The organism is Photobacterium sp. GB-210, from assembly GCF_003026075.1.
GTDB lineage: Bacteria > Pseudomonadota > Gammaproteobacteria > Enterobacterales > Vibrionaceae > Photobacterium.
This window is the reverse complement of record NZ_PYNU01000007.1, coordinates 1-57671: the sequence shown is the minus strand read 5'-3', so window position 1 is coordinate 57671 and position 57671 is coordinate 1. Positions and strand designations below refer to the sequence as shown.

Below are 57671 nucleotides of genomic sequence, written 5' to 3'. Positions count from 1 at the left end.
CGTCATGATGCGGAAACATTTATGATTAAAAAAGCAGAAATGTTTATTAAACAAATGGGCGATAAAATGTTCAAATAAAAGCTGTAGTAATATTCAACAAATTTCATTGCAATTGTAATGGTATAAAAGTATCTTTTTAAACATTAAAAATGAATTTTACATTATATCATTATCCTATTGTGAATATTCATATGACAAAATTATCAGTTAAGCATATTTAAAGTTGGTTGTTTTTTAAAACAATAAGTTGATTAGGTTAAATATTGTTTATTGAGTATATAGCTGACAATTATCGTTTTAGAGTCAAAAGCAGATAGAAAGTGTGATTCAGTCATTATTTTTAAATGTACTATTATGGATGCTAGAAATATAAATGTAGTTTAATTTCAGTAGTATAATGACAGTCACTAGGGTTTTTGACTTGTAGATATGGGGATTTTTGTATTTTTACTACAAAAAGCTTGATGTTGCTTGCTGGGTTGGATACAAAATGATTATGTTTTAGCCAATGTACAGGGAATAATAATGCAGATTGGTGTACCGAGAGAGGTACTCGCTCATGAGACGCGAGTAGCTGCAACACCTAAAACGGTCGAGCAGATATTGAAAATGGGGTTCAGCGTTGTTGTTGAACAAGGAGCTGGACGTTTAGCAAGCTTTGATGACGCTGCTTATGAAGCGGCAGGGGCAACGGTTGTCTCAACTGATGAAGTATGGCAATCGGATCTTATTTTTAAAGTCAATGCACCGCAGGTTAATCCTGTAACAGGTGTAGATGAATTTGAGCTCATCAAAGAGGGTGCAAGCTTAGTTAGTTTTATTTGGCCTGCTCAAAATCCTGAATTATTAGAAAAACTATCGTCTAAAAATATTAATATTATGGCGATGGATTCTGTACCGCGTATTTCACGTGCACAGGCGCTTGATGCCTTAAGCTCAATGGCAAATATCGCAGGTTACCGTGCTGTTGTTGAAGCCGCTCATGAGTTTGGTCGATTCTTTACTGGTCAAATTACCGCTGCAGGTAAAGTGCCTCCAGCGAAAGTCCTCGTTGCTGGTGCTGGTGTTGCAGGTCTTGCCGCTATTGGTGCTGCTGGTAGCCTTGGTGCGATTGTTCGTTCTTTTGATGTTCGTCCTGAAGTTAAAGAACAAGTTGAATCAATGGGCGCTGAATTCCTAGAAGTTGATTATAAAGAAGATACTTCAACGGGAGATGGCTACGCTAAAGAAATGTCTGATGAATTCAATAAAGCGGCTGAGCGTTTATACGCAGAGCAAGCGAAAGATGTCGATATCATCATTACTACCGCACTTATCCCTGGGCGCCCAGCACCAAAATTGATCACCAAAGAAATGGTAGATTCAATGAAATCAGGCAGTGTTATTGTCGATCTTGCTGCTGCGAATGGCGGTAACTGTGCATACACTGAAGCAGATAAAGTTGTTACGACACCAAATGGTGTAAAAGTTATCGGCTATACAGATATGGTTGGTCGCTTACCAACACAGTCTTCTCAGCTCTACGGAACAAACCTTGTTAACTTACTTAAACTGCTTTGCAAAGAGAAAGACGGCAATATTGATATCAATTTTGATGATGAAGTATTACGCGGTCTAACGGTTGTTAAAGCGGGTGAATTAACGTGGCCTGCGCCACCAATTAAAGTTTCTGCGGCAGCTCAACAGCCAAAAGCGGCGGCTAAAGTTGAACCTAAAGTTGAAGAGCCAACATCACCGGTTAAGAAATTTGGCTTAATGGGCGCGGGGATTGCGCTATTTGCTTGGATTGCTAATTATGCTCCAGCAGAGTTTTTAACGCACTTCACTGTATTCGTCCTTGCATGTGTCGTTGGATACTACGTGGTTTGGAATGTATCCCACTCTTTACATACTCCTTTAATGTCAGTAACTAACGCTATCTCGGGCATCATTATTGTTGGTGCTTTGCTCCAAGTCGGTCAGGGAAATGGGGTGGTATCCTTCCTCGCGTTTATTGCTGTTCTCATCGCTAGTATTAATATCTTTGGTGGCTTTACGGTGACCAAGAGAATGCTAGAAATGTTCCGTAAAGATAAATAAGGAGTAACACATGTCTGCAGGAATCGTACAAGCAGCTTACCTTGTTGCTGCCGTACTGTTTATCATGTCTTTAGCGGGACTGTCTAAGCAAGAAACAGCACGAAACGGTAATTACTTTGGTATTGCTGGTATGGCAATCGCTCTGATTGCTACTATCTTTGGTCCTCACACTGAAGGCACAGTTTGGATTATCCTTGCGATGATCATTGGTGGTGCAATTGGTATTTTCTACGCTAAAAAAGTAGAAATGACAGAGATGCCAGAGCTTGTTGCTATGTTACACAGCTTTGTAGGTATGGCTGCGGTATTAGTAGGTTTTAATACTTACTTAGATCACGGTGACCTTACAGGTGTAATGTTAAACATTCACTTGGTTGAAATTTTCCTTGGCGTATTTATCGGTGCAGTAACTTTTACCGGTTCGTTAGTTGCATTTGCTAAGTTACGCGGATTAGTTTCATCATCAGCACTAATGCTTCCTCACCGTCACAAATTAAACCTGTTAGCGCTTGTTGTTTCAGCACTATTGCTAGTTTGGTTTGTACAGTCAGAAGGTTCATTAACGGCGCTAATCTTAGTAACACTTATTGCGTTTGTATTTGGTTACCACCTTGTTGCTTCAATTGGTGGCGCTGATATGCCTGTGGTTGTATCCATGCTTAACTCTTATTCTGGTTGGGCTGCAGCAGCGGCGGGTTTCATGTTAGCAAACGACCTTCTAATCGTAACAGGTGCATTAGTAGGCTCTTCTGGTGCTATCCTTTCTTACATTATGTGTAAGGCGATGAACCGTTCATTTATTAGTGTTATCGCTGGCGGTTTTGGTTCGGATGGTACAGCAGCAAGCTCTGATGAAGAATACGGCGAACACCGTGAAGCTTCAGCAGAAGAAGTGGCTGAAATGCTAAAAGATGCACGCTCAGTTATCATTACTCCAGGATACGGCATGGCGGTTGCTCAAGCGCAATATCCTGTTCACGAGATCACAGATAAGTTACGTGCAAAAGGCATTGATGTTCGATTTGGTATTCACCCTGTTGCTGGTCGTCTACCTGGACACATGAACGTGCTATTAGCTGAAGCAAAAGTGCCTTATGACATCGTGTTAGAAATGGATGAGATCAATGATGATTTCCCACAAACTGATGTTGTACTTGTTATTGGTGCAAACGACACTGTTAACCCTGCCGCGATGGAGGATCCTAACAGTCCAATCGCTGGTATGCCTGTACTTGAAGTCTGGAATGCCAAAGAAGTGGTTGTGTTTAAGCGTTCAATGAGTACTGGTTATGCTGGGGTTCAAAACCCATTATTCTTTAAAGATAATAGCCATATGTTGTTCGGCGATGCTAAAGACTCATGTTTGAAAATACTTGAGCACCTGTAAATCGTTAATAGTAAAGTAAACAATGCCACTCACATGAGTGGCATTTTTATTTCTAATCACTATTTAATAAATAACTCCAAAGCAATGTTTCGCTCGAATCGGGCAAATAACGTAGAGAGATCCGTCAACACAACATGCATAAAATTAATATCTTTTGATTGAGTAAAAGAAGCCGAAGCAACGAAGGCTTCACAAGTCACTTCTCTGGTGAGTATTTAATATAGATAATTTTTATCCTTTTTAAGTATAAAGCCTTTGCCTTATGGCATGAATTGACCGATATTTAATGTTTGCATTTTTTTACATGACATAACTTTGACAATTTAGTGAGAAATAATGTTAAAGTATATGAATGAAAACGTATGTTCTTTTATTCTCACTCTTATTTACTACTGCTAGCCATGCTGAAGGTGTTTCATTACCTGAAAGATTGGCGGCTGTTCGAACAGATTTATTGGAAAGTGAACCTGTATCTACATACGACTTTCGTAAACTACAAAGTACCTATCCAGCACCTTTACTGTTGCCTTCTAGCTTATTACCTCAAACTAAAAAGTATCCTCTTTCAGCACTGAGGCAGCTATATCAAAACTCGTTAACATGTAAGGGCCCGTGGCCTTATTCACCATTGGTAACACAGCCTGTAGTTTTTACTCGAGCTATTTGTAATAAGACAACGTTACCAAAAGGGTGGTTTGTTCGTTCAGGATATATTCATCCCGGCGGTGGTAGTTATGCATATCGTTATTTAGCTGAACACCCAGGAAAGGTGTCAGAACTCAGTAAGTTTTTGCATATTAAAGAACACCCATTAGCGTCATCGACAACCTTACTTGGTCGTTTACAACGAATGAATAGCGATGAAATTAAAGTATTAATCTCTGGTGCTCGTTTCTTCATTGCGAACGGTGAACTATGGGTACGAAATGGTAATGTCTATAACCTTTATAACCAGTCAACATGGTTAAAGGTCTTAGCCCGTCATGGTTTGCATTTAAAACGCTTAAATCGTCATGATTTTTGTTTAGCTCAGAATGGAAATATATGTTGGCGTGAAGAGAATAAGTCGCACTTAACGTATTACTTACTGGTATGTTTGTTGGTAAGTAATGCATTATTACTGGTAAGTTGGGGAGTTTATCGTTTCCGTATTCGTCGCCGAGATATGCAAGAACGCATGTTAGTTCTACAAATTTTGACGCATGAATTAAGAACGCCTATAGCAAGTTTAGCGATGACTGTTGAAGGATTTAGACGCCACTTTGATGAATTACCAGAAGGTCTGTATGATGAGTTTAGGCGTTTGACTGATGATTCAAGACGATTACGACAGTTAGCTGAAGCAAGTAAAGATTACTTACAAGCTAACCAACAACAATTAAGTACGCAAGAAGTTGAATCCGTCAATGAATGGTTAGGCTATCTTGCTGAAGAGTATGATGTAACTTTACATCTTGCTGAAGATAGAAGTGTTCACGTAAATATTTATTGGCTTGGTACATGTTTAGATAACTTATTTTCTAATGCTCATAAATATGGCGTAGCACCAATTACATTAACAACTTCATACTATGATGGAAAACTTAAAATTGTGGTTCAAGACCAAGGCCCATTAACTGCCAAAGATTGGTCTAAACTGCGTAAACCTTTTGTTAGTGAACAAGGTTTAGGTTTAGGTTTGACGATTGTAGAATCAATGATTAATAGAATGGGGGGGAAATTGAAATTAATAGGCCCACCAACCACCTTTATATTGGAGATACCGTGTGAATCAAACTCTGCTACTGGTTGAAGATGACCGCAACCTTGCTGATGGTTTACTCGATTGCTTAAAGCAAGCTGGTTATAACTGTTTATATGCAGATTGCGCTAGTAAGGTAGACGCTTTATGGAAAGAGGCCGATCTTGTTGTTCTAGATCGTCAATTGCCTGAAGGTGACTCATTAAATTATTTAGGCTCATGGCTTAAAAAGAAGCACGTTCCTGTTATTTTATTAACTGCAATGGTATCGATTAACGATAAAGTTGTTGGTTTAGATTCTGGTGCAAAAGACTATCTAACGAAGCCTTTTGCTGAAGAAGAATTACTTGCACGAGTACGCGTACATCTTCGTGGTGACGATGAAGATACTGCAGCAGCTAATATCATTAAAGTCGGCGATATCATTATCAATCAAGAAAGCCGTGAAGTCATTTTTGATAATGAAAATATTACGTTAACGCGTACTGAATTTGAACTTCTTGTATTCTTATCAAAAAATGCAGGTCGTGTATTTACACGTGACGAATTACTTGATCAAGTTTGGGGTTATAACCACTACCCAACTACACGTACGGTTGATACTCATATTCTGCAATTACGTCAAAAATTACCAGGTATTGATATCGAAACATTACGTGGTGTCGGCTACCGTATGAAGCCATAAGTACTGGTTATTAAATGAGAAGAATAACCTTTTTCTTGTGTCAGTTAGGTATTATTAACGCTTTATTCTTAATACCTAACGCCAACGCAGCTTGGTTTGTAGATCAAAGCTCTTATGCGGCTGCCCATCGACATTTACTTGAAGGTCAAACTGATAAATCATTTGAATCGATTATAGAGGCTTGGCAGCAATCTCCGACAACAGATCAGAAAGCGAATCTTAATGGTTTGCTTGATCTTGCGATTACAGAGGACTGTGGCCATAGCCTTGATAATACAGTTTTACCTTCTTGGTTATCCAAGTTATCGATTGAGCGTTCTGTGGTTCAAAACATTAATCAGCAGTTACTTAAGTTATCGATTGTTGGTTCAACACGAGTTAACATTACGAAGATCAGTTTTTCTAAGTGGCCTAATGATAATTTAATTGATGCCAAACCTGTGGTTGATGATGGTGGTTACTTTACGGTTGATGCGAAAAAGCTCGATCATAAAGTAGAAGCAGGATTATATAAGTTAACGATTATCGCTGATGGTGAACCCGCTTGGAATAAATGGATTGTGCTTAATGAGCCGCCAGCCAAACAGAACTTAGGTTGGAAAGACAGCAATTCATGGCGTATTGATCATGTGGCTAAATTGAATTCATCATGTCCTGCGCCGAGTTTGTCGATAAAACTGTATGACTTAAATGATACAGATTGGCGACCATTATGGAGCGAACAAACGGACATTTATCTGCCGACTAAGTTACCCAAACTTAATATCCCTGAAGGGCGATATTGGCTTGATGTTGGCTTAATTAAAAGTCGATGGCAAGGTGAGATATCTATTTTAGACATTCAAAGTATCACTCGACCCATTGATTACTCTGATGATACTCATTAAGTTTAAAACCACTTTATACGAGTGGTTTTTTTATACTCTTAAACATGTATAATTAATACATGTTTAAGGTGGTGAAAATTATGCAAATTATCGACAAAGCAAAAGAAGATAAAATACCTGCAATTTTACGATTAGGCTTTCGACCGTTTTTTCTTGGAGCAAGTGCTTTTTCAGTTATCGCAATGATAATGTGGGCATTGTTCTGGTCAGGTGAGTTTCAATTATCTAGTTTTATGTATTCAAATCCTATTTGGTGGCATAGCCATGAAATGCTATTTGGATTTTCAGGCGCAGTCATTATTGGTTTTTTATTGACGGCTGTACAAAACTGGACAGGGCAAACAAGTATTAAAGGCACTAAACTACTTCTGGTTTTCAGCCTTTGGTTGATTGCTCGTATCGGTTTAATGATGGGCTCAGTTAGCAGTCTTTGGCTGTTTATTGATACATTATGGATTGTCGTGGCTATCTACTATCTTGCAATACCAATCATAAAAGTTAAACAGTGGCGTAATCTTTTCTTTGTACCCGTTTTACTACTGTTTGCTTTTACCAATATTCAATTTCATTTCATTGCATTAGGCAAGAGTCATCAATCTATTGCTGATATTGCTTTACCTGTCGTGCTTGTCGTTACTGTGATTACCTTAGTTGTTGGTGGTCGGGTTATCCCATTTTTTACTTCACGCGGAACAAATACTGAAGTTATTAAACGAATTAAAACGATTGAATATCTTGCACTTATACCTGCTTGGTTGTTGCTGCTGGCGACATTCTTTATAAATAACGCAACAATAAATGGGGTTATTGCTCCGTTGTCGATCGTTGCGGCTACAACTAACTTTGTTCGTCTTTATCGCTGGCGCACAATCTCAACACTCCGTATTCCACTGTTGTGGTCTTTGCATCTTGCTTACTTGTCTTTAATTATTGGTTTATTTTTGCTTGGTTGCAGCTTTTACACAACAGCGATCAGTGAGTCTATTGCTATTCATATTATTACCATCGGCGGACTAGGCGGAATGATACTAGCAATGATCTCGCGTGTATCTTTAGGACACACTGGTCGTAAATTGCAAGTTGGGCGTTTTATGCTGGTTGCGTTTATTGCGTTATTTTTGTCATTACTAGCACGAGTATTACTGACTACTGTCGCGCCTGCTTTGTTACTTGATGGCTATGTGATTTCTGCAAGTTTGTGGGCTGTTGCTTTTGGGATTTTCACCATCGTCTATTTTCCAGTACTCACAAAGCCCCGTGTTGACGGTCATCCAGGGTAAGTGACTAAAGTGAGAGTCTGTATTGATAAGCTTGATAATCAGTGACATTATCGGCTATTCACTCTAAAATAATGCTTCGTTCATCAACAAGAAGATAGTTATGTACAATCACACTCCAACGCTCAATCATGAACAACAACAAGAAGCTGCTGAGCGTATCCATGAGCTGATGGCGCAAGGTATTAGTAGTGGTGAAGCGATAATGATTGTTGCTCACCAGATCCGAGAAGCGGATATAAAGCGTCGTGAAGCGGCTGGTGAAACCTTCAGTGATGAAGAAGAGTAATAAAAAGAAGAGCTTAACGGCTCTTTTTTTATAATTGGATACTTTTATTTCAAATAAAAGCTTGTTCAATTGTATGCTTTTATTATACAAATAATAAAAACATAATTTTATTAGGGTAATTATATGAATGACCGATATTTACAGGCTCAAGCTTTTGCTAAAAGTCGACATGGCGAGCAAAAATACGGAGATTATCCTTACTACGTACATTTAGATACAGTTGCTGAATTTGCACGACCATATGGTATTGATGCAATGATTGTAGCTCAACTACATGATGTGATTGAAGATACTGATACCAGCTTTGACGAGTTGGCAGACTTATTTGGTTTTACCATTGCTGACGCAGTGAATTACGTCACTGATGTGAAGTTAGAAGATCGAGCGAAACGAAAATTAGAGATAAATCAACGGTTACTATCACTTGATCCAGCTGAAGATGCAGCACGCTTAGCATTAATTGTTAAAACCTGCGATCGCTTAGCTAACGTTCAATCAAGCAGTAATAATTCACGCCGCCATTTCTTAATGTATCAAGCTGAGCATGACGCTTTTAAGCATGCTGTTTATCGTGCTGGTCTCTGTGATCCTTTATGGCAACAATTAGACGCGCTTATTCATTCAAAAGATTGTGTTAACTGTGCTTAATGCATGAAATTTTGTGGTTAGTTAATAAAAAAGCCCGTGTATTTGATAAATACACGGGCTTTTTTATAAGTTGTTTATGACGACATATAGCTGTCAGTCATTATTCCTCATCGTAAATCGTCGGAATAGGTTGGCGCTTATGTTGGGTTGCTTTATAAATAGAGATTAAGCGATCGCGGACAAAATCGGTAACGGGTTTGCCTTCTAAGAAGTCATCAATCTGATCGTAAGAAACTTGTAAAGCATCCTCGTCAGCTTTTTGTGGCGCTAATTCTTCTAGGTCAGCTGTAGGTACTTTATAAACTAATTGTTCTGGCGCACCAAGTTTTGCTGCTAGAGCACGAACTTGACGTTTATTTAAACCAAATAGAGGTGCCAAATCACAAGCACCATCACCAAACTTTGTATAAAAACCGGTAATGTTTTCAGCTGAATGATCGGTACCAATAACTAAACCGCCGACAAGCCCTGCAATCTCGTATTGAGCAATCATACGTGTGCGAGCTTTTACATTGCCTTTCACGAAATCAACTTTAGCGTTGTCGCTAGGAATAAGCCCAGTATTTTCTAATGCAAAAAGGGTGCTTGCATGAGTGCCATCAACACCATTTTTAATATTAACGCTGACAGAGTGACTAGGCTGGATGAAGCTTAATGCGAGTTGTGCTTCGTCTTCATCTTGTTGTTCACCATAGGGGAGACGAACGGCAATAAACTGGTACTCGTTGCTGTTAGACACTTGGTTTAAACCATCAACAGCAAGTTGAGCAAGGCGACCACATGTTGTTGAATCCACGCCACCACTAATGCCTAGTACAAGTGATTTACAGCCTGATTGTTTAAGTTTTTTTTGAATAAATTCAACTCGGCGTTGGATTTCAAAATCAACGTCAATGACTGGTAGCACGCGCATTTCAGTGCGGATAAGCTGTTCCATGGTATATGAATCCTTAAGAGAGTTAGCCCAAATATTAATCATTTGAAGCGATATAATGGATAAATGAGAGATAAACCATTACACCTTTGGCAAAATCATGCGATAACTCGTTATTATGATCAATGCTAAAGATAGATATTACTAAAATTAAGGGGCATTTTCCTATTAAATGCTTAATTAATAGTTACATCATTAGAAATCTCTAGTGTGAATATAAGTAAATTGATAGAACAAAAGGTTTGATGGATGAAACAAACACTTGCTATATTCGGTAGCGCTTTTAATCCGCCTAGTTTAGGGCATCGTTCGGTTTTAGAACGATTAACGCATTATGACGAAGTGCTTTTACTTCCAAGTTACAATCATGCTTGGGGTAAGAATATGTTGGATTATTCATTACGTTGTGAGTTAGTTTCTGCTTTTATCGATGACATTTCCCAAGATAATCTCGTGCTGTCCACGTTAGAGCAAGATATCGCAGTAGGTGATGAGGCGATAACAACCTATGCGGTACTTGTTGAATTACAAAAGCGTTACCCAAACCATCAAATTACATTTGTTATTGGCCCTGATAATTTCTTGAATTTTGGAAAATTTTTCATGTCAAATGAAATACTTAGTCAATGGCAAGTGCTTGCATGTCCTGAAACGGTGCCGATTAGAAGTACGCTAATTCGAGAAGCATTAGCTAAAAATCAAAATATCAGTGATTTAACAACGGCAAGTGTTAGCCGGTTATTAATGACAGACGAGCGTTATCATTTTTAACTTTAGGGGATATGGCGAAGTGTTTAAACAAATCTCATTTGGTGTTTTTTGTTGCTTATTATTTATGTTTTCTTCGTCAACTTACGCTTTCAAATGCAAAAATTATTATTCTTTAGATACTGTTTCTCAGCCTTTTAGTATCGATTATCTAAATAATACCAAAGACTGCTCAGCACCTATTTATAGCATTGATCGCAACAATAATATAAACCATTCGCTAATGTTTTCACGCCACGATAACGCTATACCATGGAAAATTGATTCTAATAGTTATGGTGATAAATTCTGGCTACACTGGGATGATAAATTTGCAGACTCACCTGTTTTAATGGATCACAATTCATCGACGTTTTATGGTTTAGGTTTTTGGATGCCGACTAACGATGATGATGAAGCATTCACAAGTGCAGCGGGGGCTGAAGATTGGATATTAAACCATGGACTGCAAATGAGTTTAGGCTTTGGTGATATTAGTGGTCAAAAACCACGCGTGAGGTTTGATTATCGTTGGCATAATAATAGCCATGTTGAAGATGGCGTATCAATGCAAGTTCATATCCCTCTGAATTAAAAAACGCCCATGTTAAGGGCGTATTTCATTTAGCGTAAGCTTTCACCTAAAATTGGCAAAGAAAGTGCGTCTACCATTTGTTCTGTCGTATTCAATTGAGCCGCAATTTGTGGGAGCTTTCGTCCTGAACGACTTAGCTTAAGTACTTCTCGCATTAGAATGCAGGCTTCACACTCTTTTACTGTCATATTCATTACAGATTCAAGGCTTGATATGGCTGTTTTTTCAGTTATTTTATTGCCTTTTAGCATTAATGCTAATGAATTATGATGCTGCTTATTGATCGCTGGACAAAGTGATTGAGTCGACACAGAAAGTTTTTCAACTTTATCTGCAATGACTTTTAATAAACGACCTTCTGCGCCATCCCATTTATGATCTTGAACGGGAGATTTTGCCAATTCATCAAGCACAGCTCTTACGAGCGATGACACAACAAAAAAGCCTGCATCAGTGCATAGTGGCTGTGTCATACGAACCGAAAAGGCCACTTGGTAAAATGTTGCACCAGGTAGCACTGTGATGGCATGTAAACAATCAAATGGGATCCAGAAACCATGACCCTTAGTGATCATGTGCTCTTGTTTACCTAATCGGATTAACACACAACCATTCGTTACAACAATAAAGTAAGAAGATTGGCTCTTTTTGCGTGAACCAACAAAAAGAAAAGGGTGTTCGTTATTTGAAAACTCAATAGCTTGTTTCATACTGACTCTCTTACACATAAGCATGCACATCTTCGTGTTTTTTTCTATTAGCGTCAACAAAGAGGGTTATGTATTAACTAAATACTGTAGATATCATTTCTTAACATGATCAAATTGGTGCAAAAAATAGCAGCTACGATGAAAAAGTAGACAATTATATGAGGTATGACCTCCAACCATCACGGTTATTGACAGAGGTTGTTTGGTTAATCATTATTTATTAGTAAAATAACTCAGTTTTTTCAACATGAAGCATTACTGTGCATATAGATAACGATATTTATAAAGAAATTCGCCCGTATAATGATGATGAAGTCAGTGGTGCGATTCAACGACTCATTGATGATAAAGATTTTATCAACGCTATTTTAAAGTACCGTTTCCCACATGCGTCGGGCATGTTTGGTTGGTTGCTTATTCCCCTTATTAAACGTTTCCTTGTGAAGAAATGGTCAGGCATTAAATCGGTCAAAGATATTCAAAATCAAGTTGCCAAATATATGCAAGGAACTATTGAACATTCATGTGACGGTGTAACGTGCACAGGCCTAGATAAATTAGACCCAAATAAGGCTTACTTATTCGTTTCTAATCATCGTGATATCGCGATGGATCCTGCAATGGTTAACTGGTGTTTATTTAAAGAGAACTTCAACACAGTACGTATTGCCATTGGTGATAACTTACTGAAGAAGCCTTGTGCAACAGAATTAATGCGTTTGAATAAAAGCTTTATTGTAAAACGATCCGCAAAAGGGCCACGTGAATTGATGAAATCACTTGGACTGCTTTCAAGTTATATCTCTCACTCTTTAGAAACAGGAAACAATATTTGGATTGCTCAAAAAGAAGGGCGTGCCAAAGACGGTAACGATAAGACAGATCCTGCTATTTTAAAAATGTTCTTTATGGAAGGACGTAAGCAGAAAATTCCTTTTTCCGAGTTTATGAGTAACTTAAACATTGTCCCTGTCGCGATTTCTTATGAAAACGATCCTTGTGATGTGGCTAAAGCTGAAGAACTTTATCAAAAAGCATCAACCGGTAGCTATGAAAAAGGTGAGTTTGAAGACATCGAAAGTATAGTACAAGGTATTGTAGGGCAAAAGCGTCGTATCCATATTAGCTTTGGTGACGTCATCAACAATGCACCAGAGACGCCTGAAGAATTAGCTGAAGAAATTGATCGTCAAATTACTGAAAATTACCATTTATTCCCAGCCAATTTCATTGCTGCGAATATTGATTCAGACATAGTGACAGACGAAGAAAGAAACAAGTTTGCCCAAAAACTTGAAAATCATAGTGACAGTGTTAATGATATCTTAAAGCAGATGTACGCGTTGCCTGCACTAAAAAAACAGCAACAACACTCTATTTAATAGCTATAAAACGATGTCGATTTTTTCTATTAATAAGGAACGGCATCGTTTTTTAATACACACCGAAGTATGGATCATAAGTAACAATAATTGCTTTAGGTATGATTATTTCAGCGCCATTTTTCCAATTATCATCGATATGTTGATATAGATTAGACTCTTCCTCAGATACCAATAACAGTTGAATCCTTTCTTCTTCAATATCGAATTGAAGTGCAATATAAGACGCTATATTAAATAGCCGCTCGTAACCTAAATCCGTCGTTATATGTTGAATAATAACAATATAGGTTTGATGATAATTTTTAAGAGCGTAACCAAAGTTATTCAATACTCTTTTAGTATCAACGGTTAATTTGTTGCTGTTATCACTAAAATAGACAACATTGTACTGATCTTGGATTTCAACTAATAATGCTTGCTTTGGTATATAAGCTTTAATTTGTGTTGTGCTCTGATTTATAGGACTAGCGTCGCTAAAATTATGCATCGCATAAGCTGGAAATATGGTGAATGCGACAGCCACTAAAATTGTAATTATAGTTACTGAATAGTTAAATAATCTATTAGTGATGAAGTTAGAAAAAAATGACGGCATAACATGCTCATTGTACTTGTATGATTATCAGTTTAGTACAATGAACATTGTTATAGCCTAAAATTAAGGTTATTCGTCTTATTTGTGATTATCTATGATTGGATTGATATTTTTATAGGGTGGTAGAGACATCCGCTCAGCCATATAATCAATAAAACAACGTACTTTGGGTGCAAGATATTTACGTCTAGGGTAAACAGCATAAATAGGTAATTCTACTGTGGTTTTCCAATCATTAAGTAAAGTGATTAACTTATTTGTTTTAATCTCGTCCGTTAGCAGATAGGTTGAGAGATAAGCAATACCTAAACCACTGACTGCAGCATCAAGCACTGCAGGTGCATTATCAATACGATAATTACCATTAACTCGAATGGATTGCTTTAATCCATCTCGTCCAAATTCCCAGTTTACATATTTACGCTCGCGGCTTTGGTAAGTAATACAATTGTGTTGACGTAAATCACCAGGGATAATGGGCTCACCATGTTGTGCTATGTAATCAGGGGAAGCGACAACGACGAATTCACATTTGGCGAGCTTTCGGGCTACCATTCCTTCAGGTGGATGTTCATGAATAGCAATCCAGCAATCAAAGCCTTCTTCTAAAAGGTTTGGGCGGTGATCAAATAAACTAATTTCAAGCTCTAGTTCAGGATTTTGCTTTTGAAACTCAGCTAATGCGGAAGTGATATGAATATTACCGAAAGATTGAGCGATGCCAATTCGTAATAGACCTGTAATTTCATTTCGATATCCCGCCACCATGGCTTCCGCTTCATTAACAGTATCAATTAATTGTTGGCCATAGTCTGCGTATTGCACGCCAATTTCAGTTAATACAACGGTACGTGTACTGCGTTGAACAAGCTGACAGCCTAACCTTTCTTCTAAACATTTTATTTGCTTACTTACCTGAGACTTTGATATTCCCAAACGATCAGCAGCTTTCGTGAAATTTTGTTCATGACCAATAGCAGCCAGTATTACCATCTGTTGCAAATTATCAAGCATTTGGTATTCCAAGTTACGCTGTCACGATGATATGGCGTAACAAAATAATCGATTAACACTATCTATGCATTATGATTTTTTGCCTCATAAACATCAATCTATATGTATGAATATAAATAATAACTTACATCATTTTAAACGATTTAAATAATTAGAACGGAAACGTTATGATAGCGCTATTGCTAATGGAGGAATGCATGTTTACCGTTTTTACCACCTTTTTATTATTGGGTCTATATAGCTTTGGCGGCCCAGCAGCACATATTGGTTTCTTTCAACGTTCTTTTGTACAAGAAAAAAAATGGATTTCTGATGATGATTTCACTCATGCTGTAGCGTTATGTCAATTTTTACCGGGCCCTGCCAGTAGCCAACTTGGTATGTATATTGGTTATAAGAAAGCGGGATATTTAGGCGCCGTTGCTGCCTTTATGGGTTTTACTTTACCTTCTTTTGCATTATTAACAGGACTTGCCATTGTTAGTAGCAGTGTAACGTCTAACTCTGTTGTTGATAGTTTAATCATCGCGGCAAAACTACTTGCCGTTATCGTCGTTGCTGATGCGCTATGGGGAATGGCTAAAAAGAACTTAACGACAGCCCTAACAATTACCGTGGCAGTGGTGACAGCTATTTGGGTCTATTTTAGTTCCGGTCTACTTGGTCAAGTGTTGCCTATCTGTGTCGCGGCAGCTGTTGGCTACGCATTGTCATTTAAAACGCAGATTACACCAACAAATAAACTAACGACTAGCATAAAACCACACCTTGGTATTTTAGTTACATTTGGCGTGTTGTTAGTGGGGTTACCCTTATTAGCACCTTACAATAGCGGTATTAATTTATTTAATATCTTCTACCAAGCAGGGAGTTTTGTTTTTGGCGGTGGGCATGTTGTATTACCACTCCTACAACCAATGATGGAAGGGTTAGTAGGGGAGTCTACCTTTATTAATGCTTACGCATCTGCACAGCTTGTACCTGGTCCAATGTTCACTATGGCTAGTTATTTAGGTGCTTCGATAGACGGTATACACCCAGTGTTAGGTAGCTTGATAGCAACCATTGCTGTGTTTTTACCTGGCAGTTTATTACTATTTGCATTTATTCCAGCATGGAAAGCGTTGTTTGAGCATCAACGATTAAAACAATCAATCACTTTAGTCAATGCTTGTGTTGTTGGACTATTAGCCAGTGCTTTTGTTAGTCCAATTATTACCAGTGGCGTTAAAACCGGATTTGATGTTGTAGCAGTTGTGGTTGGATTTATTGCGTTTAAATATTTCAAATGGCCGGTATGGGTGTTAGCTTTGATGCTTTTCACAACCAAATATTTGATCTTAACTTAATAACATCAATTAGTTAAAAAGAAGGGCTGCTTTATGCAAGCCCTTCTTTTATAGAATAATCGAAACAGCTTATAGGCTTGGATGTGGTATAAATATTAACTCCTAATGCACTATAACTTTATAACCTATAATGAAAACAACTTACCAATCGAGAACTAATTGATGATTTTTAATAATTAATTCAGGCTTAGTAGATTTAAGCAACGCTTGTTTCATTTCGTTTTCATCTAGCTTATAGACAGGTTTGGTTGATAGCACCTGTCCAATAAGTGAAACAAATGGAGTGATAACCGGTTTAGTCAGTATGTTATTAAACTTCTCCGGTTTTATTGTCAATGATTCAATATTTAAACCACGTAAATATATCGCCCCTTCATTTTGATTATAATAGGGGATGGCACTGAAATTTGCTTTAACAACAATATCTTGAGGTGGTTGGCCAGCAAGCTCTAGTTGAGCGCTAGCTGTAGTATCAACACTAACACGATTGTCCGCGACACGGCCAATGCCTACTTTTACTTTTTCAAACTTACCTGTTGCGTAGGCGATACCTTGAATACCAACAGAGCGTTCAACATTCGTTTCTTTGTTTATGTAGTTTTGCATCTCACTTTCAGTGATACCGTAACTACTACAGCCAGCAAAGAAGAAGGCAGAACTCACAATAATCAGAGCTTTTAAGCGCATAAAAAACCTTAAGAAAAATATATATGCTTTATTTATAGCTCATATTAATAAAAAAAAGCACGTAAACCTACGTGCTTAATACTCTCAAACAAATATTAACTGTTAGCAAACAAAACAGAGATATCATAGTTATCACGGCTAAGTGAGCTTTTAAGTTTTGCTAATGAGGTAACTTGTAATTGGCGAATACGTTCTCTTGTCAGTCCCACTTCTTCTGCAACTTCTTGCAAAGTCTGTGCTTCATAACCTTGTAAACCAAATCTTCTACATATGATTTCTTTATCTCGGTTATTTAAACAATTGAGTACGTTGGATGTTATTTTTTGGATTGCTAAATCATCAACATGTTCATCAGGTTTTGCACTGTTTTCATCTGCAATTAATACCGCTATTGACTGATTACTTGCTTCATTTGAGAATGATTGATCGTACGATACAATAGGAGTGTCATAAGAAAGGGTTGTCGATACATCATCAAGGGTTTTATTTAAAACTTCAGCAACTAACTCTGTACTTGGTTCCTGATTGTTTTTCTTTACTAATTGTTTATGCGTCCGAACAATGGTGTTAATTTCTTTTGATACATGAACAGGTAAACGTATCGTTCTTCCTTGATTATGTATTGCACGTTCTATTGTTTGTTTTATCCACCATGTAGCGTATGTTGAAAATCTAAACCCTTTTTCTGGATCAAATTTTTCAACAGCTGTCATTAATCCGATATTACCTTCATCAATTAAATCACTGATATGTATGTTACTGCCTCGGTATTTTTTTGCGATACTTACGACTAATCGTAAATTACTCTCAATCAATACATTTTTACTATTAGCATCACCGCACAAGCTTTTTCGGCTATATAAAATTTCTTCTTCTTTCGTTAAAAGTGGCTTTTCTGATATTTCTTTTAGGTATAAATGAACGATATCCCCGCCATGTGGAAATTGTTCTTCTTTGTTTATATCCATTTCAGATCCCTTTATGATATTTATATTTAAAGTTTATAAGCCAACTATCAATAAGCAACGAGGCTCACACTATCATAAAGATTTATTCTATTCACCCATTTTATTAATCAGTTAATAAAAAATTAATACTACTTCACATTATAAATTCAATAAAAAATACCTACAAAGCATCCACTAGTCACTATAGAAATAAGATCTCACGTTTTAATAATAAAAACTATAAATTTTATGAAATCTTACCAACCACTAATAGCACCTAAATGATATTGATTCTCATTTGTATCGATGTATGATGAAGTTATTGTTTAAGGAGTTAGCTATGGTCTCTACCACAATTTCTGTTAAGCCCGAAATGGCTATCTTCAGTTTAAAACTAAAGAAAAAACTACTACTTCTAGGTCCAGCATTCATTGCGGCTATTGGTTATATTGATCCCGGTAATTTTGCTACAAACATAGAAGCGGGCTCTTCTTTTGGCTATCAGTTATTATGGGTTGTTCTTTGGGCAAACCTAATGGCTATGTTGATCCAATACCTATCTGCAAAGTTAGGTATAGTGACGGGGAAAAATCTCGCGGAACATTTACGAGAACATCTACCCAAATGGGCGATAGCTCCATATTGGATTCAGGCCGAAATTATAGCTATGGCGACGGATTTAGCTGAATTTATTGGTGCTGCTGTTGGTTTCCAATTATTGTTTGGTATTAGTTTAATGGAAGGAGCAATAATAACAGCCATAGTAACAATGGCTATTTTATTATTAAGTAATAAAAGCCAGAAACCATTAGAAGTTGTCATTGCAACATTATTATTAGTCGTAGCTGTTGTATATGTTATTGAACTTTTCTTTGCTCATCCTGCTGCAAGCGAGATGATAAAAGGTCTTGCTATTCCAACGTTAAATAGTTCACATCAAATTTATTTAGCTGCAGGTATTTTAGGTGCAACAGTAATGCCGCATGTTATTTATTTACACTCGGCGCTATTTAAAAATACTTACGGTGAAACAAAAGCAAAAAGATTAAAATCAACACGTTTAGATGTACTCATTGCAATGGTTATTGCAGGTTTTGTGAATATTGCAATTGTGGCAATGGCAGCAGCCGTTTTCCATTATTCAGGTAATCAAGATATTGCTGGGATTGAAACGGCGTACAAAACATTAACGCCACTTGTTGGACAAGCGGCATCTACATTGTTTGCTATTTCTCTTATCGCATCAGGCTTATCATCGACTGTTGTTGGCACGATGGCTGGAGATGTCGTAATGCAAGGTTTCGTAAAATTTAAGATCCCTTTGTTATTACGCCGTCTTGTTACAATGATCCCATCATTTATCGTTATCGGGCTTGCTATTAATACCACTGAAATTTTAGTGATGAGTCAAGTCGTTCTTAGTTTTGGTATTGCATTAGCTATTATACCGTTACTCATTTTCACTAATAATGAAAAACTAATGGGTGAGTTTAAAAACAATAAATACGTTAGTTATGCAGGTATTGTTATCATTGCTCTTGTTGTTGCCTTGAACATATACCTAATGGTGACACTTTCTTAAATAATACATCCAATCAATTAGATGAATAAAAGCCAAACGTCACTTGTTTGTTATTTATTGGCAGTTTTTTTGTTTCATCAATAAACGTAGTGCTTTATTTTTATATTTAAATTCTTTTTTAGCTTTCTCTGATGCAACGTTTAAGATCATTTTAGAACGCTTTTCTAAGCTTTCTAGTTTCGTTTTTAAGCCTTCACAAGGTATAACACTGTATTGATTCTTATACTGTTTCACACTTTGAGCCTCAGAAGGGAAAGAGATAAGTAAAAAAATCGAAATTAATGAGCTAATGACACACATTTTCATGATAAATACTCCTTTCTATGGCGTATTATATTTCATAAGTGTTAATTACTAGTATTAAGTTTTACAATAAATGTGAGGTAAGCAGTTATTTTATAAAATACATAAGGTTATCAATTACATTACCGACTCGGAACTACACCTTTTAAATCATCATCAGTACGTCTATCGTAGCGTTGGGTTGTCGTAATACTACTATGTCCCATAAATTTACTGACTAATAATAAGTCGTAACCTGAACGCAAAAGATTAGTTGCCACTGAATGTCGAAAATCATGGGGTGAAACAATACGAGAAAAACCTAACATATTGAGTTTTTTACACAAATCATTAAGTGTTTGTGTTGTTAAACGCATATAAGTCAATGTTTGGTAACGATTAATAGTGCAAAATAATGCAGGTAAATTCGGGTTAAAATCTTGCAAACGAATGGCTAGCCATTTTTCCATCGCGTTATATAAATCACTATTTCGAGAGAAAGGAACATAGCGCTCCTTATTACCTTTACCAACAACACGTAGCTGGCACCGATCCATATCAATATCAAAGGTATTTATATTGACCACTTCTGCTCGCCGTAAACCTGCCTCATACATTAACCAAAAAATAGCATTATCTCTCAATGCCTTAGTTTCATTCTTTTGATTAAGCGTAATAGCTGAAATATGATCTAATTCATTATAGCTAAGGTATCTGCCACTGGATTGACGACATCCCCTCGGTAATTTAATTGCTTTTATACGTTCTAAATTTTCAACTGAGATCAACTCAGCGAGCCAGGCATGTTGAGCTACACCGCGTAACATGCGAAGTAAATTATCAGCAGTTGCTGGCGCATAGGCTTTTTTTTGATCGCTGATTTGGTTATCTATTCGATCACTTAAAAACGATTGCATCGTTGATTGAAGAATAGGGGCATATAAAATACCAGTCCAATCAAAACGCTCAATACAACTTCGAATACAAAAACAACTAAAGGCCTCTAACATCACTTTTGATTGTTTTGATAATTCAAACGCATAGTGCTGAGGTAAAATCGGTTGAAGCCAACCACTTTCTATCGTTGAGTTTTTAAAACTTCCAAGATCAAAAACTGCGACACGATCTTTAAATTCAACAACACGAGAGGCAGGTAAGTTTTGATTATCTCTAAGAAATTTAGCTACATTCAATAAAGCGTTAAGTAATGGCTTTACTTGTAAGTTCTTTATTGGCTCATTCGCACTGAAGTAATGATTTTTCATTTTAGCTTTTTGTTTAGCGCGAGCAATCAGAAATGACTTAACTGCATCAATCAGCTTTTCTTGATTATTAAATAGTTCAATCCAATCAATGAGTTGGAAGCTATCTCCCAATACATAGCGTGCAAGCCTTTCAAGTGAATAACGCGCATTAGCTTGACCGCCGGTGGTGTCAGTCGCTGATAATGAATACACATAAGATAACGCAGGATTAGTCGAAGCATAATTTATATGATTAATGCGTTCTGCTAATTGTGTTTGCTGACGTAACGATGTGGTTCTTAAACTCGCGGCTCTTGGATCGATAGGGAATTTGTTCTGCATTACATAAGTTATTTTAGATCTGCTATAAGAGATATTATATAAGACTGATATTTAATTACTATATAAATCTGTTAGTTAGTCGAAAGATCTGGATCATCAACAAAGATATACTGACTGTTATTAACCCCTTTTTTTTGTTGGTATTTTAAATAAATTAAGAGATTAACCTACGAATTAGTGATTCATAAAAGTGTTACCCTGTCACATATGGGGTGTAAACTTAATACGCTGAATTAGAAAGTTATTACTTATAATTAAAGTTAATGGAGATAAAAGGATGTAGGTATGAACTTGTTAAAGAGAGCTATTTGGCTTTGTTGCCTTTTTTCTACTTCAGTAAGTGCAACGAATATCTATCTCAAGCAATTTAATGAAATAGATATGAGCCTTAACAATTTAGTGTTAGATATAAGTTGCGGAAAGTTACCATCAATATCGTTTACGGGTGATGAACTCGAAATGGTGATGTTACAAGTGAATGATGCGACACTTAAATTATATTCTACAGATAAAGATAACCCTAAGGTTAACATTACGGCTCGTGTTATTGTTTCTAAACCTTTGAATAAAATTGATATCGCTAATCACGCAAAGGTAAATATTGATGGCTGTGCGCTAGATGAAACTACATTCACCGCTAATGTATCGAATAAAAGTTATGCCGAACTTCACGGTTCAACAACGAATCTCGATATAACTGCAACAGACAATTCGCATGTGAAGGTCGGTATTGTTGCTGAAAAAGTTATCGTTAATGCCTTTCAATCATCATCTATTGAGATCAATAAACCCATTGGAGTTTTAAAATTATCACTCGCCACTGATTCTTTATTTTCTTTAACATCAGGCGTTAACCTTGTTGAATTAAACATGAAAGAGGGGTCAATTGCCACTATGTGCAATACGGCGAACAGTACAATAAATGGTTCTATGGAAGATGATTCATCAATCACAATAAATAAAGCTGCTGATTCAACAATTGTCGCTAGTGACAATAGTAAAATAACGTATTGTTATCAGAACTGACGTTTTATAGTAAATATGTAATGGTAGTCTTAATTTGATAGGGGTCGATTATGACAATACAAACAGTCACATTTTCATTTAATAACAAGCTTTCCATCGCGGAAAATATAATCGAATATGTACAAAGCCATGAAGATAAATTTTCACCCGCTTTGTTCACTAAACATGATCAACAAGATCTTCGATATCAATTTGCAACAGCTAGCCTACATGTTGATATGGTAGAAATGGCACAAGATTCAAATAGTGGTGTGATCAGCGTAAGTTACGGCATTCATTTTTTCTGGCCCTGTAATAACCAAGATGAAATTGATCACTATAAAGAAACACTAAACTTTGTAATAAGAGAGGAGAAAGTAACGATTGAACTCGTTGAACATGAACCATGGATTGTGCTGTAAACAAAAACAGCCACTCAGAAGAATGGCTGTTTTAGATAGCATCTAATTATTCGTCACTCTCAAAACCAAATACACGATCTTGGATATACACCATATCGCAATCAGTTTTGTATAAAACACTATGTATTCTGTTCGCTTGAATATAACCCGTTTGGCCTGCAGTTAGCGTCATTTCATCACCATCTTTAGCGAGTTCACCATCTTTCTTGACGTAAAATTGAATAACAATTTCACCTTTAACAATGATCGACATGTCATCATTAGGATGATGATGGGGTGCTTCAAACGTACCAGCTTCCCATCGTTCAAGTAAAGCTGTTACACAGTTTTCATTCTTTTCATCTGTATCTCGGAAACTAAAACCTGGCATATCAGGTTCTTTTGTAAAATCAGACCAGATGTTTTTAGAAACAAAATCACTCATAATAAAACCATATAACTATTTGAAGATATAGTTATTATAGGTGAAGAAAGCTATTTTATAGATAGCCAAAAAAGAAAGATAAAAAACCAAATTGACGTGCTACAAAATCAGGTTAAGAATCTTATATCTTAATTAATACATATCGTGATCGTTGTATAACCAATCGTCTGCTTCATCAAACATGTCCTGTAGCAGTGCTTCAACGCGTTCTTTATCATCGGCAAAACCACCAAGCACTGTGAGATTATTTCCACCACCAAGACGAACACGAATATTTGCATCCGGCCAGTTCATTAATACTCTTCTGTTAAATTCATCATCAATCTTTGAAAAATGAGCATCAGATAGGTTGAGTTTATTAAGCATTAATTCAATACGCATATAGTAATTACATCCAACTGTATATAACAACACTGATTTTATAAACAGTAGTAACTAACATCAATTCAAGATTTAAATCGTTGTAATTAGTTGTATTCATTAATACTGTTGCCCAATAACAACAGAGATCTTTGTCACATCTTTAATGATAGTTAATCAAAATAACGTTCATTTGATACTGTCATAACGCCATTCATTAACCCACACTGAAAAAGCGATTAGCATTTCAACAAAAATAATTTACAGCTTAAACAATAAGTATCAAAAATAAATATTTTAAACGAAATTTGGAACTTATTGTTATTCCTTTTTGTCAAAATAGTTCTATCATTATTCCAACAGCAAATAATAGGATATAAAAAATGACAACTTTCACATTACATAGCCAAGACATTGTAGAAGGCCAATTAAAAGACAAGCGCTTTTCATTTAACAGCTTCGGACACGACGGTGATAACGTTTCTCCGCAGCTATCATGGGAAAACGCACCTGAAGGAACAAAAAGTTTTGCAATAACTTGTTTTGATCCAGACGCACCAACAGAAAGCGGATTCTGGCACTGGCAAGTGATCAATATCCCAGCATCGACTACATCACTTGAGCAGGGCGCATCAGGCAAACTTGCGGCTGGTTTAGAGATGCGTAATGACTATGGGTTTAACGGTTACGGCGGCGCTTGTCCTCCTGAAGGTCACGGTATGCATCGTTACCAATTTACAGTATGGGCACTGCCAGTAGAAAAACTTGAAGTGCCAGATGATGCATCATGTGCATTAGTTAGCTTTATGCTAAACGCAACAGCATTGGGCAAATCAACGATTACCCCAACATATGTTCGATAAATAACGCTTATATTAATAATCATTGAGATAAACCTTGTGTCTATTTATTGTGTATCATCAATAACCAGTCACAAGGTTTATATAAAAAAAACATGTCAGGCATAATCAAACTTAATTATTATAATGGTAATCGACCGCAGCACCTGCGTAATGTACCGATTATTTACCCTTCCATTTTCTGGATTCAACAGGGTAATAAACAATTGCATTGGCAAAATGACTGGATCACCTTCAATAGCAATAACTGGTTATTGGCACATGGCAATACATCATTGACCTTTATCAATACCCCTAACCAAACCCAATTTTTCTCAACCCAACTGAGTTTTTTGATCCGACCAACGGATGAGCAAATTCAACGGTCGCAAGAAAATCAGAAAGACGGTTTAACACCTGAATATAGCCTAGATGGAACGGCGAAATACTTATGGCAAAGTATAATAACAATGCCGAAGGATATTCAGCCCAACGTGCAAACACATATCGTTAATGCATTATTTGAGCATCTTGCTAACAATGGTTATCTTCATCAGTTATTTTCAATGCGAAATTTAAGCTGGCGAGACAAGTTAACCCAATATTTTAATGATGATCCCAAAGCCAATCATTCAATTGAATCGGTCTGTGATCATTTCGGATTAAGTAAATCGACATTAATTAGGCGCTTAAAAGACGAGAATACCCAATTTAGGGATGTATTAGCAGAACTGAGAATGGGTTATGCATTAAGCTTATTGCAAACTAAGCCATATTCACAAATAGAGCTTGCGCATTTATGTGGTTACAAATCAGAAGCCCGATTTGCACAACGTTTTCAACATCAATTTGGTCTGAGCCTAAAACAATATCAAAAAACATTTGAATACCACCATTAAGATAAATACCATTCTTTTATTTTAGCGATAATGGTATTTATCTTTATATTCAATAATATCAATCCATTAACGGATAAATAATGTCTCTAATTGAAGGGCAATGGCATCCGCTAATTGGTGCGTTGAAATGTTACGTTCTATAGTATGCAGTGGCATATTGCCAGACTCTACCACACTTAACCAATCAGAAATCATCGCATCAAACCCTTTGGTTGCTAACATTGGCATCCAATCTTCTGATGTTAAAATTCTTTCTTCATTATTTAGCCAGCGTTGACCACGCATAAAAGAAGTAAATTGGTAAGACTGGTTATGATAAGTGGCAGAAACACATTCATTGGTAATGCCGTTTAAACGATTCATCGAAGCATGTAGCAGACATTGTCCTGCTTGCCATTGCACATCAACACGTGAAAGCTGATCACCAAACATTTGATGAGTAACATAAACATCATCGAGTGTCGATTTAGTATTTAAGTTAACGCTATCAAGTGCATGAATAAAATCATCAAAGATAAAGGTGTGAATATCACCAACCAGATTATGGCGATTTTTCTCCCAACGCAGTGAATGTAATTCACCAATATTTCCGGAAGCTAACTCTGGTAGATGTTTGTTAAATAGAGGGATATGACGACGGTTAAAACCAACATAAAGTGGGGTGTTATGTTGTTCTGCAAGCTCGTAAAGACGTTCAACGTGCTCTGCATTATCAACTAACGGTTTATCAACAAACGTAGGAATACCTTGCTTTATACACCAATGCGCTATGTCATAGTGACTACGTGTTGCAGCATGGATCATCACCGCATCTATATTCTTTTTATTTAATTGGCGGTAATCATCAAAACAGCAAGTGACATTATGCTTATCAGCTAATGCATTTAAAACGGTAGGGTTGCGTGTACAAAAAATTAACTCTACATTTTTCAGTTGCGTCATAATTGGGAGATACGCTTTCTGTGCAATATCACCTAGCCCAACAATTCCTATTCGCATTTTTAACCCTTAACGTATTGGTTTTATGAACCGAAATGCTTTATATCTCAAAGAAGCTGAAGCTAGGCTTAAGACATTCACTTTAACGGTGTTTATTTTCCGAACTCTCTTGGCTTAAAGTAGGATCATCATACTTTTTCATTTTCTCATTAAATTTGTCTTCTCGTTTATGATAGATAGATTGTAATGAAATTAAACAGATAATGCAGCTTGCCACACATTTTAAAAGGGAAATAATAATGCAATGGGGCAGTGTGGTTGTCCGATGTAATGTTAAGTAAAATAACTCACAAGTATAAACAATAGTAGATACTAACGACGCGTAAAAAAAGATTTTGTTTGTTGCTATGGGCATCTTCACAATAATAACTCTGTTTAATATGCTTCTATCTATAAAACGTAACATAATACCCCTTAAGAATAACAGCGATTGAGAAAATATTTTATAAATTAATTACATAAAGTGATGATTTTATACATTAAGGCCATTTTTTGAACTAAAATTAATCCGAACAACATTCAAATGCTAAACAACCGTTAGTAATATTTTGAATTACTAGACCAATATAGAATGTAAGCTTATGTTTATATAAATAGCCTAATTGCCAATGGCTGAACGATATACCTAATGAAGCTAATCAGAAAAGGGATGAAATTGAACACAAATGCGTTAACATGGTTATGAAACATCTTACAGCATGGGGCATTCACCAAGCGATTAAGCCCTAGCATCATTAAAATACTCACAAAGCTCAATCTTGGTGTAGGCTTTACTCTATATCCTATCATTCTATTAGAATGAGGGGATTATCAATAAAATGAGCAACATAAAACATTAGTAAAAGCGATGAGATCAAATAGATTGATAAATTGAGATCATAGTTTCCGAAATATAACCGTTTTATTTAGCACATTAATCATGTTCAATACGCAATAATATTATTTATAGATTATTCTATTTACACAGTTTTTGGGATAGCACATGCTTTCAATATTCAACGCTGCAGAAATGTTCGCACTTATTCTTACTCTCGCGACCTTAATAACAGGTGTTATTTTCGCGCTAGATAAGTTCGTGTGGCAACCTAAACGAGAAGGGGTTAAACAGGAGAACACAGGTTGGGTTGCTCAAGCACGCTCAATGTTTCCGGTGTTATTTGCTATTTTAATTATTCGATCATTTATTATCGAACCTTTTCAAATTCCAAGTGGCTCTATGCAGCCGACATTAGTACCTGGTGATTTTATTGGGGTAGAAAAGTTCGCCTACGGCCTACGCGATCCTATTTTCCACAAAACATTAATACCAACAGGTAAGCCACAACGTGGTGACATAGCAGTATTTATTGATCCATCAAATCCGAAAATTGATTTAATCAAACGCGTGGTTGGTTTACCGGGTGATACTATTATTTACCAAAACAAAACCCTTTATATCAAACCAGCTTGTAACGGACAGAAAGTATGTCCAGTAGCAAAAGAAGTACCAAAACAATATGTTGGCTTAACTAATTTCACTGAATTAGGTACACAGCTAAACGAGTATAAAGAAGAACTGGGTAAGGTGACTCACCACATTCTGCGTGATCCAACTTTACCAGAGCAAATTAATCGTTATTACCAACAGCCAGGTCAACCAATGGGTGTATGGGTAGTGCCAAAGGGTCATTACTTTGCAATGGGTGACAACCGAGATAATAGCTTAGATAGCCGTTACTGGGGCTTTATGCCAGAGCAGAACTTAGTAGGTAAAGCGACCTTCATTTGGATTAGCTTTACTTTCAACCATAACCCAGACTCAATGTGGCCACATTGGTTACCTAATGGTGTTCGCTTCAACCGTATCGGTAGCATTCATTAAAACGATAACCAAACAATAAGATAAAACCAGAAAAACCGACATGCTAACAACATGTCGGTTTTTTTATTAGTCTGTAATATTTTGAATCAGATTATACTTATCTGACTCTTTCTTCGTTACCCAGTGCTCGCCACTTGCTGGTGCAGAATCTAGCGTGTACATGTAGAAATCGACACCTTTATTCCTAGCTCTTACAGGTTGTGCTGCACAGACCGGTATTGTTACACCGAAAGAGAACTCTTATACAGTAGAAGCGACTGGCAGCAGTGCGCAAGAAGCAAAACAAATTGCAAATGCGACGGCAAAAAAGACATGTAAAGATTTAGGTAAATCCTTCTATGTGATTTCTGAACAGAGTAATTTCGATCATGCCGTTGATGAGAAAACCACTGAGCTTGCAAACACGGCGAGCAAGTTTTTCTTAGGTGGTGATGTATTAAACTCTGAACATAAAGTTATGATGGAATTTAACTGTAAATAACTAACTTTTACATCATACGAGATTTAATAGGGCATATACCTCTGCGTATATGTCCTTTTTTATGTTTTAAGCACTAGTACAATTAGCGTTGTAAATCACTTAGTATCAACGCTTTCCTTTAAAGCCCTACAATAATTGCCGATATATATCCCTGATTTTAGTTGGTTTTTGTCATACACCGACTTAGCTATACTGCGCAAGTTTTAAACTCACTATTATAAATAGAATACATAAAGCACTGGATTTACGCTCCAGCTCGCAGAAGGAAAAAACATGTCTCAATACGTTGTATGTGCGCTGTATAAATTTGTCGCATTAGATAACTACCAAGAAATTCGCCAACCATTAACGAAATTGCTCGAAGCTAATCACATTCGTGGCACACTGCTTCTTGCTAGTGAAGGGATAAACGGCACAGTAGCAGGTAAACGAGAATCTATTGATGCCTTACTAGCTTGGTTTAAACAAGATCCGCGCTTAGCTGACGTTGTTTATAAAGAATCATTTAATGCAGAGCAGCCATTTAACCGCACCAAAGTAAAACTGAAGAAAGAAATCGTTACTATGGGTGTGGAGGGGATCGATCCTCGTCACGTGGTGGGAACCTACGTAAAACCTAACGAATGGAACGCATTAATTTCAGATCCTGATGTTGTTCTGGTTGATACCCGTAACGATTACGAAGTCGATATTGGTACATTCAAAAACGCCGTAAATCCAAATACAGAAACCTTCCGCGAATTTCCGCAATACGTAAAAGACAACCTCGATCCTAACAAACACAAAAAGGTTGCGATGTTCTGTACTGGCGGCATTCGTTGTGAAAAATCAACTGCATACATGAAAGAACAAGGGTTTGAAGAAGTCTATCACCTAGAAGGTGGCATTCTTAAATACCTTGAAGAAGTCCCACAAGAAGAAAGCATGTGGGAAGGTGACTGCTATGTGTTTGATGGGCGAGTTGCTGTTAACCACCAACTAGAAAAAAGTGATTACGATGTGTGTAATGCCTGTCGATTGCCAATCACACAAGAAGAGCAATTATCAGAGCATTTTGAAAAAGGCGTAAGTTGTCCAAAATGTATTGATAAACACAGCGAAGAGCAAAAAGCCCGTTTCCGTGAACGTGAAAAACAAGTGCAATTAGCGAATGCACGTGGTGAAACCCATGTCGGCGGTGATGCTGCTCAACTAATAGAGCAACGTAAAAAAGCCAAACTTGCCCATAAAGAGCAGCAACGAGCGGCTAAAAAGTAAGATAAAACAATATCTGCTTTCAAATGATAAAACACAAAAGGAATAGACATTTTTAACTAGAAAGAGTTATTTGTGTTTATTCCCTTTTTATTAATGCAGTTTATGTGTTGATATTTCACCTAATGTTATATGCATGCAGTCAATCAATAGTCAGCTAGATACTCTTCATATAACTACAAATAATACAGTATTCAGTTTCCATCCCTAATCTATTCATATACTTGCCGATCTACAAGTGGGTGGGAAAAATGCTTCCACAACGGAATGAGTATCAACGTATTATCCGCTACAGGGGATAACACAATAATATCCTCTATAGCGGATAAATTGTAAATATCCGCTATAAGGGATATACTTTAAATATCCTTTATAGCGGATAATTTAAAGTGGGAACCATGCAAATCACATCAGCTAAAATGCTCGCCAATGCAGTGCGAGATCAACGTAAAGCCCAAAGCAGAACCCAAAGCGATACAGCTAAACTGGTCGGTATTAAACAAACCACCGTATCTGCGTTCGAAAATAACCCAGAAAGTACCAAGCTAGAAACGCTTTTTAAATTACTCGCCGCATTAGATCTAGAGCTGCATGTTCAACCGCGTAACACAAACAGCGAACCACACACCACACAACAGAAATGGAATGAGGAGTGGTAAACATGGATGTGTTAACGGTTGCAATGAATGGGATCTTAGTCGGCAGCTTAACCAAAGCAAGCTCTGGTGCGATATCGTTTCAATATGATCCAACATGGTTATCACGAGCAGGAGCCCGTGCGATCTCACTTTCTATGCCGTTACGCCACGATGCTTATCATGGTGATATTCCTTACAATTTCTTCGATAACTTATTGCCTGATAACGAAGAAATTCGCAGCCGTATTCAATCCCGCTTTCAAGCGGCTACCAAACGCCCCTTTGATCTATTAAGTAAAATAGGCGGCGATTGTGTTGGTGCTATTCAGCTTTATTCACCACAACATAGCCTACAGGATGTAAGGCAAATACAAGCAGAGCCATTAACCGAATCTCGAATGGCACAGGTATTACGGGGTTACCAAAGCGATGCGCCACTCGGCATGCTAGATGATATGGACGACTTTCGTATATCTATAGCTGGCGCACAGGAAAAAACGGGCTTGTTATGGTATCAAAATCAGTGGCATTTACCGTTAGGTTCGACCCCAACCAGCCATATTCTGAAATTGCCAATCGGGATCTTACCGCACAAAAACATAGACTTAAGCGATAGCTGTGAAAACGAATGGTTATGTTTAAAAATCGCGGCTGCATTTGGCTTTGAAGTGAACGATGCCAGCATCATCAATGTTGAAGATGTAAAAGCATTAGCGTTAACGCGCTTTGATCGTCGGTGGTCGCAAGACGGTAGTTGGTTAATGCGTTTACCCCAAGAAGACATGTGCCAAGCATTAGGTGTTGCACCGGCATTAAAATATGAATCGGACGGTGGGCCAAACATTGCCAGTATCATGCAATTTCTATTAGGTTCACGAACATCAACCCAAGATCGAGAAGTATTTTTCAAAGCACAGATCTTGTTTTGGTTGTTAGCTGCCATTGATGGACACGGTAAAAACTTCAGTTTATTTTTAGAACCTGAAAGCCGTTATAGCATGACACCGTTATACGACATTATTTCTGCTTATCCTTTAATGGATTCAAACAGCATTCCGAAACAGAAAGCAAAAATGGCAATGGCATTAACGGGCACCAAGAAATATTACAAATGGCAAACCATTCAGCCTCGGCATTTTTTAAGTACAGCCAAAGCGGTTGGATTTTCTACCCAGCGTGCCAATGAATTAATGACTGAAATGAAAAACCAAGCGCCAAGTGCGATAGAAAAAGTCCGACAGCAATTGCCCAACGATTTTCCTACTGATATTAGTGAATCGATATTTAACGGGGTATTAAAGCAAGCAGGGCGATTGGCATAAAAACAAGTATAAACAAGGCATAAGCAAACAACCCATGCCTTAAATATGCTTGCTTTAAATACTCTGGCCTTAATACTTATGCCTTCAGAATTAGGGCTTAATTAGCCAAGAGTAGGATAGTCGGTATAACCGTGATCATTACCGCCAAATAGCGTCGCACCATCCAGATCTGCTAAAGGTTGTTGGTGCTGTAGGCGTGAGACAAAATCAGGATTAGCCACAAACGGACGACCAAACGCCACTAAATCTGCATAGCCTTTATTCAGCACTTCATCCGCACGCGCTTGCGTATAACTACCTGCAACAATGATCGTATTAGTGAAATACTCACGCAGATCAATTCTAAACTGCTCGGGGATCACTGGCGCATCATCCCAATCCGCTTCTGATAAATGCAGGTAACCAATGTCACGCGCTTGGAGTTGTTTTGCTGCCTCTAAAATAGTCGGCACAATATCAGGGCAATTCATATCTTTAAAAGTGATGAAGGGCGCAAGTCGAACACCCACTTTATTAGCACCAATGATATTACTAACAGCATCAACAACTTCTAATAAGAAGCGAATACGATTTTCTCTAGTGACACCGTAACTATCAGTACGATGGTTAGAGTTAGTCCGTAAGAACTGATCGATAAGATAGCCATTACCGCCGTGAATTTCGACACCATCAAAACCTGCATCAATAGCGCGTTTTGCAGCATAAGCAAAATCTGCGATAACCCGATCAATATCTGCTTGTGTCATTGCTCTTGGTTCAACACAATCGACCATGTTGCCATTGCCTTGTTCATCTGCAATCCACACCTTGGTTTCAACAGGTTTAAGTGCCGATGGCGCAATCGGCTTCTCACCGTTTTGGAATACAGGGTGAGATACACGACCTACATGCCATAGCTGACAAAACATCGCCGCGCCGTTCTTATGTACCGCTTGTGTTACCGAATTCCAACCCGATACTTGCTCATCGGTATAAACACCAGGCGTAAACGAATAGCCTTGCGAATCATCAGAAATCTGCGTCGCTTCAGAGATAATTAATCCAGCACTGGCACGTTGTTGGTAATAACTCGCCATCATCGCGTTTGGAACATTACCCGGCTGACTACTACGCGCACGTGTCATCGGTGCCATAACAATACGGTTTTGTAGATTCAATTCGTTAAGCTGTGTTGATTCAAAAAGCTTGCTCATTATCGACACCTTATTTAAGTAGTGGTACGTGGGTTTTAACGCTGACCGATTCCATCCAATCTTTTACTGTGTTGTCCCACTTGATCTCAGGCGCACTAAAGAACCCACGTAAAATAGAGAACATAATCGCGCCATCAACCAAACGAACAGCTTGGCTCGTTTCTAACTTCAAAATCGTTTTTGCTTGCTGAATAAGAGACTCAACGTCATTAGCGATGCTCGGGGTATCTTGCAATAACGCATCAAAATTTAGCTCGTCTGATTCTTTCTTAGCTCGCCAAGCTTGTCGGGCAGAGTCAGTTTCAAACTCAGGTAACGCCATGTTTGACCAACGTGGATAGCCGATTTTTTGTAATGGAAGAAACGCGTTTTTTTGCCAATCAAACACAGCCTTAGAAATCTCAACTGTCTCGCTAGACTGCGCTAACTCAATGAAATACTGAATAATATCTAAGCTTTCTGCTAAGGCTTCGCCATCATCTTTAATCAAAAGAGGCACTTGCTTAGTACCGATGAGCGCATTCGTGGTTTTGTCATCATCATAAGCAATACAAGTTACCGTCAGTGGGATATTCAATATTCCAGCCACATAACGGACGCGAGCACTAAAAGGGCAATGTTCATAAATATAAAGCTTCATCGTTATTTCCTATTTAGCCATTTTTGTTTTGATGGCGTCAGTATATTCATTGGATAGAATTTGATAATTGGGGTAAATTTAAAAAGATTATTCGGCTTAGCTGAACAATAAACAAAAGGAAAGGGCATGGATAAGTTTTCTGATATGACGTTATTTATCAGTATCGTTAAAAATCAAGGCATGGCCGCAGCAGGCAGAGAGTTAGGTTTATCTCCCGCAACGGTAACAGCTAGGCTACAAGCATTAGAAGATCGCAACGGTGTTAAGCTGCTTAATCGCAGTACTAGGCATATTTCTTTAACCGAATCTGGTGCGCTGTACCATCAAGCCTGTTTAGAGATCATCGATAGCGTAAAAGAGACAGAAAACTTACTTCAAACCGGTAGCCAAGAAGTACGAGGGACGCTAAAGATCTCGGCACCACGTGACATAGGCAAACAATACATCTCACCCATTATCTCGGCATTTTGCGAACGATACCCAGACGTTGTGCCGTACTTATATTTAGACGATAAGCTAACCAACTTAGCAGAATCGGGGATTGATATTGTGATCCGTTATGGGGAACTGGCAGACAGTAACCTTATCTCTCGTAAACTTGCAGCCAGCAGACGAGTGTTATGTGCAACGCCCGAATACTTGGCAAACAAAGGCACACCCGTAACCCCACAAGATCTCGCCGATCACCATTGTTTAGCCATGATCCGCAGTAATGAAGAACTGAAAACATGGCACTTTACAGACGACAACCAGCAAACAGTGATAACCCTAGTACCGAAACGTTTTTCAGATGATGGCGAAGTGATCCGCCAATGGGCATTAGATGGAGCAGGCATTGCGTTAAAGTCGATATTAGATATTCAGCACGACATAAAAGAGCAACGATTAGTGACAGTGCTTGATGGTTACATGAAGAACTTCAACGCATCGACATCTTCAGCCAGTGCCGACTTAAACGTGATTTACCAAAGCCGCCAGTATCAACCTAAACGGCTTCGATTGTTTATAGAGTTCTTGTTAGAACGATTTGGTGAAAGATTGGGGTAGTGGTTACATGTTGTTTTTATGTTGTTCTCAACGAATTTATTTCTTTCTATAATTTAAGATACAAGCGATTATCAAAGTTTAGATAGATAACTACATTACTTCACATTCACCATAATATTGGGAAGGAATTAACTTACCAAACAAAACCGAATTTCTGCTGTGTACTGTTTTCATATTGTCCGTAATTGTGGTGGACATAACATTACCAGAAGAAGTAGATTCTAAAAATGTTACGTGACCAGTTCCAACAATCTTAACAACTTCATTACTACCATTATTACCTAATACATAACTTTTATTATTGTCGCTATCTAACAGAAAACTAAGTACTAAATCGTTTTCTACTTTATGGGATCCTTCAGCGTTTGAATAACTTTTGTAGATACACTTTATAGTACTTGTAGAAGAGAAAGATGAAGCAGACATAAGTAACAATATTACAGGTAATATGATTTTCATATAATTATCCTTTTATAAATATACTTCATCATAGCAATATAAGCACAAATATGCACATACTGATATTGTATATCAACACCTCAACAATAAATACGCATTATGCTTCTTTTATGTTAAATATAACTTATTGAAATATAGCCTAATAATAAATTTAGATAACATTAATGACGTTATTATCAATAGAAATAAATAAGGAAATATGACGTCATGGCTAGGGAAATGACTAAAAACTATTATTTTCGTAAATTTCAATGTGGTTTATCTAAAAAAGATACAGCTAAACTATGTTTTAAAAGTGTGAGAACCATCACGCAATGGGATACTGGGCAACCTATACCTCCAGAATGTCGTAGGTTAATGAGAATGCACAAGGGAATTGAGTTAGTAACTATTGAAAATGAGTGGAAAGGATGGCAGTTCAGTCAGGGTTATTTAAAAAATGACCAAGGTCTAAAAATGTCACAAAACCAGATTTTAACTGGATATGCTTTATTAGAGATAGAGGCTGAAGATGACAGATATATACAAAGCAAGATTATTAAAATAGCAAGATTAATAAATAAATTACCTAAATAAAATTTAGAAAGGGTTACTAAACGTAACCCTAACGATATATCAAACTACAAAACGAGAATATAATTCACCAAAGTCTTTTGGCTCAACCTCGGTGACGTGACTACCATATCTTACATAGTATTTGTTATCATAAATAGATGGCTGCTGACCAACCTCTAACTTTAATATAATTACAGTCTTATTTAAGTATGAAATAGTATTTATATTTCTACATATAAAATCTTTGTCACGTTCACTAATTGGTTCTTTTGCAATTAATTGATTTATTTTTTTGAGATAAAGATCTAATGTTTTATGATTTTTTTCTGCTTCTTTATCAACTCCAGTAATAAAGAACTTAGAATATTTTTCTACTTTATCATTAAAAAATGACTCATAACGGTCTGAATCGTTTTTAGAATCTGCCACACCTAGAATACAATAACCAGTAGACTCTGGTAATGAATTAACCATTGCCGTAAGAGTTTTGACTATCTTAGGTAAGCTGTTGTTTGAAATTGTATTATCATGATCGTATAACGGGTACAGTCCCATTTTAAAATCATATAACACTTGCTCTACAGAAGACTGCATTAATAGGTTTTCAAAGCGAGTAATCCATTCATTTCGAGAAGGATCATTATTTCTGTTCTTAATAAAGTTGTTTCTTATTACCCCTGTAAAAGAATCAACTTGAATTTTCTTTTCTTTAGCAGACCAATTACCACCACCTCCAGATAGATTGATTATTCTATCGCCAGCACCATCTAAAAGAGCTATTAATTTTTTTTCTTTAGATTTAGATATGGTTAAGTTTTCATTAACAATCAAATTATAAAATGAAATAAATACAATTTGGAAATAACGTGAAATCCTAGCTTGTTTTGATTTAAAGAACAAAGTATTGAATGTTTTACCTGATAATTCGATAATACGAATTAGCTCATCAAAGACATATTGAATATTGTTAATTATATTTTCACTATTAACTTTCTGTATCTGAAGTTCAACTTGTTTTGAAAGTGATGTTTCATGATCACTAATTTCGTAAAGCTGATCTAATATAACTGAACTAGAACGGTTAGTTTCAGGCAAAGTAATCCAGCAAACGATATCCGCGATAATTTCTTCATCTTTAGAATCTCTTAAAAATTCCTTAGTTATGATATTTTGTTTAACCCAGAATATATTATCTATGTTAATACCATAATCTAAATTCTTGTTTGTAATTGAAATTGTTTTCATTGCATCAAGAGATAAAATATCGGATTGACTAGAATCACCTCGAATATTTGCAGCTACTTTTCTAACGATTGAAGCAAATTTACTTGTAGATCCTGCTTGTCTTAATTCCTGTTTTGAAAGGTGCTTACCTCCAGAATTCAGACGTCTAAAAACTTCATCAACATGTTCTTGTGTACTTTCTTGATAAACTGATAATGGAATTTCGTATCTAACTATCGAAGCACATACATCTCTTGATAAAACGGGTTCTTTTTGAACTAAAACTTTATCATCCATTGCCAACTTTGTATCAGCAATAGTGTTTAAATCAAAATATCCTCCATCAACTGAAAACTCTTGTTCAATAAATGAAATTATGGCATTCATTCGCTGCATGCCATCAATTATTTCTTTTTTCTTTCTGTTATTTGTATTTGCTTCAGCAAGTAAGATAAGAGGAACAGGATACCCATTACTAATAGAATTAATAAAAGATTGCTTCTCATTAATGCTCCAGACTAACTTTCTTTGGTAACGTCTGTTTACTTGAAAATTACCTTTCAGATAAGAAGCGTAGAGGCTTTGAATGCTTTCACCATTAATATAAAGCTCTGATTTATCGTAGTTCATAGTTGAAATGTTCTCAATTATACAATATGCAACACTATACACTGAAAGTAATAATTAGTAATCACTAATTTCAATTTAAAATCATTACCTTATCAATAAATAAAACAAATTAAAGTAAAGTTATACACTCCAACAAATGTCATATGGCAAACCTTGAATGTAGACTTCCAGATGAAGCTAAACATAAGGTTGAGGATAAATTAGTAAATAATTTACCTTTCACCCCGTATTCATCGAACCCAGACCAAAAAACACGAACCTTTTATTAATTTGTATTCGACTATCAATTTATTTTAACCATGAAAATCAGTAGCACCCCAAAGGAACAAAAGCGGCTTAGCGGGAAAGGAGGTGTTTAGAGATTTATTTTAGAGGGGTTCCGCTTTGCGGCTAACGGCAAAGATAGACTAGCCAAACTTCAAGTATCGGTTAGTTAACCACTTAGTTTCACAAATAGTAGAACTAACTCTCATCCACCAATTCAACTTGATTTGGAACCAGCCAAAGGATTGAGAAAAACACAATAAACACCACTAAAGTTGTTAAAAACAAATTTTGGACATGGCTATTAATCAATGAGTATAAAAATGAAGAAAAGAATACCAGTGTTAATCCAGTAATTTTTCTACGACGGTTTGATACCATAAGTGCCGAACATTTCACGCAGCGATATTGAGTTGTGTATTTGCTACAGAACAAATAACTAAGGGAAATAGGAGAGTGACAGTTAGGGCATTGATGCTTAGCCATAAAGATTCCTAAGTGTTGTGTTTGTCGAATAATCCAACTTGAACTTTACCAAGTTAGCTCATCTCTTTATAAACATCTGCACCAAGCAAGATTAACGTTTGGCGACCATCTCACATAATGATGAATCGCCATGTATCGATTAAAACTTGTTTTCACTGTTGTATTTGTTAGTGATTTTGAAGTCATTAAGGTCTAAGTCTTCTAAAAACTCAAAACCGTGATGCTCATGGTAATACCAAGCAGCAAAGCCAATGATCGCAAGTATAATTAATTTTTTCATACAATCCTTTGTTTTGTTAACGGTTAAACCAACAACGGCAATCCATGCCGTGTACCCAAGGAAAATAATATACAAAACAATAACGCTGTGATTGCAGTATCAAATGGCCAATCTGTGTATTAAGCAAATGAATAACACTGAAACAGATTCAAATACCAATACAAGTTGTGATGATCGTTATGGTTAAGACGAGAAGCTAAGTAATATTTATACGCCCTTAACGATTAATGAATTAATGATAGGGCGCATAACAATCAAACAGAATGTTGTTTAGATAAGTTTTTTAAGTGTAATTGTTCGGTTTCATCATTATCTGGCATACGTAAATACTCTAAACGTCCATAACAAAATTGAATACGATTTAAAGTAAATATATGATTTTCATGTTGATTCATCCAATCTTTAATACCATCCAATAAAACAACATCTTTAGGTAGCGGTGTTTTAAATTCGCCGTCACCCGTAAATACAACTAATGACTTAATGTGTTCTTCTGGTACAAAGTCGAACAGGGCTTGAATTGCTTTAATATGCTTGTAATTTTGATGGATAGGGTTTTGAAAATACGAACGCTTTTTGAATAGCACTTGCATCCATTTCTTTTGTTTCGGATCTCCATATATCCAGCCACTATAGTGCTTAGTTTCAACAACAAACACGCCTCTGGTACAAATTAAGATATGATCAATTTGGGTTGTGCTGCCATCAATAGGCAAAGTCACATTGTTTATAACAATGCCAGCAATTTGCTCATCCATTAGATAAGCGTTCAATCTCTTAGAAACTAATCGTTCACCAATGTTAAGTCTAGACTTCTCAACATCAAATATTTTTCTTTTGGCAAAAGCAACGCCGCAAATAAAGCTGAAAAACAATCCAAAAATGTAAATGAAATCAAACATAAGAAACCCGAAATCAAAAGCAAGAATTTACCACTGTGTAACTATATTCACTACAATTTAATTGAATCTTTTGAAAAAGCTTTGTCAGTACTTAAACGAATTTCATCTGTAGTTTCCGCTATGTTTTTCTTTATAAGAGGGATGTATTTATAGTTCAGTCTATAAGATGTGGCTAACGTTGTATTTCCAGTGAGTGAAATTATGTTATCAGAGTTAGCTCCCCATATTTTCTCTGTACCAACCGTATCTTGAAGTATAAATTTTGAAAGGATATTAGCTGTAGATGGATAATCTTTAGCTTCTATGTATTGACTGTACTTCTTTGTGAGCTGATTAACTAAGCTGGTATAAAAGTATTCCTTTTCTTCAGCTGGCATTGAGATAACAAAAATATTAACTTGGATACGATACAAAGATTGTGTTTTTTGAGTAAAGAAAAGCGAAACTTTAGCTAATTCACCAGCGACTTTAGTTGAATAGCTAAAAATTCGAGCATCTGGCTTATTATTCAGATATTTTTCATTATATTGATTATAAAGTATTGAAGTCCCAGGATTAATCGGTATTTTTTTCAACTTAGATCGCTTTTTAAAGGCTAGAATATTCATTCCATACTTCCAACCATCAAATGTATCTAACTCTGTAAGTCCATATTCATAATCTTCAGCACAGGGAAAGTCCTGAAACACAACTTTATCATCAATATTGCACTTATATATCTCAGCTGCACTCGTTGCCGAACTAAGTGAGACAAGTAAAAAGGATAAAGCTAGTTTGTGATTATTCATATCTTTCCTTGATTGAATATAATACGTATAAATATCAACTACTAATTACCATAATCTACAGAAGCGAATAAACTTTAATCATTAGTAAATGCGAGTGATGATCGTAAATTGAGATAAAATAAACACTTATACCTAAAATGATGTTGATGACACTTTACTTTGGGATCTACACCTTCGGTGCGCATTATGTACCTTATGTTAAATAGGGTGTCTAGCTTATTATCGGTCATAGACAGCAAACTAAAGTGTCACATGTATTACTCTACTCTGCTGATTTATTGATAGTTTTAGTTTGTTACAGGGTCATTTAACAGTATTGCGTATTTACCATAAAATAGGTAATTACCATTAATAATTCTTGTTCTGCGAACGCTATGCATTCTTGAACAAGGATTATTTGGAATTACCAAAAAAGAACAGCCTCAAACGCTATTAGAGTTTGAGGCTGCTTTAATGTTACTTAATACTTAAACTTACTTTTCGCCAACCAATTTCAATGGATTGAGATTGCTCGGTAAGTAACGTAACGAAAACATAGCGTCTGGATGGCATGTTTTTTCGTTCAAAATGCTGTCGAATTTTTCTTTACTCACACGATCGGCTTTGAAACTTTTAGCCGCTTTATCTTGCACGAAGATTTCGCGGATAATGCCGACATTACAGCCTAAGTCATCTAAGTAAGCATGGCGTTCATCTGTCGATAATGCTTGTGTTCCTGCACCATCTTGTACATAAACAATTAAACCTAAGTTGGTAAGTTGATCTGTCCATTGTTTTATCTGGCTTTGAGTTAATTGGCCTGATAAGTAAAGACTGATCATTAATGGTTCATCATACCGTTTTACTTGCTGCTTTAGGATTTGTGCCAGTTGCTCTCTTTGTGCCGGTGTTTTGAAATCGTAATCTGATAACTCTAACGGCAAATATAAACCTTGTACTTTGTTTGAGTGTATTCTTAACCAAGTTTTCCACTGCATGTATGATTTATGCAGTTTGTTAAAGTACTCTGTTAAATACACTTTTTGCTCTGTAGCATTGGTATGTATCTCACGGAAATAATTGGGATCGGAATATAATCCGACCCATAATTTTATATTATCATCTTGCAATGCTTCCATACGCTGCGCTAACCAACCGTGAGACTCTCCAAAGGTTTGATTGCCGTATTGTGTCCATTGAATGACGATGTTTTTTATACCTATACCCCTGATTTCTCTACCAAAATCTTTCCATTGTTGTTGTGAGATATCACGATCTTGATTAAGCGGTTGATAGAAAATACTAAGATTTTGACTATCTGCCTTTTGTTGACAGCTAGTTAAAAAGATAAGGAAAAACGCAGTAATACAGCATCGTCTGATTTGTTTCCCTGTGAACTTTGTAGTGTATGTTGCCATTCAAGACCTACTTCTGAATCTACGTCTAAGCCATTGTATTTGGTGTAATGTGAATTCCAGTTCCAACTTGCTCCTAAACCTGCCACAGTAGATGTGTTGTCACTGTCGTCGGCCCATTGTATAAATGTGTATGGCGTAAGTCTTTGTTGGTAATCATTTTTCATCTTGAATGTTTGACCAATTTCGTAACGACCAAACAAAATATAGTCATTTGTATTATCTAGATACAATAGTCCGTCAGCATAAACGCTCTGATATAACCAATGATTGAGATCAGGCTTCCATGCTTTTGACCATTTATCGTTTGAAAGTACGTTTGAACTAACACGTAGATAAGGTCGTAATTTATGGTCATCGCCTATTACTTGTTGGCGAACACCGGCTTTTAAATAAGTATCATGGCTTGCTATGGGTTGGACTTGATACGATAAATCCAAGTCAGTGGTATTGTCTGATGATGTATTAGCAAATCCCCCATTACTTAATGCTGCAATAGAAAATGCACTGCGTGGGAGCCACGGATGTTCAAAATAGTATTTAGCATCACTGTATAAGAAGTAGTTTCCTGCTCGACTAGATACCCCTGGCATTGCTTGTTGTTGATCAGTCCCAATCCAACCCGCGATATTATATTTCCAGCCTAAATTGATGTTTTTATGTGAGCTTTGTAAGTAATTAATCAGTTTCTTGTTTGGTGCTGGGCTAGTTAGCTCCTGATCAATAGCGGCTTTATATAGCTGTGATGAAAGTGCTGTATCACCGTTTTTATTTGCGATATCAGCATATTCTGCAGTCATATTGACATCTTTTTTATACTTCAGATGTTGATATGCATTAGCAAACGCCTGCTGCGCTAACTCAGGGTCTTTTTGATAAGTTTGGTAACCTAATAGCGCACTCGCGTTACCGGTTTTGTCGCTTTCAAACAATTTTTTTACTAATTCGGTATCGTTATTTTCTGCTATGTATGTAGCAAGATCTTTGATTAATTCCGATGACTGGGTGTGATTAATCCCTTGCTCTATACGTGATATTACAGTGGCTTTATCATCCATTTTTTTAGCAATATCAATGCCTAGCTGCCACCACTGTTCATTCTGTTTATCAAAGTTTGATTCCAACCAGTCCTGATTTGCACGCTTTGTTTGCCCTACTTCATTCATCGTTTCTATATCTAAATAACGTGAGTATGGTGGTAGGTTTTTAAAATCTGACGTATTACGCACAGCTTTATGCCAGTATGATTCACTGACCTTATACGCTTTTGCTTTAGCGAACCATTGCGCTAACACTAATGATTGTTGAGTTGTCGGAGCGTTTTTTATTGTTGCCTGATACTGCTCTGCTGCTTTCAATGGATCATGATTAACCACACAATATGCGATCGCTTGGTTTAAATAGTCATTATTTGTTACTAAGCCATCAACCATCTTACATTGCTGCTGTAACTGCCAAACCTGAGGTGACAATGTCACTTTATTTCTATTTGCGTCCGCAATGATTTGCGGGGTAAACAATGTAATATTACGTTGAGCAATATCTAAGATGTTATTAACAATTTTACGATCGGCCAATAGCTTTTGTTTATGTGTTTGTAAGCCGTATTTAATCATTGATGCTGCGAGTTTATCCCCATTGGAAGATTGTAACGCATTAAACACCGCATGAACTAAATCGGAGTTATGGTGATCATTTTTGTAAATCTGAAAAGATACTCTGGCTGCTTTACCGTATTGTTTTACTTTTGAATAGGCATACGCAAGTTCTCTGCCAAATGACTCCTGATGATCGTTATCTTTTAATAAATTGATTATCTTCGACCATGCGCGTTGATTCTTGTAGTGCGTTAATAGCACGCTTGTTTTCAATTTCTTTGCGCTACTCTGCTTAAAGTCAATTTTTTCTAGTTGGCCATACAACCCTAATTTATCATCAAGTTCGATCCACATTGTTGAGTCTTTCTGCGGATCACATTGCTTCAATTTCATTTTGGCCTGTGTGATATTATCTTCCGATATACTATTCATTGTTTGTTTCAAACAAGGCGTCATTTCGGCAAATTCATTAATGACTTGTTCATCTAATGAATTTAAGTAATCTCGTTGTTTAATAAACACATCAGAAAGCGCATTATTGTCATATAAGCGATTTAGTTCTTTTCGTGCTTTTTTGTATTGGTATGTCGCCAATAAATGTTCAATATATTGGTTGTAAAACTCTTGCTGATCAGGAAATGAAATAAGTTTAGACGCATAACTCAGCGCCTTTATCTCATTACCATTCATTAATGTAGTAAGAGCAAGATATTTTAAATCCGTCTGATTACTCGAGTGTGATTGATAAATTGAATCAAGTATTGGTTGTGCTTCAGCATACTTCTTGTCTGAATATAAATGATAAGCTTCATAGCGAAGCGTTATTAACGACTTATATTTATCTGGCTTATTATATGACCATTGTAATGCTTTGGTTGAGCCATACTGTTTATCTATATTGTACAGATTATTAGCAAAGAAACTCTGCATTTGTGTTGCTGTTAGTGTGTCAGCAATTTTTTTCAACTGTTCCTGCGTGTAAAACTTGCCATTTTTTGCGTTATTCAACCAGACATTGAGAACCTCATTACCCCTCTCATTCTTTGGTATTTTGGTTAAATATTTTAATTGCGTTTCAATCGGCTTACCGGCACTTACAGCTAACTGATAAGCGAATTTTAAAAAAGGAACATGGTTCGGAACAATAATGAGTGCGTGATCCACTTCTTTCAATGCTGCATTGTATTGTTTGTTTTTTTGTTCCTGATACGCCTTATCAATATACGGATAAGTGCGAAAATGCTCTGAATCTGTAAGATGCGCATAAATATTAGCTGACGCATGTACATTGACACTCATAAATGCACAAGCCATAGCGATTGATGTTCTTTTGAAGTTATTCATAAGTACTGTTTGCATTCATTAATAAGTTGATTAACATTCATTTGCTGTGAAGCTTGAAGCTCCAATGCTTTGTCTATGGCTTCTTTTGTCACGTAATGGTGCTGAATTAAAAATGCACCAAAACTTTGCTCATATTCTTTTTCATAAGCAAGGATAGCCTGATTCAGCACCGCTGACTCTATTTGTTTACTCATTAATAAACACTGACCTAGTTGACTCTGTGTTGCAAAGTACTGATCAATCAGAGTGTTGTAAGCCTCTTGAGAAAGATTTTTCTTACCAACGGTTTCTTCAATCACTTTATGAGGATTAATCTCTTTTTGCTCTAAATACCAGTAGCGTAAACCTAATGTCACAGCACCATTAGTCGTAATTACTGATTTTACAGGGCACTTTAATCGTCTTTTTATCGTTGCTAACGCTACAGGGCTTAATGGCATTTCTTTACCTAGCACGAGCATTTCACCGTCTTTTCGTAGTGGCAGTACCGAGTACTTCAATGCCAGTTTTTTAGGTAACAATTCAATAAGTGCAGGTTCTAAATCAAAGGGATCACAGTGTTCAAATTCAGATTCAAATTGCTCAGCAATTGCTTTACTTAAATCGTCATTGCTCACAATACCTTGCTCAACTAAGTACGAGCCGAGTAAACGGTCTTTCGGCATATTAATTAATACACTATTCAGCATTTCTTCCGTTATTTTATTGTTTTCTTTTAAGATCTCTCCAATTGGCTTTTTCCGTATTTCATCTTGAATGCTTGGAAAATCATGGGTAGTTTTATCCCAAGCAACACGCCTTGCATCACCTTGTTGAATAACTTGTGTAATAGCACGAACGTTAGCAGCAAAGTTAATAACAGTGCCCCAACATAAACGTAGTAGTGATAGCACGCCTTCTAAATAACCATAGTATTGGCTTACAAAGAAAAAACGTTGGAATAAGCGGTTAATAAACAATAAGGTATTAATCACTAAAAGAATATGAGTGGTCTTATCGTTAGCAATTATAGATAGGAAATGGAAGCCATCTTTCACAAAGTAGGAATAGATTGTTAGTCCCACTAATTGTAAAAAGATAAGCATAGATAGAAAGCCTATCGTATTGTTAATAAAACCTCTTCTGTCACGCCATAAAAAGTAATTTAACTTCCAATCGCTCGTCCATTTGGTATTTTTAAAACCTTGGAAAACGATACCAATAATCCAGCGGCTTTTTTGACGGACAGCTGTACTAAATGTTGTAGGGAAATATTCACGCACACAGACAACGTTACCGTCATGCAGGGATACCCCAATTGAGTCTTCTTTGAGTGTTGATTGGTCTTTATCAATAATAGGGAAACGTACAAAGATTTCGTTCATTCCCCATTGCTTCAGCCGTAAACCAATATCGTAGTCTTCCGTTAATGATTGAACATCAAATGGTAAACCATCACCTGCCACTAATAGTTTTAAAATCGCTTTACGGCTAAAACATGTCCCCACACCAGCACTAGGTACTTGTCCTGCTATCGCTTCTCGAACAACAACATCTTTACCATGTAATTCAGCAAATTCATCAGCGTAGTGGCCCGGTGTCATTTGATACCATTTACGGGTATAAGGATAAACAGGCAACTGAATCAGATCTTTTTCAGGCAATAAGTAGTTGTAAAGGCGCAGTTCCATTGGTGAAACAATGTCTTCTGAATCATGGAGAATAAAACCTGAAAATTCGATTTTTGCTTTTTTCTCAAACTCTATAATTGATGAAATAATATTGTTTAAGCAATCTGCTTTACTGGTTGGCCCTGGGCGAGCACACACCACTTTATGTACGTTAGGGAAACGCGCACAAACACGATCAACATCAGCTTGTGTTTCAGGGTCGTTAGGATAAGTACCAACAAAAATTTGATAGTTTTCATAATCTAAGCGAGATGCTGCCAGCTCAGCCATTTTATCGATTACGCCAAACTCTTGCCATGCTGGTACCATGATCGCTAATGGCTGCTCTTCTTTTTGATAAAGATCATTTACATTTTTACGTGAAAATCTTTTATAAACGGTGCCCTTTCGCCAAAAATGGCGTATCCAGTAGTAGAGATCGATGAACAAGTCATCGATACCACAAATACATAAAATCACCATGGTCACGAACAGTACAACGCGTAAGCCATATAAGTAGTAGAGAAAATAATCGAACATATCCATGATTAGAACTCGTGCACTCGCTTACAAATAAGGGCTGATGCATCGCCTTTACCGTATGGGTTTAGACAATCTTCAGATTTCCCTTGCAGCAACAGTGTCAACGCTGCATCGACAATACGATTACTATCATCGGCTCCCGCTAATATAGATAATCCTAAATTTAGCGCTTCTGGGCGCTCTGTCGTTTCTCGTAAAATTACAACTGGTGTTCCATAAGTCGGTGCTTCTTCTTGGATACCACCAGAGTCTGTCATAGTCAGCACAGAGGAAGCGAGAGTCTGCTGCAAGGCCAAATAGTCCAGCGGCTCGACAATTGATAGGTTTTCCACCCCATTTAAATTATCCATCACAGCTTGCTTAACTGTTGGATTTGGATGCACCGCCAAAACAAAGCGCAACTCAGGCTTTAAGTTAATAAGTTTCTTAATTGCTTCGCTAATGGTAGGAATAGACAGCCAATTTTCACGACGATGAGCAGTAACAAGTACTGTATTAGTCGCTTCAAGGTTAATGATACCTTTGTCTAATAATAATTTTTGCGCATCAATTGCTGTATTACCTGTCACTATCACAGATTCAGGTTTTATACCTTCTGCAAGTAGTGCTTCCTTTGCCATTTCTGTTGGAGAAAAATGCAAATTTGCAATACGAGCGACTAAGGTTCGATTCGATTCTTCTGGAAAAGGATGTTGCAAGTTACCTGAACGCAAACCAGCTTCAACATGGCCAATGCAGGGTATTTGAGCATAAAACGCAGCCATAGCACCGGCTAATGTAGAGCTTGTATCACCATGAACGAGGACACAGTCGTATTCGTTCTTTTGTAATACCGATTGAATATTTACCATTAAACCAGAGACTAAATCCGTTAATGTATTTCCTTCTGGACGTTGAAAGAAATAATCTGGTTTGATCTCAAAAACTCGAAAAGTTTGCTCTGCAAGCGTGTCATGTTGCCCTGTATGGCACCATTCAACCCACTTTTTTTGTTTTTTAAATTCAGCATATACTGGTGCCATTTTTATTATTTCTGGTCTAGTCCCTGTAATAATAAGTGTTTTCATAGATATTTACTCAAACTATTTATAACTCAAAACCCATCTGAAATTTTAATATTAAATATTAATATAAAACTCCCCTATAATATCCAAAAAGCTATTAACCAATGATTGTTAATATTTATTAATGAATATGTAGTAAAAATAAATAAAATTAATGACTTTTACGTAACTTTCAATCAACCTATAATTCGGACTGAATTTACGATAATAAAACAATATATTCAATTATAAAAAGAAAAAAATAATACACCGTTTAAAATGATTGTAAGGAAAAGGTACTTATATTCTCTCCAACATCATGAATTACATATACTTAAAACTAAAAAAGAGCGACACATCGCTCTCTTATTTAATTGAAATATAATTTACTGCAAATTTATATTTCAATTTTAAATATAAAAAATATACCCACAATGAAATTACTTTTCGCCAACCAATTTCAATGGATTGGAATTGATGGGTAAGTAACGTAAAGAAAACATAGCGTCTGGATGGCAGGTTTTTTCGTTCAAAATGCCGTCGAGTTTTCCTTTACTTATACGATCAGCTTTGAAACTTTTATATGCTTTGTCTTGCACGAAGATTTCGCGGATAATGCCGACATTACAGTCTAAATCATTTAAGTATGCATGCCGTTCATCTGCCGATAATGCTTGAGTTCCCGCACCATTTTGTACGTAGACAATTAAACCCAAGTTCGTAAGTTGCTCTGTCCATAGCTTTATCTGTTTTTGAGGTAATTCACCCGATAGATAAAGGCTTATCATTAATGGCTGGTCATATAACTTCACTTGTTGCGCTAAGATCTCTGCCAACTGTTCTCTTTGAGCTGGTGTTTTGAAGTCATAATCGCTTAATTCCAATGGTAAATATAACCCTTGGACTTTATTAGCATATACCTTTAACCATACTCGCCATTGTAAATAGGATTCATGTAACTTATCGAAATATTGCTTTAAATATACTTTTTGTGCGGTTTGATCTGTATGTATTTGTCGAAAATAATTTGGATCTGAATATAAGCCAACCCATAGCTTTATATTGTTGTCTTGAAGTACTTCCATCCGCTTAGCAAGCCAACCATGTGATTCACCAAAAGTTTCATTGCCATATTGCGTCCATTGGATAACAACATTTTGAACGCCTAGCTTTTTTATTTCAGTTCCAAAATGCTGCCATTGCTTTATTGAAATATCGTAGTCTTGATTGAGTGGTTGGTAAAAGATGCTGAGATCGTTTTTCTGGGCAGTGTTCTGGCAACCGATTAAAAGGAAAAGGAATACCGTACTAATGCAGCATCGTCTGATTTGTTGCGTTGTGAACTTTCTACTGTATGTTGCCATTCAAGACCTACTTCTGAATCTAGGTTCAAGCCATTGTATTTTGTGTTAAACAATTTAAAGTTCCAACTTACTCCCAAGCCAACAACAGTCGATATGTCTTCACTGTCGTCGGACCATTGTACAAATGTATATGGAGTAAGCCTTTGCTGGTATTTCTCTTTAATTTTAAATGTGTTACCTATTTCGTAGCGAGCAAACAAAATATAATCATGTAAATTATCAACGTAAATTAGACCATCAGCATAAAGACTTTGATATAGCCACTGGTCAGGCTCTGGCTTCCAATCTTTTGACCATTTATCATTTGATAATACGTTGGAACTAATACGAAGGTAAGGTCGTGTTTTACGATCTTTTCCAATAACTCGCTGACGTACGCCTGCTTTTAAGTAGCTGTTATGTTTAGCAAAGGGCTGAATTTGATATGATAAGTCTATATCGGTGATATTGTCCGATAACTTATTTTCAAATCCCCCATTACTTAACGCCGCAATCGAAAAAGCAGAACGTGGTAACCAAGGTTTTTCAAAATAGTATTTGGCTTCTTCGTATAAAAAGTAATTGCCTGTGCTGTTAGTTAGTCCAGGTATCGCATTTTGTTGATCTGTTCCTACCCAACCAGAAACATTGTATTTCCAACCTAAATCAATATTCTTATGTGAGCTTTGTAAGTACGCTAATAATTTCGGATTAGCTTCTTTTTGTTCAAGTACTTGATCAATCGCAGACTTATAAAGCTGTTGTGCATTGCTAAGATTGCCATTTTTATATTCAAGATCAGCATATTGAGAGATCATATCTACATTTTTTTTGTGCTTCGGATAACGATATGCACTTTCAAATGCACGTAGTGCTAACTGTGGATCTTTTTTATAGATTTGATAACCCAGTAATGCACTAGCATTGCCCGTTTTATCATTTTCAAACAGTTTGTTAGCTAATCGACTATCATTCGTTTTCACTATATGTTCGGCTAGATACTGTGTTAATACTGATGATTCTGTGTGATCAACGCCTTGCTCTATACGTGCAATAAATATTTCTTGGTCTTCTAACTTTTTAGCAATATCAATGCCTAACTCCCACCATTGTACATTTTTTTTATCAAAGTCCGATTCTACCCAAGACTGATTAGCCAGTGTTGGTTGTCCTACCTTATTAAGTGTATGAATAAACAGATAACGTGAATATGGCGTAAGCCCTTTTAGGTCAGTACTGTTACGCACCGCTTTAAGCCAATATGTCGAACTGGCTTGATATTCGTTTGCTTTTGCAAACCATTCTGCTAATAGTAATGCTTGTTCTTTGGTGGGTTGTTGCTTAAGCGAGGATTGGTAATGCTTAGCTGCCTTCAGCGGATCCTTATCAGCAACACAATATGCGATTGCTTGTTTTAAAAAGTCATCATTAGTAGATAAGCCTTCAATCAAATGACATTGATGCTGCATTCCCCAAACTTTAGGTGACAATGTCACTATTTTTCGGTTGGCGGCTGCAATACTCTGTGGTGAGAATAATCTTACGTTACGTTGCGTTATATTGAGAATGTTCTTAACAAACATTGGATCAGCGAGTAATTTTCCTTTCTGTTTTTTCAATCCATAGTTAACCATCGAAGCTGCAATTTCATCCCCATTTGGCGACTGTAACGCATTAAAAATAGCATGGCTTAAATCGCTATTCTGATGGTTGTTTTTATAGTTGATAAAAAAGATCTGAGCAGATTTATTATATTGATTTACTTGTGAATAGGCATAAGCCAAATCACGTGATAATGATGGTGATTTATAGCCATCATCTTTTAATTCGTTTATGATTTTCAACCATTTTTGTTGTTGTTTATAATGTGTTAGTAACACCTCTTTTTTCAACTTTTTAGCACTTGCTGTATTAAATTGGGTGTTTTCAATTTGTGTATATAAATTCAATTCACTTGCCAGTTTAATCCACATTACTGAGTCAGTTTCTGGCTTACAGTGTTTAAACTGAAATCGCGCTAGTTCTGCTTTATTTGTACTGATCTTGGTAACTGTCTTTTTTAGACAATCAGACATTACCGAAAATTCTTTAAGTGTTTGTTGATTTAATAAATTAAGATAATCATGCTGTTTGGCAAAAGATTCTGGTAGCGCATTATTATCGTGTAATTTATTGAGCTCAATTTTGGCTTTACGGTATTGATAAGTTGATAATAGGTACTCTATATACTGGTTGTAAAAGTCTTTATAACTACTGTCTAATATTATCTTTTCCGCATATTTTAATGCTTGAGTTTCATTGCCATTTGCGAGTGTATTCAAGGCTAAATACTTTAAATATGTTTGGTTGCTATGTGATGACTCATAAAGTTTTTCTAGCAACGGCTGGGCTTTTTCATGTTTTTTTATTGCAAAAAGGTTATACGCTTCAAAATGCAAAGTCGCTAATGATTTATATTTATTAGGCTTACTATACGACCATTCGACTGCAGTTTCTGCATTATATTTTTTTAACAGTTTATAAACATTGTATATAAAGAACTTTTTCATCTGTTTAGATGTTAATGTACTAGCAATACGTTGTAATTGGGTATCCGTATAGATCTTGCCGTTGTTGGCATCGTCAAGCCAAACATTAAGAATGTCATCCCCCCTTTTACCCTGCGGAATTTTAGTTAGATACTTGAGTTGAATGTTGATAGGTTGATCGGCTTTGACTGCTAGTTGATAACCAAATTTTAAAAAAGGAATATGGGCTGGAACAATTGCTAATGCATTATTTAGCTCTTCTAATGCCGCATTGTATTGTTGATTATTTTGCATTTTAAACGCTTTATCAACATACGGGTATGTACGAAAATGTTCAAGATCGGACAAATTAGTGTAAATATTGTCATCCGCATCAACTCTGATACTTAATAATGTACAAACGCTTGCGATTAAAGCTTTTTCGATATAATTCATTAGTACTGTTTACACTCATTAATAAGGTTATCAACATTCATTTGTTGGTCGACTTGTAATTCAAGTGCTTTATCAATTACTTCTTTGGTGACATAGCGATGATTAATCAAAAATTTTCCGAAGCTTTTTTCATGCTCGTTTTCATAAGCAAGAATTGCTTGATGTAATACAGCAGGTTCAATTGCCCTACTCATTAACAAACACTGCCCCAACTGACTTTGTGTTGCATAGTATTTATCAATCAAAGGCTTATATTTGGCTTTTGAGTATTTATGGTGACCGACCATGGTCTTAATTATGTGATAAGGATTGATCCCTTTTTGTTCTAAATACCAGTATCTTAGCCCTAGTGTCACTGCACCATTGGTGGTGATCACTGATTTAACTGGGCACTTTAAACGTCTCGAAATTGTTGCTTTTGCGACAGGGCTTAATGGCATTTCTTTTCCTAAAATCAAAGTATTACCATCTTTCCGCAAAGGTAGTACCGAGTATTTTAAGGCCAGTTTTTTAGGTAATAGATGTATGAGTGAAGGATCTAATTCAAAGGGATCACAGTGTTCAAATTCTTCTTCAAATTGTTCTGCAATCGCCTGACTTAAATCATCATTGCTGACTATGCCTTGCTCAACTAAATACGAGCCTATCAAGCGATTTTTAGGCATATCAAGAAGGACACTTGTTAGCATCTCTTCTGAAATTTTCATGTTACGTTTTAATATCTCACCAAGTGGTTGCTTTCGTGAATCATTAGCAAGAGTTGGAAAATCATGGGTCGTTTTATCCCAAGCAACACGATGAACATCACCTTGTTGAATTACTTGACGAATCGCACGTACATTAGCTGCAAAGTTAATCACCGTTCCCCAACATAAACGTAGCAATGATAGGAAACCTTCAAAGTAACCATAATATCGGCTAACAAAATAAAATCGTTGTAATAAGCGGTTGATTAGTAGGAAAGTGTTAATCACTAATAGTACTTGAGTCACTTTATTATCAGCAATAATTGACAAAAAATGATAACCATCTTTCACAAAGTAAGAATAAATACTGAGCGCCACTAATTGAAGGAAAATAACCATAGACAAAAAGCCTATCGTATTATTAATAAAGCCTCTTCTATCGCGCCACAAAAAATAATTTAACTTCCAGTCATTGGTCCATTTTTGTTTATTAAAGCCCTGAAACACGATACCCACTATCCAACGGCTTTTTTGACGTACTGCAGCGCTAAAGGTTGTCGGAAAATGTTCACGCACACAAACTACACTACCATCATGCAGGGATACGCCTAATGACGATTCTTTTAGTGTTGGTTGTTCTTTATCAATAATAGGAAAACGTACAAATATCTCGCTCATGCCCCACTGTTTTAAGCGTAAGCCTATCTCATAATCCTCAGTTAATGATTGAACATCGAACGCTAAACCATCACCGGTAACCAATAGTTTTAAAATTGCTCTGCGACTAAAACAGGTACCCACACCAGCACTAGGTACTTGCCCTGCAATAGATTCACGGACAACAACATCTTTGCCATGTAATTCTGCAAATTCGTCCGCATAATGCCCTGGCGTCATTTGATACCATTTGCGGGTATACGGATATACAGGTAACTGAATGAGGTCTTTTTCAGGCAATAAGTAGTTGTAAAGACGTAATTCCATTGGCGATACAATGTCTTCAGCGTCATGCAAAATAAACCCCGAAAATTTAATCTTTGCCTTTTTCTCAAATTCAATAATTGATGAGATAATATTATTTAAGCAATCAGCCTTGCTAGTCGGTCCTGGCCTTGCACACACAACTTTATGCACGTTAGGAAAACGCATGCAAACTCGATCAACATCAGCTTGGGTTTCAGGATCGTTCGGATAAGTGCCTACAAATATTTGGTAATTTTCATAATCCAAACTTGACGCGGTAAGCTCAGCCATTTTGTCAATAACACCAAATTCCTGCCAGGCTGGTACCATGATAGCCAGTGGTTGTTCGTCTTTTTGATAAAGATCATCCACGTTTTTGCGTGTGTATTTTTTATAAACGGTTCCTTTACGCCATAAGTGACGCACCCAGTAATAAATATCAACAAATAGATCATCGATACCGCAAATACATAAGATCACCATAGTCACAAATAAAACGAGACGTAATCCATATAGGTAATAAATGAAAATATCGAACATATCCATAATTAGAACTCTTGCACTCGTTGGAGAATGATTTTGGATGCATTTCCTTTACCATATGGATTAAAGCAAGCGTCTGATTTACCAATAGATAATAATGTTAAGGCCGCATCTACAATAGATTTATAATCTTTTGCTCCTGCAAGTTTTGATAAACCTAAATGTATTGCTTCTGGTCGCTCTGTCGTTTCTCGTAAAATCACAACAGGCGTGCCATAAGTCGGTGCCTCTTCTTGAATACCACCAGAATCGGTCATAATTAAAACAGCAGAAGCTAATAGTTGCTGAAGCGCTAGGTAATCTAACGGCTCAACAATGGTAATATTTTCAATGCCACTTAAGTTATCTAATACAGCTTGCTTTACTGTTGGGTTGGGATGCACGACAAAGACAAAATCTAATTCAGGCTTAATTGAGGAGAGATGTTTAATTGCTTGGCTGATTGTGGGAATGGATTGCCAATTTTCACGTCGATGAGTCGTAACTAATACTGTATTGCTCACCGTAGGGTTCACTAACCCTTTATTTATTAATAACTTTTGCGCATCAATTATAGTATTGCCCGTTACAACGATTGTATCTATTTTAATCCCCTCTGCTAATAATGCTTTTTGTGCAATTTCAGTCGGGGAAAAATGTAAATTCGCAATACGAGCGACTAATGTTCTATTAGATTCTTCCGGAAATGGATGTTGTAAGCTGCCAGATCGAAGCCCTGCTTCAACGTGTCCAATACAAGGTACTTTTGCGTAATATGCTGCCAAAGCCCCAGCAAGAGTTGAGCTGGTATCACCATGAACCAAAACGCAATCGTAGCTATTTTTTTGCAGCAACGGTTGAATATTTGTCATTAAGCCAGATAAAAGATCAACTAATGTAGTGCCTGTAGGACGTTGAAATATATAATCAGGTTTAATATCAAAGACTTCAAATGTTTGCTCTGCAAGAGAATCATGTTGACCAGTGTGACACCATTCAATATCTTTATCTTGGTTTTTAAATTCAGTATACACCGGAGCCATTTTTATTATTTCAGGTCTTGTCCCTGTAATAAGTAATGTTTTTTTATCCATAATACTCACCCATTAATAAAATAAAGCGTAATATTCTATCCATGTAAAAACAGTGTTTACTAATTGAAATAATTACATTTACTTTCTTTAACTTGTATAAACCGTAAACCTTTAATTAAATGTAATAAAATCTTAATATAAAATTCATATAACTTTACTATAGGTATCAGTTAAAAAATGAGTTGATTTAATCGGACTTCTAAAATAACACGAGATAAACTTTATAAATTATTAGTATATTTATAGTTTCTAAATGAATAATTTCAAATCTTTATTTCAATTTTTTATTCATATACATATAAAAAAAGTGCCACTATATCAGCAGCACTTAGTTTACTTTATTTCATTAATCGTCTAATCAACTAATCGACGTATTTGCCATAGACGTTTACGCCAATAGGGATGATTAATATTGGATATAGCCACACCGCGTGAACTTGTTGCATTCACAAAACGTCCGTGATCTAAGTAGATTCCAACATGGTGATGCCAGCCACTGGTTTTAAAGAAGACTAAATCACCATAGTGAAGGTTTTGTTTTCTAACTTTATAACCCAGTTTTACTTGCTGTAATGTAGTTCTTGGTAAATGTACATGATAGACCTCATTAAACACTCGACGAACAAATGCTGAGCAATCAATACCATGATGTGAGTTACCACCATAAAGGTATGGCGTATGCGCCCAATGTGAATAAGCATGCCAGATCTTAGAACGCCATTTTTGAGACAGCCTCAAATTCCTGACATCAGACCAAAATGATCTGTGATGTACGTAATGCCCTTTCAAGGTGTAGTAATCGACAGGAATTCTATGCCTCCTAGCACTAACATGATGCCTTGAGTGACTATCATGGTACCTTGAGTGACTATCATGGTGTGAGTAATGCGATTTATGCACTACATGATGATTTGTGCTGTGGTGTGTTGAATGTGCATGATGCGTTTCATGCTTCTCACTATGTTTTGGTGTTTTGCTATGTTTATGTTCAATATTATGACTGTAATGGTGAGTAACTACATGATGATGAATATTTGAATGATGTTTTTTATCAAGTTCAACATGATGTTCAGAATGCGTATGTGCGAATGCTGTTATCGGTAAAGCTATTAAGGACAATAATAACGTCTTTCTTAATTTAGCTTTTAATACGTTTTTAAGGCGATATGAAGACATGAGTGATGCTGCTATGTTTTTATCGTCTACTAATATAATCGCTTATTATTGCAACTTAATAAGCAAGATATTGCTTTTTTCGATAGTTAGTATTATGACTTTGATTCTATAGAGAATAGACAGTTATAAAAACAGATATTAGATATTACTAACTTTTTATTTTTGAAAAATAAGCTATTAGTCATCACTATGAATAGTATACATTGATTATTTAGCAATAATTCGATTTTATTTACAGAAATATGCAGCTATTTATCACACAATCATTCACCTTATGAATGGCTCTGTTTATATTTAAATATATTGATTATCGTTTTGTTGTCATTTATTGATAGTGATTAAAATGACAAGAAAAGCACCTCATTTATTATACTCAGTAATTTAATAAAATTTATTATTGCTTAATGGTACTTCTAACGTATTATCTTGTTTGCCATTTGGCATACCTATCATTTCATCGTAAGCACTTTGTTGCCTAAGCACCCAGGTTTTTACTTTTAATTTCCTGCATATTTTTTGTATTTCTAATATAGAAATCGCTTTGATGTAATCACCTTTTTCATTAGTAATGTAATGCTCTTGTTCATCTATAACCACTGATACTTGATACAATGATAAATCTAACGAATGAACAACCAATTTATCAATGTAAAAGAATTTTTCTAGTTTACTTAGTGGCATCGTCATCATGTGTCTCTTCTCTTTGTTTTAAACATTAAGTGTAATGACTGTTACGTACCAAGTGAGAAAAAAGATTATTTACTTCGTAATGTTATATAACCAAGTGTAGTGGTACATTAAATTTGGCCACCTACTCAGAGGTGATATCATCACCTCTGAGTAGGTGGCATCATGACAAAACGAACAAGACGATTATTTAGTGCTGAATTTAAATTAGAGGCAGCACAATTAGTTATCGATCAAAACTATTCAGTAACTGAAGCTGCTCAGGCCATGAATGTGGGTAAATCTACG

At 36.4% G+C, this 57671-nt stretch carries 54 protein-coding genes (1 of these 54 running past the window's edge); 26 read left to right on the top strand and 28 right to left on the bottom strand.

The genetic code is table 11. The features are described from left to right. From C9J38_RS11210 to C9J38_RS11170, 9 genes are all read left to right on the top strand, one after another. Positions 1 to 78, top strand: partial view of an HlyU family transcriptional regulator gene (locus tag C9J38_RS11210; protein ID WP_107207168.1) — the 3' end only. Its footprint begins 204 nt before the window's first position; the window shows 78 of its 282 coding nt (coding positions 205-282); its start codon lies off the left edge, out of view; the stop codon is at positions 76 to 78. Between the two features lie 447 nt (positions 79 to 525). Beyond that, on the top strand, positions 526 to 2079 hold the full coding sequence (gene pntA / locus C9J38_RS11205) for a Re/Si-specific NAD(P)(+) transhydrogenase subunit alpha (RefSeq protein ID WP_107207167.1): 1554 nt from the start codon (positions 526 to 528) through the stop codon (positions 2077 to 2079). 10 nt (positions 2080 to 2089) lie between these two features. Then, positions 2090 to 3466 (top strand): Re/Si-specific NAD(P)(+) transhydrogenase subunit beta, encoded by a 1377-nt coding sequence (gene pntB, locus C9J38_RS11200; protein WP_107207166.1) that lies wholly within the window; start codon positions 2090 to 2092, stop codon positions 3464 to 3466. A gap of 352 nt (positions 3467 to 3818) precedes the next feature. Beyond that, entirely contained in the window at positions 3819 to 5258 is a 1440-nt protein-coding gene (vxrA, locus tag C9J38_RS11195; protein WP_107207165.1) for a sensor histidine kinase VxrA, read from the top strand. After that, on the top strand, positions 5233 to 5892 hold the full coding sequence (locus C9J38_RS11190) for a response regulator transcription factor (RefSeq protein WP_005365159.1): 660 nt from the start codon (positions 5233 to 5235) through the stop codon (positions 5890 to 5892). The genes vxrA and C9J38_RS11190 overlap by 26 nt, the downstream gene beginning before the upstream one ends. A 14-nt stretch (positions 5893 to 5906) precedes the next feature. After that, the gene (locus C9J38_RS11185) at positions 5907 to 6779 is read left to right on the top strand and encodes a DUF2861 family protein (RefSeq protein ID WP_233217638.1); all 873 of its coding nucleotides are present in this window, start codon (positions 5907 to 5909) and stop codon (positions 6777 to 6779) included. An 80-nt stretch (positions 6780 to 6859) separates the two neighbouring features. Continuing rightward, entirely contained in the window at positions 6860 to 8059 is a 1200-nt protein-coding gene (locus C9J38_RS11180) for an NnrS family protein (protein WP_107207163.1), read from the top strand. A 100-nt stretch (positions 8060 to 8159) separates the two neighbouring features. After that, positions 8160 to 8345 (top strand): YoaH family protein, encoded by a 186-nt coding sequence (locus tag C9J38_RS11175; RefSeq protein ID WP_005365166.1) that lies wholly within the window; start codon positions 8160 to 8162, stop codon positions 8343 to 8345. Between the two features lie 123 nt (positions 8346 to 8468). Then, a complete protein-coding gene (locus tag C9J38_RS11170) occupies positions 8469 to 8993 on the top strand; it encodes an HD domain-containing protein (protein WP_107207162.1) in 525 nt (174 codons plus the stop codon). 100 nt (positions 8994 to 9093) lie between these two features. Here C9J38_RS11170 and nadE read toward each other — a convergent pair whose 3' ends face one another. Continuing rightward, positions 9094 to 9930, bottom strand: coding sequence for an ammonia-dependent NAD(+) synthetase (gene nadE, locus C9J38_RS11165; protein ID WP_107207161.1), 837 nt, complete (start codon positions 9928 to 9930; stop codon positions 9094 to 9096). A gap of 246 nt (positions 9931 to 10176) precedes the next feature. On the opposite strand from nadE, the gene C9J38_RS11160 reads away from it, so the two are divergent. Beyond that, entirely contained in the window at positions 10177 to 10698 is a 522-nt protein-coding gene (locus C9J38_RS11160) for a nicotinate-nicotinamide nucleotide adenylyltransferase (protein WP_107207160.1), read from the top strand. A gap of 220 nt (positions 10699 to 10918) precedes the next feature. Next, a complete protein-coding gene (locus C9J38_RS22025; RefSeq protein WP_233217789.1) occupies positions 10919 to 11269 on the top strand; it encodes a hypothetical protein in 351 nt (116 codons plus the stop codon). 29 nt (positions 11270 to 11298) lie between these two features. Here the strand turns inward: C9J38_RS22025 and C9J38_RS11150 are convergent, their stop codons facing one another. Continuing rightward, positions 11299 to 11979 carry an AraC family ligand binding domain-containing protein gene (locus C9J38_RS11150; RefSeq protein ID WP_107207158.1) on the bottom strand — a complete coding sequence of 227 codons (681 nt, stop codon included), beginning with the start codon at positions 11977 to 11979 and terminating at the stop codon, positions 11299 to 11301. Positions 11980 to 12239: 260 nt separating this feature from the next. On the opposite strand from C9J38_RS11150, the gene C9J38_RS11145 reads away from it, so the two are divergent. Further along, on the top strand, positions 12240 to 13361 hold the full coding sequence (locus C9J38_RS11145; RefSeq protein WP_107207157.1) for a 1-acyl-sn-glycerol-3-phosphate acyltransferase: 1122 nt from the start codon (positions 12240 to 12242) through the stop codon (positions 13359 to 13361). A gap of 52 nt (positions 13362 to 13413) precedes the next feature. Here C9J38_RS11145 and C9J38_RS11140 read toward each other — a convergent pair whose 3' ends face one another. Then, positions 13414 to 13959, bottom strand: a complete 546-nt coding sequence (locus C9J38_RS11140; protein WP_107207156.1) for a hypothetical protein — start codon at positions 13957 to 13959, stop codon at positions 13414 to 13416. A 78-nt stretch (positions 13960 to 14037) separates the two neighbouring features. Beyond that, complete coding sequence (locus C9J38_RS11135; protein WP_107207155.1) at positions 14038 to 14973, bottom strand: LysR family transcriptional regulator; 936 nt, start codon at positions 14971 to 14973, stop codon at positions 14038 to 14040. Positions 14974 to 15170: 197 nt separating this feature from the next. Here C9J38_RS11135 and chrA point away from each other — a divergent pair, with 197 nt between their 5' ends. Continuing rightward, positions 15171 to 16322 carry a chromate efflux transporter gene (chrA, locus tag C9J38_RS11130; protein WP_107207154.1) on the top strand — a complete coding sequence of 384 codons (1152 nt, stop codon included), beginning with the start codon at positions 15171 to 15173 and terminating at the stop codon, positions 16320 to 16322. A 141-nt stretch (positions 16323 to 16463) separates the two neighbouring features. On the opposite strand, the gene C9J38_RS11125 is transcribed toward chrA, so the two are convergent. Both C9J38_RS11125 and rpoS read right to left on the bottom strand, forming a co-directional pair. Next, positions 16464 to 17009: a DUF1439 domain-containing protein gene (locus tag C9J38_RS11125; RefSeq protein ID WP_107207153.1), complete on the bottom strand. Its 546-nt coding sequence runs from the start codon at positions 17007 to 17009 to the stop codon at positions 16464 to 16466. Between the two features lie 95 nt (positions 17010 to 17104). Continuing rightward, positions 17105 to 17977, bottom strand: coding sequence for an RNA polymerase sigma factor RpoS (gene rpoS / locus C9J38_RS11120; RefSeq protein ID WP_107207152.1), 873 nt, complete (start codon positions 17975 to 17977; stop codon positions 17105 to 17107). A gap of 319 nt (positions 17978 to 18296) precedes the next feature. On the opposite strand from rpoS, the gene C9J38_RS11115 reads away from it, so the two are divergent. Next, positions 18297 to 19538 (top strand): Nramp family divalent metal transporter, encoded by a 1242-nt coding sequence (locus C9J38_RS11115; protein WP_304589087.1) that lies wholly within the window; start codon positions 18297 to 18299, stop codon positions 19536 to 19538. A gap of 54 nt (positions 19539 to 19592) precedes the next feature. Here the strand turns inward: C9J38_RS11115 and C9J38_RS11110 are convergent, their stop codons facing one another. Together C9J38_RS11110 and C9J38_RS11105 are read right to left on the bottom strand one after the other, a co-directional pair. Then, complete coding sequence (locus C9J38_RS11110; RefSeq protein WP_107207151.1) at positions 19593 to 19844, bottom strand: hypothetical protein; 252 nt, start codon at positions 19842 to 19844, stop codon at positions 19593 to 19595. A gap of 119 nt (positions 19845 to 19963) precedes the next feature. After that, a complete protein-coding gene (locus C9J38_RS11105) occupies positions 19964 to 21406 on the bottom strand; it encodes a tyrosine-type recombinase/integrase (protein WP_107207150.1) in 1443 nt (480 codons plus the stop codon). Between the two features lie 285 nt (positions 21407 to 21691). Between C9J38_RS11105 and C9J38_RS11100 the strand changes: the two genes are divergently transcribed. Then, a complete protein-coding gene (locus C9J38_RS11100) occupies positions 21692 to 22432 on the top strand; it encodes a GIN domain-containing protein (protein ID WP_107207149.1) in 741 nt (246 codons plus the stop codon). Between the two features lie 50 nt (positions 22433 to 22482). Beyond that, positions 22483 to 22833, top strand: coding sequence for a hypothetical protein (locus C9J38_RS11095; protein ID WP_107207148.1), 351 nt, complete (start codon positions 22483 to 22485; stop codon positions 22831 to 22833). A 46-nt stretch (positions 22834 to 22879) separates the two neighbouring features. Here C9J38_RS11095 and C9J38_RS11090 read toward each other — a convergent pair whose 3' ends face one another. After that, the gene (locus C9J38_RS11090; RefSeq protein ID WP_107207147.1) at positions 22880 to 23257 is read right to left on the bottom strand and encodes a cupin domain-containing protein; all 378 of its coding nucleotides are present in this window, start codon (positions 23255 to 23257) and stop codon (positions 22880 to 22882) included. A 132-nt stretch (positions 23258 to 23389) separates the two neighbouring features. Continuing rightward, a complete protein-coding gene (locus C9J38_RS11085) occupies positions 23390 to 23638 on the bottom strand; it encodes a DinI-like family protein (protein ID WP_107207146.1) in 249 nt (82 codons plus the stop codon). A gap of 362 nt (positions 23639 to 24000) precedes the next feature. On the opposite strand from C9J38_RS11085, the gene C9J38_RS11080 reads away from it, so the two are divergent. Together C9J38_RS11080 and C9J38_RS11075 are read left to right on the top strand one after the other, a co-directional pair. Next, positions 24001 to 24480, top strand: a complete 480-nt coding sequence (locus tag C9J38_RS11080) for a YbhB/YbcL family Raf kinase inhibitor-like protein (protein WP_107207145.1) — start codon at positions 24001 to 24003, stop codon at positions 24478 to 24480. 92 nt (positions 24481 to 24572) lie between these two features. Further along, a complete protein-coding gene (locus C9J38_RS11075; RefSeq protein WP_107207144.1) occupies positions 24573 to 25355 on the top strand; it encodes a helix-turn-helix transcriptional regulator in 783 nt (260 codons plus the stop codon). Positions 25356 to 25421: 66 nt separating this feature from the next. On the opposite strand, the gene C9J38_RS11070 is transcribed toward C9J38_RS11075, so the two are convergent. Beyond that, entirely contained in the window at positions 25422 to 26354 is a 933-nt protein-coding gene (locus C9J38_RS11070; protein WP_107207143.1) for a Gfo/Idh/MocA family protein, read from the bottom strand. Positions 26355 to 27336: 982 nt separating this feature from the next. Here C9J38_RS11070 and lepB point away from each other — a divergent pair. The 5 genes from lepB (at position 27337) to C9J38_RS11045 (ending at position 31910) form a co-directional block, all read left to right on the top strand. Then, positions 27337 to 28215, top strand: a complete 879-nt coding sequence (gene lepB, locus C9J38_RS11065) for a signal peptidase I (RefSeq protein WP_107207142.1) — start codon at positions 27337 to 27339, stop codon at positions 28213 to 28215. Between the two features lie 340 nt (positions 28216 to 28555). Beyond that, positions 28556 to 28696, top strand: coding sequence for a hypothetical protein (locus C9J38_RS22020; protein ID WP_233217639.1), 141 nt, complete (start codon positions 28556 to 28558; stop codon positions 28694 to 28696). A 273-nt stretch (positions 28697 to 28969) separates the two neighbouring features. After that, on the top strand, positions 28970 to 29953 hold the full coding sequence (locus C9J38_RS11055; protein WP_107207141.1) for a rhodanese-related sulfurtransferase: 984 nt from the start codon (positions 28970 to 28972) through the stop codon (positions 29951 to 29953). A gap of 395 nt (positions 29954 to 30348) precedes the next feature. After that, positions 30349 to 30609 (top strand): helix-turn-helix domain-containing protein, encoded by a 261-nt coding sequence (locus C9J38_RS11050; RefSeq protein ID WP_045151640.1) that lies wholly within the window; start codon positions 30349 to 30351, stop codon positions 30607 to 30609. 2 nt (positions 30610 to 30611) lie between these two features. Beyond that, positions 30612 to 31910 carry a type II toxin-antitoxin system HipA family toxin gene (locus tag C9J38_RS11045; protein ID WP_107207140.1) on the top strand — a complete coding sequence of 433 codons (1299 nt, stop codon included), beginning with the start codon at positions 30612 to 30614 and terminating at the stop codon, positions 31908 to 31910. A 101-nt stretch (positions 31911 to 32011) separates the two neighbouring features. Here the strand turns inward: C9J38_RS11045 and C9J38_RS11040 are convergent, their stop codons facing one another. Continuing rightward, on the bottom strand, positions 32012 to 33103 hold the full coding sequence (locus C9J38_RS11040; RefSeq protein WP_107207139.1) for an alkene reductase: 1092 nt from the start codon (positions 33101 to 33103) through the stop codon (positions 32012 to 32014). 10 nt (positions 33104 to 33113) lie between these two features. Beyond that, positions 33114 to 33743 carry a GrxB family glutaredoxin gene (locus tag C9J38_RS11035; protein ID WP_107207138.1) on the bottom strand — a complete coding sequence of 210 codons (630 nt, stop codon included), beginning with the start codon at positions 33741 to 33743 and terminating at the stop codon, positions 33114 to 33116. A 126-nt stretch (positions 33744 to 33869) separates the two neighbouring features. Here C9J38_RS11035 and C9J38_RS11030 point away from each other — a divergent pair, with 126 nt between their 5' ends. After that, complete coding sequence (locus C9J38_RS11030; protein ID WP_107207137.1) at positions 33870 to 34790, top strand: LysR family transcriptional regulator; 921 nt, start codon at positions 33870 to 33872, stop codon at positions 34788 to 34790. A gap of 90 nt (positions 34791 to 34880) precedes the next feature. Here the strand turns inward: C9J38_RS11030 and C9J38_RS11025 are convergent, their stop codons facing one another. Continuing rightward, the gene (locus C9J38_RS11025) at positions 34881 to 35249 is read right to left on the bottom strand and encodes a hypothetical protein (RefSeq protein WP_107207136.1); all 369 of its coding nucleotides are present in this window, start codon (positions 35247 to 35249) and stop codon (positions 34881 to 34883) included. A 207-nt stretch (positions 35250 to 35456) separates the two neighbouring features. Here C9J38_RS11025 and C9J38_RS11020 point away from each other — a divergent pair, with 207 nt between their 5' ends. Continuing rightward, the gene (locus tag C9J38_RS11020) at positions 35457 to 35825 is read left to right on the top strand and encodes a regulator (protein ID WP_107207135.1); all 369 of its coding nucleotides are present in this window, start codon (positions 35457 to 35459) and stop codon (positions 35823 to 35825) included. Positions 35826 to 35864: 39 nt separating this feature from the next. Here the strand turns inward: C9J38_RS11020 and C9J38_RS11015 are convergent, their stop codons facing one another. From C9J38_RS11015 to C9J38_RS10950, 14 genes are all read right to left on the bottom strand, one after another. Then, positions 35865 to 37658 carry a DUF262 domain-containing protein gene (locus C9J38_RS11015; RefSeq protein ID WP_107207134.1) on the bottom strand — a complete coding sequence of 598 codons (1794 nt, stop codon included), beginning with the start codon at positions 37656 to 37658 and terminating at the stop codon, positions 35865 to 35867. An 889-nt stretch (positions 37659 to 38547) separates the two neighbouring features. Further along, on the bottom strand, positions 38548 to 38688 hold the full coding sequence (locus tag C9J38_RS21900; RefSeq protein WP_199188105.1) for a hypothetical protein: 141 nt from the start codon (positions 38686 to 38688) through the stop codon (positions 38548 to 38550). A gap of 254 nt (positions 38689 to 38942) precedes the next feature. After that, positions 38943 to 39590 (bottom strand): nuclease-related domain-containing protein, encoded by a 648-nt coding sequence (locus C9J38_RS11005; RefSeq protein ID WP_107207132.1) that lies wholly within the window; start codon positions 39588 to 39590, stop codon positions 38943 to 38945. Between the two features lie 50 nt (positions 39591 to 39640). Next, positions 39641 to 40378, bottom strand: a complete 738-nt coding sequence (locus C9J38_RS11000; protein ID WP_107207131.1) for a hypothetical protein — start codon at positions 40376 to 40378, stop codon at positions 39641 to 39643. A 473-nt stretch (positions 40379 to 40851) separates the two neighbouring features. Further along, on the bottom strand, positions 40852 to 41775 hold the full coding sequence (locus tag C9J38_RS10995) for a DUF4434 domain-containing protein (protein ID WP_107207130.1): 924 nt from the start codon (positions 41773 to 41775) through the stop codon (positions 40852 to 40854). Further along, entirely contained in the window at positions 41697 to 44714 is a 3018-nt protein-coding gene (locus tag C9J38_RS10990) for a hypothetical protein (protein WP_233218499.1), read from the bottom strand. The genes C9J38_RS10995 and C9J38_RS10990 overlap by 79 nt, the downstream gene beginning before the upstream one ends. Beyond that, the gene (locus C9J38_RS10985; RefSeq protein ID WP_107207128.1) at positions 44711 to 46909 is read right to left on the bottom strand and encodes a glycosyl transferase family protein; all 2199 of its coding nucleotides are present in this window, start codon (positions 46907 to 46909) and stop codon (positions 44711 to 44713) included. Before C9J38_RS10985 ends, C9J38_RS10990 begins: the two co-directional genes overlap by 4 nt. Positions 46910 to 46911: 2 nt before the next feature. Next, a complete protein-coding gene (gene wecB, locus C9J38_RS10980) occupies positions 46912 to 47973 on the bottom strand; it encodes a non-hydrolyzing UDP-N-acetylglucosamine 2-epimerase (protein WP_107207127.1) in 1062 nt (353 codons plus the stop codon). A gap of 416 nt (positions 47974 to 48389) precedes the next feature. Beyond that, complete coding sequence (locus C9J38_RS10975; RefSeq protein WP_107207126.1) at positions 48390 to 49313, bottom strand: DUF4434 domain-containing protein; 924 nt, start codon at positions 49311 to 49313, stop codon at positions 48390 to 48392. Next, complete coding sequence (locus C9J38_RS10970; protein WP_107207125.1) at positions 49235 to 52255, bottom strand: hypothetical protein; 3021 nt, start codon at positions 52253 to 52255, stop codon at positions 49235 to 49237. The genes C9J38_RS10975 and C9J38_RS10970 overlap by 79 nt, the downstream gene beginning before the upstream one ends. Further along, complete coding sequence (locus C9J38_RS10965; protein WP_107207124.1) at positions 52255 to 54450, bottom strand: glycosyl transferase family protein; 2196 nt, start codon at positions 54448 to 54450, stop codon at positions 52255 to 52257. Before C9J38_RS10965 ends, C9J38_RS10970 begins: the two co-directional genes overlap by 1 nt. 2 nt (positions 54451 to 54452) lie before the next feature. Then, positions 54453 to 55520: a non-hydrolyzing UDP-N-acetylglucosamine 2-epimerase gene (gene wecB, locus C9J38_RS10960; RefSeq protein ID WP_107207123.1), complete on the bottom strand. Its 1068-nt coding sequence runs from the start codon at positions 55518 to 55520 to the stop codon at positions 54453 to 54455. 354 nt (positions 55521 to 55874) lie between these two features. After that, complete coding sequence (locus C9J38_RS10955; RefSeq protein WP_107207122.1) at positions 55875 to 56696, bottom strand: C40 family peptidase; 822 nt, start codon at positions 56694 to 56696, stop codon at positions 55875 to 55877. Between the two features lie 381 nt (positions 56697 to 57077). Continuing rightward, entirely contained in the window at positions 57078 to 57383 is a 306-nt protein-coding gene (locus C9J38_RS10950) for a DUF6482 family protein (RefSeq protein WP_107207236.1), read from the bottom strand. Positions 57384 to 57548: 165 nt separating this feature from the next. Between C9J38_RS10950 and C9J38_RS10945 the strand changes: the two genes are divergently transcribed. Further along, a partial coding sequence (locus C9J38_RS10945; RefSeq protein WP_146144061.1) for a transposase occupies positions 57549 to 57671 on the top strand: 123 nt, incomplete at its 3' end.

Coding starts and splice junctions, on each gene's coding strand:
- C9J38_RS11020 (WP_107207135.1), top strand. CDS start 35,457: ATGGCTAGGGAAATGACTAAAAACTATTATTTTCGTAAATTTCAATGT.
- C9J38_RS21900 (WP_199188105.1), bottom strand. CDS start 38,688: ATGAAAAAATTAATTATACTTGCGATCATTGGCTTTGCTGCTTGGTAT.
- C9J38_RS10985 (WP_107207128.1), bottom strand. CDS start 46,909: ATGGATATGTTCGATTATTTTCTCTACTACTTATATGGCTTACGCGTT.
- C9J38_RS11085 (WP_107207146.1), bottom strand. CDS start 23,638: ATGCGTATTGAATTAATGCTTAATAAACTCAACCTATCTGATGCTCAT.
- C9J38_RS11045 (WP_107207140.1), top strand. CDS start 30,612: ATGGATGTGTTAACGGTTGCAATGAATGGGATCTTAGTCGGCAGCTTA.
- wecB (WP_107207127.1), bottom strand. CDS start 47,973: ATGAAAACACTTATTATTACAGGGACTAGACCAGAAATAATAAAAATG.
- C9J38_RS11180 (WP_107207163.1), top strand. CDS start 6,860: ATGCAAATTATCGACAAAGCAAAAGAAGATAAAATACCTGCAATTTTA.
- C9J38_RS11025 (WP_107207136.1), bottom strand. CDS start 35,249: ATGAAAATCATATTACCTGTAATATTGTTACTTATGTCTGCTTCATCT.
- C9J38_RS11160 (WP_107207160.1), top strand. CDS start 10,177: ATGAAACAAACACTTGCTATATTCGGTAGCGCTTTTAATCCGCCTAGT.
- C9J38_RS11105 (WP_107207150.1), bottom strand. CDS start 21,406: ATGCAGAACAAATTCCCTATCGATCCAAGAGCCGCGAGTTTAAGAACC.
- C9J38_RS10970 (WP_107207125.1), bottom strand. CDS start 52,255: ATGAATTATATCGAAAAAGCTTTAATCGCAAGCGTTTGTACATTATTA.
- C9J38_RS11170 (WP_107207162.1), top strand. CDS start 8,469: ATGAATGACCGATATTTACAGGCTCAAGCTTTTGCTAAAAGTCGACAT.
- C9J38_RS11070 (WP_107207143.1), bottom strand. CDS start 26,354: ATGCGAATAGGAATTGTTGGGCTAGGTGATATTGCACAGAAAGCGTAT.
- C9J38_RS11175 (WP_005365166.1), top strand. CDS start 8,160: ATGTACAATCACACTCCAACGCTCAATCATGAACAACAACAAGAAGCT.
- vxrA (WP_107207165.1), top strand. CDS start 3,819: ATGAAAACGTATGTTCTTTTATTCTCACTCTTATTTACTACTGCTAGC.
- rpoS (WP_107207152.1), bottom strand. CDS start 17,977: ATGGATATAAACAAAGAAGAACAATTTCCACATGGCGGGGATATCGTT.
- C9J38_RS11185 (WP_233217638.1), top strand. CDS start 5,907: ATGAGAAGAATAACCTTTTTCTTGTGTCAGTTAGGTATTATTAACGCT.
- C9J38_RS11100 (WP_107207149.1), top strand. CDS start 21,692: ATGAACTTGTTAAAGAGAGCTATTTGGCTTTGTTGCCTTTTTTCTACT.
- C9J38_RS10955 (WP_107207122.1), bottom strand. CDS start 56,696: ATGTCTTCATATCGCCTTAAAAACGTATTAAAAGCTAAATTAAGAAAG.
- C9J38_RS10965 (WP_107207124.1), bottom strand. CDS start 54,450: ATGGATATGTTCGATATTTTCATTTATTACCTATATGGATTACGTCTC.
- lepB (WP_107207142.1), top strand. CDS start 27,337: ATGCTTTCAATATTCAACGCTGCAGAAATGTTCGCACTTATTCTTACT.
- C9J38_RS11140 (WP_107207156.1), bottom strand. CDS start 13,959: ATGCCGTCATTTTTTTCTAACTTCATCACTAATAGATTATTTAACTAT.
- chrA (WP_107207154.1), top strand. CDS start 15,171: ATGTTTACCGTTTTTACCACCTTTTTATTATTGGGTCTATATAGCTTT.
- C9J38_RS11050 (WP_045151640.1), top strand. CDS start 30,349: ATGCAAATCACATCAGCTAAAATGCTCGCCAATGCAGTGCGAGATCAA.
- C9J38_RS11000 (WP_107207131.1), bottom strand. CDS start 40,378: ATGAATAATCACAAACTAGCTTTATCCTTTTTACTTGTCTCACTTAGT.
- C9J38_RS10990 (WP_233218499.1), bottom strand. CDS start 44,714: ATGAATAACTTCAAAAGAACATCAATCGCTATGGCTTGTGCATTTATG.
- C9J38_RS10950 (WP_107207236.1), bottom strand. CDS start 57,383: ATGACGATGCCACTAAGTAAACTAGAAAAATTCTTTTACATTGATAAA.
- pntA (WP_107207167.1), top strand. CDS start 526: ATGCAGATTGGTGTACCGAGAGAGGTACTCGCTCATGAGACGCGAGTA.
- C9J38_RS11080 (WP_107207145.1), top strand. CDS start 24,001: ATGACAACTTTCACATTACATAGCCAAGACATTGTAGAAGGCCAATTA.
- C9J38_RS11030 (WP_107207137.1), top strand. CDS start 33,870: ATGGATAAGTTTTCTGATATGACGTTATTTATCAGTATCGTTAAAAAT.
- C9J38_RS11110 (WP_107207151.1), bottom strand. CDS start 19,844: ATGAAAATGTGTGTCATTAGCTCATTAATTTCGATTTTTTTACTTATC.
- nadE (WP_107207161.1), bottom strand. CDS start 9,930: ATGGAACAGCTTATCCGCACTGAAATGCGCGTGCTACCAGTCATTGAC.
- C9J38_RS10975 (WP_107207126.1), bottom strand. CDS start 49,313: ATGGCAACATACAGTAGAAAGTTCACAACGCAACAAATCAGACGATGC.
- wecB (WP_107207123.1), bottom strand. CDS start 55,520: ATGGATAAAAAAACATTACTTATTACAGGGACAAGACCTGAAATAATA.
- C9J38_RS22025 (WP_233217789.1), top strand. CDS start 10,919: ATGTTTTCACGCCACGATAACGCTATACCATGGAAAATTGATTCTAAT.
- C9J38_RS11005 (WP_107207132.1), bottom strand. CDS start 39,590: ATGTTTGATTTCATTTACATTTTTGGATTGTTTTTCAGCTTTATTTGC.
- C9J38_RS11125 (WP_107207153.1), bottom strand. CDS start 17,009: ATGCGCTTAAAAGCTCTGATTATTGTGAGTTCTGCCTTCTTCTTTGCT.
- pntB (WP_107207166.1), top strand. CDS start 2,090: ATGTCTGCAGGAATCGTACAAGCAGCTTACCTTGTTGCTGCCGTACTG.
- C9J38_RS11115 (WP_304589087.1), top strand. CDS start 18,297: ATGGTCTCTACCACAATTTCTGTTAAGCCCGAAATGGCTATCTTCAGT.
- C9J38_RS11015 (WP_107207134.1), bottom strand. CDS start 37,658: ATGAACTACGATAAATCAGAGCTTTATATTAATGGTGAAAGCATTCAA.
- C9J38_RS11040 (WP_107207139.1), bottom strand. CDS start 33,103: ATGAGCAAGCTTTTTGAATCAACACAGCTTAACGAATTGAATCTACAA.
- C9J38_RS11035 (WP_107207138.1), bottom strand. CDS start 33,743: ATGAAGCTTTATATTTATGAACATTGCCCTTTTAGTGCTCGCGTCCGT.
- C9J38_RS10995 (WP_107207130.1), bottom strand. CDS start 41,775: ATGGCAACATACACTACAAAGTTCACAGGGAAACAAATCAGACGATGC.
- C9J38_RS11055 (WP_107207141.1), top strand. CDS start 28,970: ATGTCTCAATACGTTGTATGTGCGCTGTATAAATTTGTCGCATTAGAT.
- C9J38_RS11135 (WP_107207155.1), bottom strand. CDS start 14,973: ATGCTTGATAATTTGCAACAGATGGTAATACTGGCTGCTATTGGTCAT.
- C9J38_RS11075 (WP_107207144.1), top strand. CDS start 24,573: ATGTCAGGCATAATCAAACTTAATTATTATAATGGTAATCGACCGCAG.
- C9J38_RS11090 (WP_107207147.1), bottom strand. CDS start 23,257: ATGAGTGATTTTGTTTCTAAAAACATCTGGTCTGATTTTACAAAAGAA.
- C9J38_RS11150 (WP_107207158.1), bottom strand. CDS start 11,979: ATGAAACAAGCTATTGAGTTTTCAAATAACGAACACCCTTTTCTTTTT.
- C9J38_RS11095 (WP_107207148.1), top strand. CDS start 22,483: ATGACAATACAAACAGTCACATTTTCATTTAATAACAAGCTTTCCATC.